49 protein-coding genes and 1 riboswitch are annotated in these 56,551 nt (G+C 67.2%); of the genes, 29 read left to right on the top strand and 20 right to left on the bottom strand.

Features of this window, described 5'->3' with window-relative positions:
• From IV113_RS20145 to IV113_RS20130, 4 genes are all read left to right on the top strand, one after another.
• Positions 1-507 (top strand): SRPBCC family protein (locus tag IV113_RS20145; RefSeq protein ID WP_291088693.1); only part of this gene is annotated, 507 nt, incomplete at its 5' end.
• 161 nt (positions 508-668) lie between these two features.
• Positions 669-1,559, top strand: coding sequence for a DMT family transporter (locus tag IV113_RS20140; RefSeq protein ID WP_291088691.1), 891 nt, complete (start codon positions 669-671; stop codon positions 1,557-1,559).
• 28 nt (positions 1,560-1,587) lie between these two features.
• Positions 1,588-2,445 (top strand): sulfurtransferase, encoded by an 858-nt coding sequence (locus tag IV113_RS20135; RefSeq protein WP_291088689.1) that lies wholly within the window; start codon positions 1,588-1,590, stop codon positions 2,443-2,445.
• A gap of 22 nt (positions 2,446-2,467) precedes the next feature.
• Positions 2,468-5,041 (top strand): PAS domain S-box protein, encoded by a 2,574-nt coding sequence (locus IV113_RS20130; protein WP_291088688.1) that lies wholly within the window; start codon positions 2,468-2,470, stop codon positions 5,039-5,041.
• A 6-nt stretch (positions 5,042-5,047) separates the two neighbouring features.
• Here the strand turns inward: IV113_RS20130 and IV113_RS20125 are convergent, their stop codons facing one another.
• From IV113_RS20125 to polA, 4 genes are all read right to left on the bottom strand, one after another.
• Positions 5,048-5,857, bottom strand: a complete 810-nt coding sequence (locus IV113_RS20125) for a ZIP family metal transporter (RefSeq protein ID WP_291088686.1) — start codon at positions 5,855-5,857, stop codon at positions 5,048-5,050.
• Between the two features lie 70 nt (positions 5,858-5,927).
• Entirely contained in the window at positions 5,928-6,836 is a 909-nt protein-coding gene (locus IV113_RS20120) for a dienelactone hydrolase family protein (protein ID WP_291088684.1), read from the bottom strand.
• Between the two features lie 48 nt (positions 6,837-6,884).
• On the bottom strand, positions 6,885-8,078 hold the full coding sequence (locus tag IV113_RS20115; RefSeq protein WP_291088682.1) for a serine hydrolase: 1,194 nt from the start codon (positions 8,076-8,078) through the stop codon (positions 6,885-6,887).
• Position 8,079: 1 nt separating this feature from the next.
• Positions 8,080-10,929: a DNA polymerase I gene (gene polA, locus IV113_RS20110; protein ID WP_291088680.1), complete on the bottom strand. Its 2,850-nt coding sequence runs from the start codon at positions 10,927-10,929 to the stop codon at positions 8,080-8,082.
• Between the two features lie 91 nt (positions 10,930-11,020).
• Here polA and IV113_RS20105 point away from each other — a divergent pair, with 91 nt between their 5' ends.
• The 4 genes from IV113_RS20105 to IV113_RS20090 are packed head-to-tail and all read left to right on the top strand — an operon-like array spanning position 11,021 to position 13,945.
• Positions 11,021-11,356 (top strand): hypothetical protein, encoded by a 336-nt coding sequence (locus IV113_RS20105; RefSeq protein WP_291088678.1) that lies wholly within the window; start codon positions 11,021-11,023, stop codon positions 11,354-11,356.
• 11 nt (positions 11,357-11,367) lie between these two features.
• Positions 11,368-12,399, top strand: a complete 1,032-nt coding sequence (locus tag IV113_RS20100; RefSeq protein ID WP_291088676.1) for a homoserine kinase — start codon at positions 11,368-11,370, stop codon at positions 12,397-12,399.
• Positions 12,396-13,193, top strand: a complete 798-nt coding sequence (locus IV113_RS20095; RefSeq protein WP_291088675.1) for a BPSS1780 family membrane protein — start codon at positions 12,396-12,398, stop codon at positions 13,191-13,193. Before IV113_RS20100 ends, IV113_RS20095 begins: the two co-directional genes overlap by 4 nt.
• Positions 13,190-13,945 (top strand): iron dicitrate transport regulator FecR, encoded by a 756-nt coding sequence (locus tag IV113_RS20090; protein WP_291088673.1) that lies wholly within the window; start codon positions 13,190-13,192, stop codon positions 13,943-13,945. Before IV113_RS20095 ends, IV113_RS20090 begins: the two co-directional genes overlap by 4 nt.
• Positions 13,946-13,951: 6 nt before the next feature.
• On the opposite strand, the gene IV113_RS20085 is transcribed toward IV113_RS20090, so the two are convergent.
• The 5 genes from IV113_RS20085 to IV113_RS20065 all read right to left on the bottom strand — a co-directional run bounded on the left by IV113_RS20085 (position 13,952) and on the right by IV113_RS20065 (position 20,487).
• The gene (locus IV113_RS20085) at positions 13,952-14,431 is read right to left on the bottom strand and encodes a tetratricopeptide repeat protein (RefSeq protein WP_291088671.1); all 480 of its coding nucleotides are present in this window, start codon (positions 14,429-14,431) and stop codon (positions 13,952-13,954) included.
• Between the two features lie 136 nt (positions 14,432-14,567).
• Positions 14,568-16,805: a PhoX family phosphatase gene (locus tag IV113_RS20080; RefSeq protein WP_291088669.1), complete on the bottom strand. Its 2,238-nt coding sequence runs from the start codon at positions 16,803-16,805 to the stop codon at positions 14,568-14,570.
• A 153-nt stretch (positions 16,806-16,958) separates the two neighbouring features.
• Complete coding sequence (locus IV113_RS20075; RefSeq protein ID WP_291088667.1) at positions 16,959-18,395, bottom strand: NAD(P)-binding protein; 1,437 nt, start codon at positions 18,393-18,395, stop codon at positions 16,959-16,961.
• Between the two features lie 21 nt (positions 18,396-18,416).
• Entirely contained in the window at positions 18,417-19,631 is a 1,215-nt protein-coding gene (locus IV113_RS20070; RefSeq protein WP_291088665.1) for a vanadium-dependent haloperoxidase, read from the bottom strand.
• 28 nt (positions 19,632-19,659) lie between these two features.
• On the bottom strand, positions 19,660-20,487 hold the full coding sequence (locus tag IV113_RS20065) for a class I SAM-dependent methyltransferase (protein WP_291088663.1): 828 nt from the start codon (positions 20,485-20,487) through the stop codon (positions 19,660-19,662).
• Between the two features lie 206 nt (positions 20,488-20,693).
• On the opposite strand from IV113_RS20065, the gene IV113_RS20060 reads away from it, so the two are divergent.
• Positions 20,694-21,692, top strand: a complete 999-nt coding sequence (locus tag IV113_RS20060) for an AraC family transcriptional regulator (RefSeq protein WP_291088661.1) — start codon at positions 20,694-20,696, stop codon at positions 21,690-21,692.
• A 70-nt stretch (positions 21,693-21,762) separates the two neighbouring features.
• Entirely contained in the window at positions 21,763-23,916 is a 2,154-nt protein-coding gene (locus IV113_RS20055) for a PhoX family phosphatase (protein WP_291088659.1), read from the top strand.
• Between the two features lie 137 nt (positions 23,917-24,053).
• Here IV113_RS20055 and IV113_RS20050 read toward each other — a convergent pair whose 3' ends face one another.
• Positions 24,054-26,477, bottom strand: coding sequence for a UvrD-helicase domain-containing protein (locus IV113_RS20050; protein ID WP_291088657.1), 2,424 nt, complete (start codon positions 26,475-26,477; stop codon positions 24,054-24,056).
• A 226-nt stretch (positions 26,478-26,703) separates the two neighbouring features.
• On the opposite strand from IV113_RS20050, the gene IV113_RS20045 reads away from it, so the two are divergent.
• The gene (locus IV113_RS20045; protein ID WP_291088655.1) at positions 26,704-27,681 is read left to right on the top strand and encodes a GMP reductase; all 978 of its coding nucleotides are present in this window, start codon (positions 26,704-26,706) and stop codon (positions 27,679-27,681) included.
• Between the two features lie 307 nt (positions 27,682-27,988).
• Here the strand turns inward: IV113_RS20045 and IV113_RS20040 are convergent, their stop codons facing one another.
• Positions 27,989-28,873, bottom strand: a complete 885-nt coding sequence (locus IV113_RS20040) for an alpha/beta hydrolase (RefSeq protein ID WP_291088653.1) — start codon at positions 28,871-28,873, stop codon at positions 27,989-27,991.
• A gap of 104 nt (positions 28,874-28,977) precedes the next feature.
• Between IV113_RS20040 and IV113_RS20035 the strand changes: the two genes are divergently transcribed.
• Positions 28,978-29,889 carry an NAD(P)-dependent oxidoreductase gene (locus IV113_RS20035; RefSeq protein WP_291088651.1) on the top strand — a complete coding sequence of 304 codons (912 nt, stop codon included), beginning with the start codon at positions 28,978-28,980 and terminating at the stop codon, positions 29,887-29,889.
• A gap of 23 nt (positions 29,890-29,912) precedes the next feature.
• Here IV113_RS20035 and IV113_RS20030 read toward each other — a convergent pair whose 3' ends face one another.
• Entirely contained in the window at positions 29,913-31,001 is a 1,089-nt protein-coding gene (locus IV113_RS20030) for a BMP family ABC transporter substrate-binding protein (RefSeq protein ID WP_291088649.1), read from the bottom strand.
• A gap of 125 nt (positions 31,002-31,126) precedes the next feature.
• Between IV113_RS20030 and IV113_RS20025 the strand changes: the two genes are divergently transcribed.
• Positions 31,127-31,891, top strand: a complete 765-nt coding sequence (locus IV113_RS20025) for an SDR family oxidoreductase (RefSeq protein ID WP_291088647.1) — start codon at positions 31,127-31,129, stop codon at positions 31,889-31,891.
• On the opposite strand, the gene IV113_RS20020 is transcribed toward IV113_RS20025, so the two are convergent.
• From IV113_RS20020 to IV113_RS20000, 5 genes are all read right to left on the bottom strand, one after another.
• Positions 31,864-32,832, bottom strand: coding sequence for a lysylphosphatidylglycerol synthase domain-containing protein (locus IV113_RS20020; protein WP_291088645.1), 969 nt, complete (start codon positions 32,830-32,832; stop codon positions 31,864-31,866). The genes IV113_RS20025 and IV113_RS20020 overlap by 28 nt on opposite strands.
• Positions 32,829-34,037: a cardiolipin synthase ClsB gene (gene clsB / locus IV113_RS20015; protein ID WP_291088643.1), complete on the bottom strand. Its 1,209-nt coding sequence runs from the start codon at positions 34,035-34,037 to the stop codon at positions 32,829-32,831. Before clsB ends, IV113_RS20020 begins: the two co-directional genes overlap by 4 nt.
• Positions 34,034-34,795: an endonuclease/exonuclease/phosphatase family protein gene (locus IV113_RS20010; RefSeq protein WP_291088641.1), complete on the bottom strand. Its 762-nt coding sequence runs from the start codon at positions 34,793-34,795 to the stop codon at positions 34,034-34,036. The genes clsB and IV113_RS20010 overlap by 4 nt, the downstream gene beginning before the upstream one ends.
• A gap of 122 nt (positions 34,796-34,917) precedes the next feature.
• Positions 34,918-35,571, bottom strand: a complete 654-nt coding sequence (locus tag IV113_RS20005) for a helix-turn-helix domain-containing protein (RefSeq protein ID WP_291088639.1) — start codon at positions 35,569-35,571, stop codon at positions 34,918-34,920.
• Positions 35,572-35,715: 144 nt separating this feature from the next.
• A complete protein-coding gene (locus IV113_RS20000) occupies positions 35,716-37,101 on the bottom strand; it encodes a tetratricopeptide repeat protein (RefSeq protein WP_291088637.1) in 1,386 nt (461 codons plus the stop codon).
• Between the two features lie 143 nt (positions 37,102-37,244).
• On the opposite strand from IV113_RS20000, the gene IV113_RS19995 reads away from it, so the two are divergent.
• The gene (locus IV113_RS19995; protein WP_291088635.1) at positions 37,245-38,243 is read left to right on the top strand and encodes an AraC family transcriptional regulator; all 999 of its coding nucleotides are present in this window, start codon (positions 37,245-37,247) and stop codon (positions 38,241-38,243) included.
• A gap of 18 nt (positions 38,244-38,261) precedes the next feature.
• Here the strand turns inward: IV113_RS19995 and IV113_RS19990 are convergent, their stop codons facing one another.
• From IV113_RS19990 to IV113_RS19980, 3 genes are all read right to left on the bottom strand, one after another.
• Complete coding sequence (locus IV113_RS19990) at positions 38,262-40,370, bottom strand: transporter substrate-binding domain-containing protein (RefSeq protein ID WP_291088633.1); 2,109 nt, start codon at positions 40,368-40,370, stop codon at positions 38,262-38,264.
• Positions 40,371-40,518: 148 nt separating this feature from the next.
• Entirely contained in the window at positions 40,519-41,763 is a 1,245-nt protein-coding gene (locus IV113_RS19985) for a flavin-dependent oxidoreductase (protein ID WP_291088631.1), read from the bottom strand.
• A 2-nt stretch (positions 41,764-41,765) separates the two neighbouring features.
• On the bottom strand, positions 41,766-42,749 hold the full coding sequence (locus tag IV113_RS19980; RefSeq protein ID WP_291088629.1) for a tripartite tricarboxylate transporter substrate binding protein: 984 nt from the start codon (positions 42,747-42,749) through the stop codon (positions 41,766-41,768).
• Positions 42,750-42,835: 86 nt separating this feature from the next.
• On the opposite strand from IV113_RS19980, the gene IV113_RS19975 reads away from it, so the two are divergent.
• The 15 genes from IV113_RS19975 to IV113_RS19905 form a co-directional block, all read left to right on the top strand.
• A complete protein-coding gene (locus IV113_RS19975; protein ID WP_291088627.1) occupies positions 42,836-43,417 on the top strand; it encodes a MarR family transcriptional regulator in 582 nt (193 codons plus the stop codon).
• Positions 43,418-43,565: 148 nt separating this feature from the next.
• Positions 43,566-43,664, top strand: a riboswitch (guanidine-I (ykkC/yxkD leader).
• Between the two features lie 53 nt (positions 43,665-43,717).
• On the top strand, positions 43,718-44,734 hold the full coding sequence (locus tag IV113_RS19970; RefSeq protein ID WP_291088625.1) for an ABC transporter substrate-binding protein: 1,017 nt from the start codon (positions 43,718-43,720) through the stop codon (positions 44,732-44,734).
• Positions 44,735-44,810: 76 nt separating this feature from the next.
• A complete protein-coding gene (locus tag IV113_RS19965; RefSeq protein WP_291088623.1) occupies positions 44,811-45,821 on the top strand; it encodes a fatty acid desaturase in 1,011 nt (336 codons plus the stop codon).
• A gap of 1 nt (position 45,822) precedes the next feature.
• A complete protein-coding gene (locus tag IV113_RS19960) occupies positions 45,823-46,599 on the top strand; it encodes an SDR family oxidoreductase (RefSeq protein WP_291088621.1) in 777 nt (258 codons plus the stop codon).
• Between the two features lie 58 nt (positions 46,600-46,657).
• On the top strand, positions 46,658-47,419 hold the full coding sequence (locus tag IV113_RS19955; protein WP_291088619.1) for a 3-oxoacyl-ACP reductase family protein: 762 nt from the start codon (positions 46,658-46,660) through the stop codon (positions 47,417-47,419).
• 9 nt (positions 47,420-47,428) lie between these two features.
• The gene (locus IV113_RS19950) at positions 47,429-48,334 is read left to right on the top strand and encodes a DMT family transporter (protein WP_291088617.1); all 906 of its coding nucleotides are present in this window, start codon (positions 47,429-47,431) and stop codon (positions 48,332-48,334) included.
• Entirely contained in the window at positions 48,335-49,126 is a 792-nt protein-coding gene (locus IV113_RS19945; protein ID WP_291088615.1) for a creatininase, read from the top strand.
• A 2-nt stretch (positions 49,127-49,128) separates the two neighbouring features.
• Complete coding sequence (locus tag IV113_RS19940; protein ID WP_291088613.1) at positions 49,129-49,842, top strand: isochorismatase family cysteine hydrolase; 714 nt, start codon at positions 49,129-49,131, stop codon at positions 49,840-49,842.
• 111 nt (positions 49,843-49,953) lie between these two features.
• Positions 49,954-50,721 carry a hypothetical protein gene (locus IV113_RS19935; RefSeq protein WP_291088611.1) on the top strand — a complete coding sequence of 256 codons (768 nt, stop codon included), beginning with the start codon at positions 49,954-49,956 and terminating at the stop codon, positions 50,719-50,721.
• Between the two features lie 184 nt (positions 50,722-50,905).
• On the top strand, positions 50,906-51,751 hold the full coding sequence (locus IV113_RS19930; RefSeq protein ID WP_291088609.1) for a transporter substrate-binding domain-containing protein: 846 nt from the start codon (positions 50,906-50,908) through the stop codon (positions 51,749-51,751).
• Between the two features lie 23 nt (positions 51,752-51,774).
• Positions 51,775-52,422: an amino acid ABC transporter permease gene (locus IV113_RS19925; RefSeq protein ID WP_291088607.1), complete on the top strand. Its 648-nt coding sequence runs from the start codon at positions 51,775-51,777 to the stop codon at positions 52,420-52,422.
• The gene (locus IV113_RS19920; protein WP_291088605.1) at positions 52,419-53,075 is read left to right on the top strand and encodes an ABC transporter permease subunit; all 657 of its coding nucleotides are present in this window, start codon (positions 52,419-52,421) and stop codon (positions 53,073-53,075) included. Before IV113_RS19925 ends, IV113_RS19920 begins: the two co-directional genes overlap by 4 nt.
• A gap of 19 nt (positions 53,076-53,094) precedes the next feature.
• Positions 53,095-53,874, top strand: coding sequence for an amino acid ABC transporter ATP-binding protein (locus IV113_RS19915; protein WP_291088603.1), 780 nt, complete (start codon positions 53,095-53,097; stop codon positions 53,872-53,874).
• A gap of 87 nt (positions 53,875-53,961) precedes the next feature.
• Positions 53,962-54,762, top strand: coding sequence for an alpha/beta hydrolase (locus tag IV113_RS19910; RefSeq protein WP_291088601.1), 801 nt, complete (start codon positions 53,962-53,964; stop codon positions 54,760-54,762).
• An 80-nt stretch (positions 54,763-54,842) separates the two neighbouring features.
• Positions 54,843-56,551: hypothetical protein (locus IV113_RS19905; protein ID WP_291088599.1), on the top strand; the 1,709-nt coding region annotated here is incomplete at its 3' end.

The raw sequence follows: 56,551 nt of genomic DNA, 5'->3' as shown, positions 1-56,551 counted from the left end.
GGCCCGGCCAACCTGCTGGGCAAGGCCGGCAGCCCGGTCTACCAGCGCTGGCACGAGCAGCTCATGCAGTACCGCCAGGGCCGGATGCCCGAGCACGGCGCGATCTGGCTCACCTACTACCCGCACATCATGGTGGAGTGGTACCCGCACGTGCTCACAGTCTCCACCCTGCACCCGGTGAGCGTGGACAAGACCATCAACATGGTCGAGTTCTACTACCCCGAAGAGATCGCCGCCTTCGAACGCGAGTTCGTCGAAGCCCAGCGCGCGGCCTACATGGAAACCTGCCTGGAAGACGACGAGATCGCCGAGCGCATGGACGCCGGGCGCAAGGCCCTGCTGGCACGCGGTGACGACGAGGTCGGTCCCTACCAGAGCCCGATGGAAGACGGCATGCAGCACTTCCACGAGTGGTATGCACGGAAGATGAGCCCCCCCGCGCCGCCTTCGGCGTCACCCCCCCAGGGGGGCGTCACCTGTGGCCCGGCGAAGCCGGTTCCACGGTGACTCTGAAACGAGACACCTCTCTCGTGCCACACCGTCTGTATATCAAGCCCTCGGAGAGCGAAGCGTCTCCAACCAAGGCCACCGCAGAACCGGCTTTGCCGGGCTGCCAGTGGCGCCCCCTCGGGGGGGTGACGCCGCAGGCGGCGCGGGGGGGTTAAGGTATGCAGGCTCTCTGGATGGTCCTCGCGTCGCTGTTGTTTGCCACCATGGGCGTGTGCATCAAATTCGCCTCGGCCCACTTCAACAGCTTCGAGATCGTCCTGTACCGCGGCCTGGTGGGCGTCTTCTTCCTGATTGGCCTCACGCGCATGCAAGGCGTTTCGTTGCGCACCAGCCTGCCCATGATGCATGTGTGGCGCAGCGTGGTGGGTGTGACCGCACTCACGGCCTGGTTCTACGCCATTGCCACCCTGCCGCTGGCCACCGCCATGACGCTGAACTACATGAGCAGCGTCTGGATCGCCGCTTTCCTGCTCGGAGGTGCATTGCTGGTGCAGGGCCGCAACGCGCCCGTCCGACAGCAAGCGCCGCTGTTCCTCGCCGTGCTCGCGGGCTTCGGCGGCGTGGCCATGATGTTGCGGCCGTCGTTGGGTGAAGACCAGGTGGTGGGTGCGTTCGTGGGCCTGATGTCGGGCATCTTCTCGGCATTCGCATACCTGCAGGTGGCGGCCCTGGCGCGCGCCGGCGAGCCGGAGAGCCGCACGGTGTTCTATTTCTCCGTTGGTGCGGTGCTCGCCGGCGCCCTGGGCATGCTCTTTGTGGGCGCCAGCCCATGGCACTGGCCCAGCGCCCTGTGGCTGCTGCCGATCGGACTGCTGGCGGTGTTGGGGCAACTCTGCATGACCCGCGCGTACTCCAGCGGCGCCACCATGGTCGTGGCCAACCTGCAGTACTCGGGCATCGTCTTTGCCGCTCTGTACAGCCTCGTCATCTTTGGCGACCAGTTGCCCCTCGTCGGCTGGCTGGGCATGGGGCTGATCATCGTCAGCGGCATCACCGCCACGGTGCTGCGCACACGGGCCGTGCCGAACGCGCCCGCCGAGGAACACTGACGCCTGGGACCTGAAGCACAATGCGCGCATGTTCACCACCCTGATCTCTGCGCGCGAACTGCGGCAACTCATGTCCTCCGACGCGACGCTGCGCGTGTTTGACTGCAGCTTCGAGCTCATGAAGCCCGACGCAGGCGCCGCGCAGTTCGCCGAAGAACACATCCCCGGCTCGTTGTACGTGCACCTGGACCACCACCTCAGCGACAAGACGGGCGCTGACCGCACCAGCGGCGGGCGCCATCCCCTGCCTTCGCGCGAGACGTTTGCGCGGCGCATGGCGGCCCTGGGACTGTCGGACGGCATGCAGGTGGTGGTGCTCGATCGCCAGGGTGCCAACTACTGCGGGCGCCTGTGGTGGATGCTCAAGTGGTGCGGACACGAGGCCGTGGCCGTGCTCGATGGTGGGCTGGCGGCCTGGAAAGCCGCCGGTGGTGCACTGGACAGCGGGCCATCAACACAGCCAGTGCCTGGACAATTCACCCTCAAGCCGGCAGCCGCAGCCACCGCCTCCACCAGCGCCATCGTGCAATCGCTCGGTCGCCCCTCACAGACGCTGATCGACGCGCGGGCCTCGGCCCGCTTCCGAGGCGAGGTCGAGCCACTGGACCCGGTGGCCGGTCACATTCCGGGCGCATTGAACCGGCCCTTTTCGGAGAACATCGGAGCCGATGGTCACTTCAAGCCGGCCGCGCAATTGCGCGCCGAGTTTGAACACCTGCTGGCCGGGCGCGACCCTGCCAGCGTGGTTCACCACTGCGGCAGCGGCGTGAGCGCCATACCCAACCTGCTGGCCATGGAAATTGCTGGCCTGGGCCGCACGGCGCTCTACCCCGGCAGCTGGAGCGAATGGTGCAACACGCCCGATGTGCCCTGCGCCGCAAGCTGACGGCCACCGCGACCCTGCATCCATGTTCTTCACTTCCTCCATGCAGTCTTACGACGACGCAGCGCTGAACATTCTCGGAGACAAGGACCGCACCTCTGCGCTGGCCTTGATGTCGCTCGTGATCGGGATCGCGGGCCTGCTGGTGCTCATGCTGGAGCTGGTGCTCGCGGCGCCGGGCAAGCACGAGGGATGGGTCGCGGGCGAGCTCACGGTCGTCGCATGGTTCTGCTACGGTCTCACGCGTTCCGGTCGCACGCGGTATGTGGCGCACGTCATCGTGGCCGCCGTGCTGGGCGCTGCCATTTTCTCTGCCCTTACCTACGGTTCTGTGCGCACCGCCGTGGGTTTCCTGTTCATGGCCGCGGTGCTGGGCGCGGGCATTTTTCTGGGGCGCACGGCGCTCATCGTCACCACGGTGGCCAGCATCGGCTCGCTGGGCGCCCTGACCTGGGCCGAAGCCAACGGTCTGTTGACGGCCACGCCGGACTTCAACGTCAGTTTGCGCGTGTGGATCACGCACTCGGCCACCGTCCTGGTGTCCGCGCTGATGGTGCACCACAGCCGGGTGAGGACCAACCGGGCGATCCGGCTGCAGACCCAGGAATTCGAACGGCGCAAAGCCACCGAGCAGCAGCGTGACCGCAGCTTGGAGCGTTTTGCCCGCATCTTCCGCACCAGCCCGAGCCCCATGGTGGCCCAGTCCGCGCGCACCGGCTCCATCCTCGATGTGAACCCGGCGTTCGAGCGCGGCTTCGGCTACACCCGCGACCAGGTGCTGGGCCGCCAGGAGAGCTTTCTCTGGAACGACCCGACGCAACGCGACACCTACCTGCAGCGGCTCTACGCCGAGCACCACATGGACCAGTTCCCCTGTCTGGGCCGGCGTGCCGATGGCACCCTCTTCCAGGCGCTCATCTCCAGCGAGATGGGCACCGACCGTGAAGACAAGCTCATCATCACCACCATCACCGATGTGAGTGCGCAGGCCGAAGCCATGGACCGGCTCAGGCGCTCTGAAGAGCGGTTTGCCAAGGCCTTCAACTTCAGTCCGTTGAACCTCACCATCACCCGGCTTTCCGACGGGAGCTTCGTGGAGGGCAATCAAATCCACAATTCCGTGCAAGGCCTGGGGCTTGAGGAGCAACTGGGCAAGACAACGGTCGATACCGGTTTCTGGCTCACGCCTGCAGACCGCGAACGGTTCGTGGCGCAGCTGCTGCGCGACGGCCGCATCGACAACTACGACTCCCGGATGCGCCACAAGGACGGCAGCTTGGTCGACACCCGGCTGTGGGCCGAACTCATCGAGATCGACGGGGAGGCCTGCATCCTGTCCTGCACGATCGACACCACAGCCGAAAAGAGGCGGGAGTCCTTGTTGCTCAATGTGGCCAGGGGCGTGGCGGCGGAGACCGGAGAGGCATTCTTTGGCGCGCTGACGCAGCACCTCTGCGAAGCCATCGGATGCGACATGGTGGTGATCGGCGAATGCCGAGATTCGCGGCAAGTGGATGTTCTCTCCATCTGGAAGGATGCAGTGCCCATGCCCACCTTCAGCTTCGACACCGCCAACACACCGTGCGCTGAAACCCTCCGGCAGAAGGACGTGTTCGTGTGCCCCCAAGGCCTGCCTCTTGAGTTTCCTCAAGCGAGGGGCATCAACCGGGAAGGCTTTCAGGCCTACCTCGGACAGACCTTGCGCGATGCCGATGGAACGCCCATCGGCATCCTGTTTGCGATGTGGCGCAAGCCATTGACCTTCCGCGAGGATCTTCAGGCGTTGGTCTCCATTTTTGCCAGCCGCGCCAACGCCGAGCTGGTGCGCCTGCACCGCGACCGCGAGATCCAGCGCCTGACCGAAACACTGGAGCAACGGGTGCGCGAGCGCACCGCCGATCTGCAAATGCTCAACGCGGAGCTTGATTCTTTTGCTTACACGGTGTCGCACGATCTGAAGGCACCCCTGCGCGCCATCGACGGCTTCACCCGCCTGCTCGACGAACAGCTCGGTGAGCGAATGAGTGCCGACGAACGCGAGATGTTCGATCGGGTGTTGTCGTCCACCGCGCGCATGGGTTCGCTCATCTCCGCGCTGCTGGCGCTGGCGCGCGTGAGCCAGGCACCGCTGGAGCGCCAGAACGTTGACTTGAGCGAGCTGGTGCGCACCATCCTGGCGGACCATCTGGACAAACACCCGCAGCGCCAGGTGCAGTGCCGCATCGCGGAAGGGCTGGCCGCCGGATGCGACCCGCAGCTCGCGCGCATCGCACTGGAAAACCTGCTGGGCAACGCCTTGAAATACAGCCGTGACCAGCCACAGACCGTGATCGAGTTCGGGCGTTCCGAGCACGAGGGTGACAGTGCGCCGCGGTATTTTGTGCGGGACAACGGCGTGGGCTTCAACATGGCCTACGCCGCCAAACTGTTCAAACCATTTCAGCGCCTGCACATGGCCAACGAGTTCGAAGGCACGGGGATCGGCCTGGCCACCGTGCGCCGCATCATCGAGCGCCACGGCGGCGACATCACCGCCACCAGCGCTCCCGGCGAAGGCGCCACGTTCAGCTTTTCGCTCGGTGACGCACCCGCCGCTTGATGTGGGTCAGTGGGCCAGGCTGCTCACCAAGGTGACCAGCACGATGCCCGCCAGCAACCAGACCACCTGCGCCACCGTGTCCCGAAAGCCCAGTTGCTTCTGCAGTTGCGGAATCAGGTCGGCCAGCGCCACATAGACAAAGCTGCTGGACGCGGCCACCAGGAAAAACGGCAGGTAGGCCTGCAACTGCGTCACCAGGAAATAACCCACCACCCCGCCCAGCGCGGTGACGGTGCCCGCCATGGAGACCTTGACCAGCGCAGCGCGCGAGGTGCCGGAGGTGAGGCGCAGCACCACCAGGTCACCGATGTGGTGCGGCACTTCGTGGGCCAGCACCGCCAGCGAGGTGATCACGCCCAGGCGCATGTCGGCCAGGAAAGCCGAAGCGATCAGGATGCCGTCGCCAAACGCATGCACGCTGTCACCAGCCAGCACCGCCCAGCCGCCAGAACGCGGGCCGTGGTTGTGGTGCGCATGGCCATGGTCGTGGTGATGGTGGGCGTGATCCCCATGCGCTTCTGCCTGCGCCGGCCCGTGGTTGTGCTCGTGCCCGTGGTGCCACAGCTCGGCCTTGTCGAGCAGGAAGAAGAACACCAGCCCGCCGAGCAACATGGCAAACAGCTCGTGCGCGCCGGCCTCGCTCTCGAACGCCTCGGGCAGCAGGTGCATGAAGGCTGTGGCCATCAGAGCACCGGCGGCCATGCTGAGCATGTGCTGCGTATAGCGCGCCAGCATCGCAAACGCCATCAACGCGGCCAGCCAGACGCTGCCCACACCTGCCGCCACGGTACCCACCAGGATCGCCAACAAGGTCATGTTGTTCTTTTCAGTTCATCCACAAAAAAGGCCGCTTTTCAGCGGCCTCGGCTCCCCTCGAAGGTGCAGCTCAGGCCACGCCGTGCTGCTTGAACCACGCCAGTGCACGGTTCCAGCCGTCTTCGGCCGGTTCCTTGCGGAAACTCGGGCGGTAGTCGGCATGGAAGGCGTGCGGTGCCTCGGGGTAGACCACAAAGGTCGACGCTTTGGCGGCCGGAGTGCCCGCCGCCAGAGCAGCCTTCATCTTATCAACCGTGTCAAGGGGGATACCTGTGTCGGCGCTGCCATAGAGACCCAGCACGGGGCCCTTGAGCTGGGCGGCCACGTCCACCGGGTGCTTTGGATTGAGGGGCGTCGACTCGCCTGTCAGGCGGCCGTACCAGGCCACGCCGGCCTTCACCGCCGGGTTGTGGCCCGCGTACAGCCACACGTGGCGCCCGCCCCAGCAGAAACCGGTCAGGCCCACCTTGGCGGCGTCGCCGCCGTTGGCCGCGGCCCATTTCACCGTGGCGTCCAGATCGGCCATCACCTGGGCATCGGGCACCTTGGACACCACCTCGGCGATCAGCTTGGCGATCTCGCCATAGCTCTGCGCGTCGCCCTGACGCACGAACAGCTCGGGCGCAATCGCCAGATAACCGGCCTTGGCGAATCGGCGGGCGGTGTCGGCGATGTATTCGTGCACGCCGAAGATTTCCGAGAGCACCAGCACCACCGGCAGGCCGGTCTTGCCGGCGGGCGCGGCGCGGTAAGCCGGCATCTTGTAACCGTTGACGTCGATCATGACCTCGCCCACGGTGAGGCCGTCGGACGGCGTCCGGATCGCTGTCTGCGCCATCAGTGGCAAGGCAGACGCGGCGTAACCCACGCCCAGCGCCGCCTTCAGAGCGGTGCGGCGGGTGGTGCCGTGTTCATTCGACTGGCCGGGCAGCAGGGCACCGAGGTCCTGGGCATGTTGGTCGTGCGGGTCATTGAGCATGCGGGTGTCTCCTTGTCTGGATGGGGTCGACCCAGTCTGCCACGGCCGTCAAACCCGCGTGGCGGCGTCGAACATGTCCAGCAACTCTTGCTCCCACAGACCCTGCTGGTCGACCGCCGTCTGCACGAGCACGGTGCGCGTGGGCATGTCGACCAGCACGCGCTGGCCGTGGTGCCCGTGCATGGCCGGCCGGGAGCCGTCGGCACGCGAATGCCAGAACAAGGCCTTGTACCCCACCGCGGGCCGCGCCCAGCCATAGCGCACCGCAGCATCACCGCTGCCCCAGGAGGTGCATTCGTTGATCCAGGCCTCGCTGACGATGGCTTGGCCCTCCGGCCCGCGGCCCCGCTGCGCGACCAGCTGGCCCAGGCGCGCCCAGTCGCGCAGCCGCGCGGCGAAGCCGATGCAGTTGAACTCGGCGCCGCGCGCGTCGGTGAACCAGGTGGCCGGCGCCTCGGCGCCCAAGGGCCGCCACAAGGCCTGTTCGGCAAACGTCGACATCGTCCCGCCCGTGACGCGACGCATCACCATGCCCAGAGCCAGCGGGCACAGCTCGTTGTAGTTGAAGCGCGCGCCCGAAGGCTCGCCGCGCTGGTTCCAGGCCTTCACCGTGCGTGCGATGTCCGGGTCCCGGCCCAACAGCGCGCCCGGGTAGAGGGTGGCGTTGTCCCGCTGGTGCACCACATCGGCGCCGCTGCACATGTTGGCCAGGTGGCGCAATGTGGTCTCGCCGTGCAGAGTGCCTTCGAGTTCGGGCACGTATCGGGCGGCCGGATCGTCCAGCGACGCAATGAGCCCGCGGTCCAGGCAGATGCCCAGCAACAACGAGCTCACGCTCTTGGCCATGGACCAGCTCTGCAAGCGCATGGACGGCTGGCGCGCGAAGCGGTAGCGCTCAAAGAGGATGTTGCCGTCGCGTGCGATCAGCAGACCGGTGACGGGCCACTGCGCCAGGTATTGGTCGGGCGTCTTTCGCCACCCCGCCCACCGGTAGTGGAAATCGTTCACCGGCGTCTCGTTCCAGGGCGCCGCAACGCCGCCCGCGCGGATCACGTGGTGGCGGATCGAACGTTCGTGGCCGCCCGAATAATTGCCCACGCGGAATTCTGGAAGGCGCTCGAAGCTGGAGCGGCTCTCCGGGTATCCGCGCTGCGCACCCCACTTGTCGTCGGTCTGCGCCCATGCAGGCCAGCCCGCCACAGCCAGGCCGGCGCACAGGAACGCGCGGCGGGGGTGTTCCATATCAATGCGCTTTGTCCCAGTTGGGTCCCACGCCCACTTCCGCCAGCAGCGGCACCTTGAGCTCAGCCACGCCCGCCATCAGGCGCGGGATCTCGGTCCTGAGCCAGTCCACCTCCGCTTCGGGCACCTCGAACACCAGTTCATCGTGCACCTGCATGATCATCTTCGTACCGCGCTGCTGCTCGTCCAGCGCCTTCTGCACCGCCACCATGCTGAGCTTGATGAGGTCGGCCGCCGTGCCCTGCATGGGTGCGTTGACGGCCTGCCGCTCCAGCGAGGACAACAGCGCACCTTTTGCCGCCTGGATGCTCGGCAGCACCAGACGCCGACCGAACACCGTCTCCACGTAGCCCTGCGCTTTGGCCCTCTGCCGCGTCTCGTCCATGTAGCGCTTCACGCCCTCGAAGCGTTCGAAGTAGCGCTGGATGTAATTTTTGGCCGCGGTGTTGTCGATGGCCAGCGCCTTGGCCAGGCCAAAGGCACTCATGCCGTAGATCAGGCCGAAATTGATCACCTTGGCATAGCGGCGCTGCTCGCTGCTGACCTGCGCCGTCTCCACACCGAACACCTCGGCGGCGGTCGCGCGGTGCACGTCCAGCCCTTCGTGGAAGGCGCGCAACAGCGCCTCGTCGCCGCTGATGTGGGCCATGATGCGCAGCTCGATCTGCGAGTAATCGGCGCTGGCGATCACGTGGCCGGCCGGCGCCACGAAGGCTTCGCGCACGCGCCGGCCTTCCGGTGTGCGAACAGGGATGTTCTGCAGGTTCGGGTCGTTGCTGGAGAGGCGACCGGTCACCGCCACGGCCTGCGCGTAGTGCGTGTGCACACGGCCGGTGCGCGGCAGCGCCAGTTGCGCGAGCTTGTCGGTGTAGGTGCCCTTGAGTTTGGAAAGACCGCGGTGCTCCAGGATTTTGGCCGGCAGTGGGTAGTCTTCGGCGAGTTTTTCCAGCACCTCTTCGTCGGTGCTGCGCGCGCCGGTCGCGGTCTTCTTGATCACCGGCAGGCCCAGTTTGTCGAAGAAGATTTCGCCCAGTTGCTTGGGACTGCCCAGGTTGAACGGCTGGCCCGCGATGGCATAGGCCTCCTGCTCCAGCGCCACGATGCGCTGGCCCAGTTCGTGGCTTTGCGCGGCCAGCATGGGCGCGTCGATCAGCACGCCGTTGCGTTCGATGCGGTAGAGCGCCTCGCTGCTCTCCATCTCCAGCTGGTAGACGAAGCGCAGCTTTTCGTTCGCCTCCAGCTGGGGCCAGAGCGTCAGGTGCACGTCCAGCGTCTGGTCGCTGTCCTCGCACGAGTATTCGGAGGCCTTGGCCACGTCGACCTGCGCGAACGGGATCTGGTGCGCGCCCTTGCCGCACAGGTCTTCGTAGTTGATGCCCTGGCGGCCCAGGTGGCGCTCGGCCAGACTGGCCAGGCCGTGCGGCTTGTGCACCTCGAGCACGTAGCTCTGCAGCATGGTGTCGTGCGCGTACCCCTGCACTTCGATGCCGTGGTTGGCGAACACGTGGCGGTCGTACTTGATGTGCTGGCCGAGCTTCTTCCTGCTGCCGTCCTCCAGCCAGGGCTTGAGTTTGGCCAGCACCTCGTCGAAAGGCAGTTGCTCGGGCGCATCCGGCCCACTGTGGCGCAGCGGGATGTAAGCCGCCTCGCCCGGCTTCACGCTGAAGCTGATGCCCACGATTTCCGCGCGCATTTCGTCGAGCGAGGTGGTCTCGGTGTCCACCGCCACCAGCTCGGCGGCCAGCACGCGCTGCAGCCAGTCATCGAACATCGCCCAGTCGACGATGGTGTCGTACTTCAGGTTGGTAACGCGCTCGGCGCTGCCGCCAAGGTCAGGCTCATCGAACAGACCCGGCGATCCGTCGCCCGCCTTGCCTTTGGCCTTGGTCTTGGCCTGCTGTTCCTCGATCAGCTCGGGCGGCGTCTGATGCTGCACCAGCGCCTTGACCAGGCCCTTGAAGCCGTAGCGCTCGCCGAAGACGATGAGTGCCTCGGAGTCCTGTCCGCCGATGGCGATCGCGTCCAGCGCGGGCAGCCCGTCGATGTGTTCCTTCAGATCGCAATCGGTCTTGATGGTGAGCAGCTCGCGCCCCTTGGGCAGCCAGTCGAGCGCATTGCGCAGGTTCTCACCCGCCGCGCCCTTGATCTCGCCCGCGCGCGCCACCAGCGCCTCCAGCGAGCCGTATTCCATCAGCCACTTCACCGCCGTCTTCGGGCCCACCTTGGGCACGCCGGGCACGTTGTCCACCTGGTCGCCCACCAGGGTCTGGTAGTCCAGCATCAGGCTCGGCGGCACGCCAAATTCCGCCGTCACGCCGGCCACATCGCGCTTGCGGTCGTTCATCGTGTCGATCACGGTGATGTGCTCGTTGACGAGCTGGCTCAGGTCCTTGTCGCCGCTGGAGATGATGCAGGTGATGCCCTGCTGCGCCGCCACGTGCGCGAGCGTGCCGATCACGTCGTCGGCCTCCACGCCGGGCACGTCCAACACCTTCCAGCCCAGCAGCTTCACCACCTCGTGAATCGGCCCGATCTGCGCGCGCAGGTCGTCGGGCATGGGCGAGCGGTTGGCCTTGTATTCGGGGTAGAGCGCGTCGCGAAAGGTCGGGCCCTTGGCGTCGAACACGCAGGCCGCGTAATCGGCGCGCACATCCTTGCGCAGCTTCTGCATCATGTTGATCATGATGCGTATGGCGCCGGTTTTCAGCTCCGTGCCATCGGGGAGCTTGGTGCTCATCGATTCGCCGCCAGCAAAGAACGCGCGGTAGAGGTAGCTGGAGCCGTCGACCAGCAACAGGGTGGGGGTGGGGGTGGGGGCGGGGGCGGGGGCGGGGGATGTTACGTCGGACATGCGAGCATTGTCGGGGAGATCGAGCCCCCTCCGAAGGCCGGTCGCTTGGCCCTTCGCGTGCGCCGCAGGCCCCCCCTGCCTACAATGAGGCATGAACGCCCACACCCCACGCCTGCTCTCCGCCCTCGCCCTGGTGGCGGGCCTCACCTTGGCCTCGGCCGCCCAGGCCCAGACCGCCCCGGTGGAGCAGCCGCCCCAGCCGGTCTCGCCACGCGATCGCATCGAACGCATCACCAACGAAGACGCGCTCACCCGCATTGACGAGGTGCGCGTGGGCGGCGAGACAAAAAGCATCGAGGTGCAACCCAAGAACGGCGCGCCGGCCTACCAGATCAACCCCGACACGAACGGATCAGGCACCGGCGAAGTCGGTGGCAAGCGCACCGGCAATGCCGGTCGCAGCAGCTGGCGCATCCTGAACTTCTGATCGCGCGTTTCATGGCCGTTTACACCGAAGTCGCGTTCGCGGAAGCCGCTGCCCTGCTGCACACCCTGGATCTGGGAGACCTCACCGAACTGCGGGGCATCCAGGGCGGCATTGAAAACACCAACTACTTCGTGACCAGCGAGCGTGAGGGCGCCACGCTGGAGCACGTGCTCACCGTGTTCGAACGGCTGGGTTTCGAGCAACTGCCGTTCTACCTGCACCTCATGAAGTTTCTGGCGGGCCAAGGCATCCCGGTACCCGACCCGGCCGCCACCGCCAGCGGCGAGATCCTGCACACGGTGCAAGGCAAGCCCGCCGCCGTGGTGGACAAGCTGCGCGGCAAAAGCGAGCTGACCCCAGGCGTGGCGCATTGCGAAGCGGTGGGCGCCATGCTGGCGCGCATGCACCTGGCCGGGCGCGACTTCCCCCTGAGCCAGCCCAACCTGCGCGGTCTGCCGTGGTGGAACGAAACCGTCCCGGTGGTGCTGCCCTTTCTGAGCGCGCCGCAGGCCGACCTGATCCGCACCGAACTGGCGTACCAGAACCATGTGGCGGCCAGTGCGGCCTACACCGCCCTGCCACGCGGCCCGATCCACGCCGACCTGTTCCGCGACAACGTGATGTTCGAAGCTGGCGAGCTCACCGGCTTCTTCGATTTCTATTTCGCCGGCTGCGACACCTTCCTGTTCGACATCGCGGTCTGCCTCAACGACTGGTGCGTGCACCACAGCCAGGACGCCACCGACGGCAGCCACGACGCGGCTCGCGCACGGGCCCTGCTGGCGGCTTACCAGGCGGTGCGGCCGCTGAGCACGGCCGAGCGCAGCCTGCTGCCGGCCATGCTGCGCGCCGGCGCCCTGCGTTTCTGGATCTCCCGCCTCTGGGACCTGCACCTGCCCCGCGAGGCCGCCATGCTGCAGGCCCACGACCCCACCCATTTCGAACGCGTGCTGCGCGACCGCGTCACCCACGCGCGCCACCTGTCGGTGCAGCTGCTCGATGCCGCTGCTTCCGCCACAGCGCCCCAACCCGTGACCGCATGAAACTCCACCTCGTTCCCGCCCGCACCGGCCTGCAGTGGGTCAAGCTGGGCGCTAAGACCTTCTTCCGCCAGCCGCTGGCCATGTCCGGCCTGTTCTTCATGTTCATGGCCACCGTCTCGGTGCTCTCGCTCATTCCGCTGCTGGGCACGATGATCTCGCTGGCACTGGTGCCGGCGGCCACGCTGGGGCTGATGGCGGCCACGCGCGAAGCCGTGCAGGGCCGTTTCCCCATGCCGTCCACGCTGATCTCCGGCCTTCGAGGCACGCCGGTGCAGACCCGCAACATGCTCGTCCTCGGTGCGATGTACGCCGCGGGCCTGTTGCTGGTGTTGGGCGTGGCCACGCTGTTTGCCGGTGAAGCGCCTCCCGTGGACCCGAATGCAGGTGAAGTCACGGCCGACGTGGTGCGGGCCTCGCTGGCCAATCAGGGCCTGCTGGCGGGCCTGGTGGTCTACCTGCCGGTGCTCATGGCCTTCTGGCATGCACCGGCCCTGGTGCACTGGCACGGCGTGAGCCCGGGCAAGAGCCTGTTCTTCAGCTTCATGGCCTGCTGGGGCAACAAGGGCGCGATGCTCATGTATTCGCTGGGTTGGGTCGGCGTGTTCATGCTGGTGGGCCTGCTCATGAGCCTGCTCGGCGCCTTGCTGGGCGGCGCGACCGCGCTCAACTTCGTTTTGTACCCGGCTGTCCTGTTGATGGCCTCGATGTTTCACACCTCGATATATTTCACTTTTGCGGACAGCTTCGAGTCGACCGAGCGACCAATGCCCATCACCACCGGAGAAGAAGCATGAGCCAACACACCCTGCAGGGCCGCGTCGAGAGCGAAGTGACCTGGTTCCAGCGCCGCGACACCCTCAAGGCGGCGGCGGCCTGGGTGGCCATGGGTGGGTTGCCGGCAGCCATGGCGCAGCAGCGCAGCAACGTGGTGGAGCTGTTGGGCGACGTGCTCCTCAACGGGCGGCGCATGCTGCCCCAGCAAACCATCCAGACCGGCGACGAAATTGCCACCGGCCCGGCCTCGCGGCTGATCTTCGTGCTGGGCAATGCGTCCTTCAACGTGCGGCAAAACTCGCGCATGACGGTGGAGCGTGGTGCCACCCTGCACACCGTGAGCCTGCTGCGCCTGCTCACCGGCGCCGTGGTGAGCGCCTTCGGCAGCGGCCCCAACCGCTCCATCGTCACCCCCACGCTGACCGCCGGCATCCGGGGCACGGGCGTGTATACCGAGGTGTTTGCCGACCAGGCCAACCGCAGCTATTTCTGCAACTGCTACGGCACGGTGGAGATGGAGGCCGGTGGCAACCGGGCGCTGTCGGTGTCGAGCTACCACCAGTCGTTCTGGGGCGAGGCCTCGCCCCAGGCCGGGCGTTTTCTCACCCCCGCGCCGGCCTTGAACCACGCCGACGAGGAGCTGGAGTTCCTCGCCCGCCTGATCGACCAGCGCACCGCCTGGCAGATCGCCGGGCGCACCGGCGTGAAGGACGGGCGCGGCTACATGGAACAACGCCCGCCCGAGGCGCATCCGGCCATGCCGCGGAGTTGACGGGACTCAGCGCGGCGGCTTGGCCTTGTAGTCCTTGATCGCGTTGGCCAGGTCCGCGTATTCCTCGCAAGTCTGGTTGCCGCAGATCCGGGCCAGTTCAGCCAGATGCCGCTCGGCATCGGCAGGCTTTTTGTCCATGAGATAGGCCTCACCGATGTACTCATGCGCCCCCTTGTGCCCGGGATCGATCTGCAACGCCAGCTTGTAGTGTTCGAAGGCCTTTGGCAGATCGGGCCTGGCCTGTTTGCGGTGGCTGTAGCCCAGCAAGTTGTGCGCGTCTGCGTTGCGCGGCTCTGTCTTGACCGCCACATTGAGTTCGGCAATGGCCTTGCGCCAATCTTTCGCCGCAATGGCAGTGCGCGCCGAGAGCATGTGTTCTTGAGCGCTTGACACCATGTTGCTGGGCGTGTCTTCAGCCCAGGCCATTGGTGCGGCGCACACGACGACCAGCAGTCCGATCATGGCTGTGTATTTCATGGTGCTCATGGTGCCTCCAGGAATCAGGGTCACGAATTGAAGCACGGCGACTGCGCCGTGACCACGATCTCCCGAGGTTTCCGTCAACCAAAAAACAAGGGCCACCGCCAACGTGCGCCGGCAGTGGCCCTGGATTCTCAGTGCATCAGAGACCGATCACGCCACCGTCTTCCCGGGTGATCACGATGGTCGCCGAACGCGGGCGACCCGCCGGGCCGTAGCCTTCGTTGCCCGGCCATTGGCTCTGGAAATTGAACGGACCCGCACCCAGCGCCGGCGTGCTTTCGCCCGGATGCTGAATGTTCACGAACAGGGTGCGTCCATCGTCTGTTTCGGTGATGCCGGTGACTTCCGAACCCTTGGGTCCGACGAGGAAGCGGCGCAGGCGGGCCTCACCGAGCGCGGCGCCGATAAAAGTGTTCTCGCTGCCCGCGGCACCGCCCAGGTTGTTCTGCACCGTGATCGGTCCGCCGTCACCCACGCGGCCGGGAATCGCCGCCAGCAGCATGCAGTTGGTGGTGTCGGTGTAGGCCCCATCGTCGGTCTGGATCCAGCAGATGCCGGTGGCCTGGCTGAACCACAGACCATCGGGTGACGAGAAGTCGTTCTTGTCGGTCAATTCAGAGAGGTTGATGCCTGCGCCCGCGTCTTCTTCAGCGCCGAACAGGAAGATGTCCCAGGCGAACTGGAGGGCGGTGGCCGCGCCGCCCAACTCGCGGAAACGGATGATGTGGCCGTTGGGGTTGCCCGAGCGGGTCAGGCCGTCGTTGTCGGCGTAGGCGCGCGGGTTGGCGCCGTCGGTGTTGGCCACCGTCCGGCTGCTGTTGTTGGTCATGGTGAAGTAGACCTCACCGTTTTTGGGATTGATCGCACCCCATTCCGGACGGTCCATGCGCGTGGCGCCCACGGCCGTGGCTGCGTGGCGGGTGTTCACCAGCACGTCGGCCTGGTTCGCAAACGCGTAGGTGGCCGCATAACCGGGGTTCAGGGCGGTGATGTTGGCGGTGTTGAGTTCGATCCAGACGCCGCTGCCGTCGTCGTTGAACCTGGCCACAAACAGCTTGCCTTCGTTCAGGTACTTGTCGCCAGCGGCCATGCCGCGGCCTTCGTCACGCGGATCCCACACGGCCTTGGTGACGAACTTGTAGATGTACTCGTTCTGCGAGTCACAACCCATGTAGAAGGCCAGCGGCTTGCCCTTCACGGGGATGCTGCAGACAGCCGCTTCGTGCGCGAAGCGACCCATGGCCACGCGTTTGGCGGGCACGGCGTCCGGGTTCAGCGGATCGATCTCGACGTTGAAGCCGAAGGTGTTGGGTTCGTTGCGGAAATCCTGTGCCGCGGTGGCACCCGGTGCCGACACGTCCCAACGGCCAAAGCGGTCGTCCGTGGCCTTGGAGGCCACCGCGGACCAACCCTGGCCCGGCGCGCCGGTGACGCCGGTGAACGGAGCCCGGATCACGCCGTAGCGTTGGCGCGACGCCTTGGTCTTCGCGTCCACGTCCACCGAACCGTTGGGCATGTAGAAGTAGGTGGCCCAGTTTTCCTCGCACGCCAGGTAGGTGCCCCAGGGCGTCTTGCCATGGCCGCAGTTGTTCAGCGTGCCGCGCGAGGTTCTGCCGGTGGGGTCGTATCGGGTGACCATGAAACTGCGGATGTCGGCCAGGTGGGCGGCCGGGCCGGCAATGCGCATGGGCGTCTGCCCGTTCACGCGGCGGTTCAACTCCGACTCCACCACGTATTCCCAGTCGCCATGGCGGTTGCTGCGAACTTCCACGATGGAGACGCCGTGGTGGTTGATTTCCTTGAGCACTTCGGATTCCGGTCGCGTGCCCAGATCCCAGCCGCCCGACGCGGCCGAGAACTGCGAGAACTTCTTGCCCGACACACCGTTGGAGGTCTGGCCATTGGCGTGGAAGAAGTGGGCGTCGGCCGAGCTCTCGTGGTTGACCACCAGCACGGCACGACGGGTGTCGCGCTCCGTGTAACGGCCGCGCGGACCGACGTGGAAGATGTCCATGCCGTCATGGTGATCGCCCACCCGCAGGCTCCAGTCGTCGGTCTCGGTGCCCAGGTTGGTGTAGTCGGGAATCTCGTTGGAAATGCGGTCGCCGGTGGCGTGCAACACCGTGAAGCTGTAGCCGGCGGGCAGCACGATCTGGTCGGCAATGCTCTTGGCCACGGCGTCGAAATCGAGCTGCTTCTTGTGTGGCTTCTGGTGGGCCAGTGCCTCGGACATGCCCATGAGGGGAATGCTGGACAAGGCGGCCATCCCGAGCCCGCCCTGGATCAGGTGGCGGCGCGAGAGGCGGCCGCGCGCGAGCACCTCCTGGAAATGTTCGGCGTCGGAAAGATTGCAGTCATCGATGGGGTGGTGGGCCATGGGGCGTCCTGTTATCGGGTTGTGGGTGGCGCCAGTGTCCGCAGCCCGCGTGACCGTTCCTTGACGACCCAGTCAAGGGCCATGGTCCGTTCGGCCAGAGTTGCGTCATCGGCGCGTCACACGAAGACGCCATGCGGGGGTGATCAACGGGCTTCAGCCGGCCATCGCCGTGCCGGCGGACGGCGAGGTGACGGCGGTGCGAAGCAGTTCGGCCATGCGTTCATACCCCGGGCCGCGAGCCTGTCTCAGCTTCGACTGCAAGGCGCCCCAGGCCGGATCTGCCTGGCTCTGCATCCGTTCGAACAGATCCGTGTAGGCCTCGAGGCGGGAGCGTCGAAACCAGTCCTGCAATTCCGGGCGTGGCGACCAGCGCTGCTGATTTTTCGCGGTCTGCAGGTGCATGCGCAGCCAGTCGATCGGCACCTGCGGAACCAGCACCGGTTCGCACAAGGCGTTCTTCTCGTGTTCGTCGTCCAGCGTGGCTTCGAGGTGGGCGATGAAGGCGGCGCTGAACGCCGGCGAACAGCGACGCACGTACTGCGGCACGATGCGCTGCCCCTGGAACACCGCTTGCACAGGACCACGCGGCAAGCCGCCCGCGCTGCAATGCACGTGCACGTGCCGGGCCGAGGTCGCGATCTCGCCGTGGTCGAGCACGATGCGATCGATCTCGATGGCCCGCACATGGCCCATGCGCACGACGTTCTTGATCCTGCGCAGCTGTGCCAGCTCGGCCTCGCTGACGACGGCACAGCGGTACATCGTGGGCTGCACCGATGGGTCCATGCGTTGTAGAAGCCGCGCTGCTTCCAGTCGGACAAACAGATCCGGCAGCGAAGTGGCGTCGCGCGCGGCCTCGAATTCGGCAATGCTGGCGGCCAGCGTCTGGTGGGCGAACGTTGCCGTGGGCTGCACGTTGGCACGGTTGAGCAGCCAGGCCTCGCGCGGACGGATCCAGGTGATGGCATCGGGGTCCACGCCGTGCTCCAGCAACCACAGGGCGGTGTCCATCGCCGTCTTGCCGCCGCCGACGATCACGTGGCCTTCAGCAGGCTGCCGCCACTGCGTCAGCTCGGTCGGCGTGAGGCAGTTCACCCCGTCGGCCACGGCGAAGCGTGGCCCGTGGGTGGCGGGCACCTGGGTGTCGGCCTGTGTCGCGTCCACCCAGCGCCGCCGGGCCACCAGGCGCCGGCGCTGGCCATTCACCAGCGAGATGGCCACGCCGCCCTCATCCACGTCGTGCAGCGGCAGCCAGGTCACCCGGCCACTGGGCAGCAGGCGCTCCTGCATCACGCGGTCGTAGTAGGCACAGATCTCGGCACCGCTGGCCAGCTCGTTGAGCCCGGCGTTCAGCCCCACCTCGTCGATGCGCCCGCTGCCCAGCGGCATCGAATTCACGCCGTAGGTGACCGAGGGGCCATGCAGGCGCACGAAGGGGTAGGCGTCGTTCCAGTGGCCGCCGGGCTGGGCGCGGCGGTCCACGATGACCACCTTGGCCGCCGTCTCTGCCGTCAGCGCGTCGGCCATGGCCATGCCCACCGCGCCCGCGCCGACGATCACGTAGTCGGCTTCAAACATGTGTTCGCTCATCGTTGTCTCCTGGGTGGTGCGTCAGTGTTCCGCCGCAGCGCTGCGCGTCAGGGCCCATTCGCCGATGCGCTGGCCCATGGCCATGCCCACCTCGGTGGAGTTCCGGTAGTGAACGCCGCCCACGATGCGCGCCTGCGCCACTTCGTTCATGAAGTCGTCGGGCGTGTTCCAGCGGCGCACGACGCCGGGCAGCGTGGCGCTGGTGGTGCTGAGCACGGGCAGCGGCCCCTTGCGCCCTTCGGCGTTCAGCACCGTGGCCACGGTGCCGGCCAGGATGCAGTGCGCGCAGGGGTACTCGGGGTGCATCGGCGTGTCGATGAGCGGCGCCCAGCTCGCGTCACGTTCGGTGCCGTCCTGGCCATCGAGGTCGCCGTTGCGGATCGCCGTGACCGGGCGCCAGAAGTTGTGGTGGTACTTGGCGTCCATCACCGCGATCAGCGCGTCGTCCATGGACTGCGCGACGACCGCGAAGAGCCGCGCGTTGGCCAGCGCGTCGCGACCAGGCTGCAACGCCACCGAGCGCACCACGCCGTGGTAGATCGCCGGCAGCGAGTAGTCCCAGAAGCGCGCCATGTCGGACTGTTCCGCGCTGCGCTGCTTGCTGTCGCGGCCGCCCAGCGCCTTCAACTCGTTGTAGTCGCGCTCCCAGCGCGCGCTGCTCAGCGCGGGCGGTGGGCCGGGGCGGAACTGGTCGGCGCGCTGCAGCAACCAGGGCTTGCGCTGCGGCCATTGCGGCACGGCCGGCGCCGTGGTGGGCACGTACACGCCAGGGGTGGCCTGTGGGCGGTAGGTGTCGGCCCCGCCAGGCATGTCGCCGGCGCGCTCGGCCAGAACGCGCTGCGCTGCACGCTCGCCGGCCGCCAGGTGCGCCGCCCGGCTTGCATCGTCCGGCAGGGCTGCCACGGCCGCCTGCACGGCGACTTCGATAGCCGCGCGTTGCGCCGGGAGCAGTTGGGTCAGCGCGGCTCGGTGGGCGCCCGCCACCGCAGCATCCACCGCATGCGGTGGTGCCGACGGTGCACGCGTGGCTTCGCGCGCCGCCTCGTAGGCGGCGGTCTGCACCAGCGCCATCACGCGCACGGCGGGCGGCGTGCCGATGCGCGCCTCGCCGACGATCTGCGCGCAGCGCTGGTTCCAGTCGGTGATGACATCAGCCCGCGCGGGCGCGGCCAGGGTGGTGAACAAGGCGCCGGCGAGTGGCACCGCGAGGTGGGCTATCAATTTGCTGGTCTTCATGGCGATCTCCTTAAATGGGGCGGGCGCTTCAGTGTTTGGTGACCACGATTTCGAGGTACTCGCTGGGCACCACCAGCGAGTTCGGGCCGGCCACGTTCAACTCGTCGAGCAGGGCCGTGATGGCGTGCTCGAGCGACTGCGCACCGGCGGCGTCGAGCGCGGCGAAGGCCTTGTGGGTGGGGCCATAGAACTCGCGGAACACCGACACGAAGTGAGCCGCCGAGCGGTAGCGGAAGTTGAAGTGCCGACGCTGGCATTCGATCTGCGCGGCCTGCGCGCCGAACAGCTCGACGATGTGAGGCTCGGTGCCCCACAGCGCGGGCGACTGCACGCCCGCTGGCGGGGGCACATGAGCGCCGATCACCTTGAACAGGCGGCCGATGAAGCCAGCGGGCGTCCAGTTCGCCAGCGCGATGCGGCCCCCCGGGCGAACCACACGCAGCATCTCGCTCGCGGCGCGGTGGTGGTCGGGCGTGAACATGACGCCAAAGGTCGACAGCACGGCATCGAAGCTGGCGTTGGCAAAGGGCAGCGCCTCGGCATCGGCGAGCTGGAACTGCACCGGCAGGTGTTCGGCCTCGGCGCGAGCGCGTCCCTTGTCCAGCAGCGCCTGCACGTAGTCGGTGGACGTGACCTTCGCGTAGCGGCGCGCGGCGGCCAGCGAGGCATTGCCGTTGCCGGCGGCCACGTCGAGCACGGCCTGGCCGGCACGCACATCGGCGGCTTCGGCGAGCGTCTCGCCGACGATCTGCAAGGTGGTGCCGACGGCGGCGTAGTCGCCGCTGGCCCAGGTGGCCTGCTGGCGCTGCTTGATGGCGGTGAAGTCGATGGCGGGTTTGTCGATGACGGTGTTCATGGTGCCTGGTCTCCTGAGGATGGGTATTCGATGTGCATCGACGCGGGTTGCGCCGACGAATCCATTCTCAAAAACCGCCGCCGTTGACGCTTCACCTTCTGTTCGGCATATTTGCTCGCGCGTCCGCCATTGGCGGTGCGCACCGCCGGGCTTTTGCCGTCTGTCCGCGCGGCTTGATCGAAAGACCGCACGATCGGAGGCACTCAATGAGCCACGACCCCTTGTCCGATGTGTTGCGCAGCGTGCGCCTGCGCGGGGCGATCTTTTATTACGTGAGCTTCGACGGCGAGTGGGCGGCCGAGACGCCGCCGTCGCCGATGCTGGCCGGGGCTCTCATGCCGGGCGCCGACCACGTGCTCGCCTACCACCTGATGGCCAGGGGAGAGGGTTGGGCCGCCTCGGACGGCCAGGCGCCGGTGCGGCTGGCCACCGGCGACATCATCATGTTTCCGCGCGGTGACGGGCATGTGATTTCCAGCGCGCCCGGCATGCACGCGATCGAGGACCAGAGCAGCTGGCGGTACGACACACGCAACGACCCCAAGCCGATCGCCGTGGCCTACCACCGCGGTGTGCTGCGGCCCGGCCTGCCCGGCCCCGCCGACGACGCCCGCTCGGTCGTGGTGTGCGGCTTCGTGGCCTGCGACATGAAGCCCTTCAACCCGCTGATCAACGCCCTGCCACCCCAGTTGCACCTTCGCGCTGGCGCCTTGGGGGCGTGGACGACGCAGCTGCTGGACCAGGCGGTGGCGGAATCGCGCGAGCGCCGGGCCGGGAGCGCCGCCATCCTGGAGCGCGCCAGCGAGTTCGTGTTTGTCGATGCCGCGCGGCGCTACCTCGAATCGCTGCCGCCGGGTTCGGCGGGATGGCTGGGCGCGCTGCGTGATCGGCACGTCGGCCAGGCCATCTCGTTGATGCACGAGCGTCCGTCCGACCCCTGGAGCGTCGAGGAACTGGGGCGGCAGGTTGGCCTGTCGCGCTCGGCCTTGCACGAGCGCTTCGTGGAGTTGACCGGGCAGGCGCCGATGCAATACCTGACGAGCTGGCGCATGCAGTTGGGTGCGGGGCTGCTGCGCCAGGGGCAGTCCAAGGTGGCCGCGGTGGCGCTGGAGGTGGGCTACGACTCCGAAGCCGCCTTCGCGCGCGCCTTCAAGCGCCTGGTGGGCCTGCCGCCGGCCGCGTGGCGGCGTGCCCAGACCGGGTGACGCGCTGTCACTGAACTTTCACACAGATTGCACATGATCCGCGGTGATTCATTCACCCAAGGTCATCAGCATGTCCCACGACAACATCCGTCCCACCGCCCAATTCAACGACGAAGACTCCAACACCAGCAACAACCCCGCGTTCGACACCGTGCTGCAGGCCCGCCTGAGCCGTCGCGGTCTGCTGCGTGGCACAGCCGCCCTGGGTGGCGCCGCTGCCCTCGGTGGTTGCGCCACCATGGCGGGCCCTGTCGCTCCAGTCCACGCACTCGGGTTCACGCCCGTGGCCAAAACCATGGCCGACCGCGTCACCGTGCCCGCCGGCTACACCGCGCGCGTCATTTACGCGCTGGGCGACCCGCTCACCGCCAGCACGCCCGCCTACAAGAATGACGGCACGGACGCCGATTTCGGCAACCGCGCCGGTGACCACCACGACGGCATCGAGTGGTTCGGCCTGGACGCGGCGGGCCAACCGTCGGACAGCTTCGCATCGCGCGGCCTGCTGGCCATGAACCATGAAGCCACCACCGACGAAAAGCTCAGCTCTTTCTTCATCCACGCCAATGGTGGCACCTCCACCCTGCCCCGTCCGGCTGCCGAGGTCGACAAGGAACTCATGATCCACGGCCTCTCGGTGGTCGAGGTGCAGAGCGATGGCAAGGCCTGGGCCACGAAGCCGGGCTCGGCGTTCAACCGCCGCGTGACGACCATGACGCCGGTGGCCATCCACGGCCCGGCGCGCGGCAGCGAGCACCTGGTGACGAAGTTCAGCCCCGACGGCACGCAGGCGCGCGGCACACTCAACAACTGCGGCACCGGTCGCACGCCCTGGGGCACGTTCATCTCGGGCGAAGAGAACTGGTTCGGCTACTTCTTCCGCGATGCGAAGGATGACGACGCGCGCAAGAAAGACAAACAAGTGCAGGCCCTCAACCGCTACGGCCGCAAGGCCGGCGCGGCCAGCCGCCACGGCTGGGAAAGCGGTGGCAGCGCCGACACCTACACGCGCTGGAACAACAGCGCCGTGGGCGCCAGCGCCAAGGACGATTTCCGCAACGAGATGAACACGTTCGGCTACATCGTCGAGATCGACCCCCACGACAAGACCACCGCGCTGCGCAAGCGCACCGCGCTGGGCCGCATGGGCCACGAGAACGCGACCTTCGCGCGCGTGAGTGCTGGCCAGCCGGTGGTGGCCTACATGGGCGACGACGCGCGCGGCGAATACATCTACAAATTTGTCTCGGCCGCGAAGTGGGACCCGGCCGATGCCAAGCCGGCCAACCGCCTCGCCGCGGGCGACAAGTACCTCGACAAGGGCACGCTCTTCGTCGCGCGCTTCAAGGGCGACGGCACCGGTGAGTGGCTGGAGCTGTCGATGGACAACCCCGTGATCGCCGGCAGCTCGTACTTCGAGTTCAAGAACGAAGCCGACATCGCCGTCTTCACCCGCCTGGCCGCCGACGCAGTGGGCGCCACGCGCATGGACCGGCCCGAGTGGGGCGGCGTGAACCCGAAGAACGGTGAGGTCTACATCACCCTCACCAACAACAGCGCACGCACCGTGGCCACCGTGGACAGCGCCAACCCGCGCGTGTACACCGACCTGAAGGCCGGCAAGGAGCAGAAAGGCAACGTGCATGGCCACATCGTTCGCCTGGCCGAGAAGGCGCCGGCAGACGCTGCGTTCCTGTGGGACATCTACCTGTTCGCCTCGGAAGCCGACGCCGACAAGGCCAACGTGAACCTCTCCAACCTCACCGAAGACAACGACCTGTCCTCACCCGACGGACTGGTGTTCAGCAAGGCCACCGGCGTGTGCTGGATCCAGACCGACGACGGCGCCTACACCGACAAGACCAACTGCATGCTGCTCGCCGCCCTGCCCGGCCAGCGCGGCGACGGCGCGAGCAAGACCCTGACCCATGGCGACAAGCAGGTGACCACGCACATGGGCAAGCCGCAGACGTCGGCCACGCTCAAGCGCTTCCTGGTCGGACCCAAGGGCGCGGAGATCACCGGCATCACCGAAACGCCTGACGGCCGCGCGATCTTCGTGAACATCCAGCACGCGGGCGAAAACACGAAGATGGCGGACGTGAACGACGCGACGAAGTTTGAGAGCCAGTGGCCTTCGAATGCGGGCTATGGCGTCGGCCAGCGTCCGCGTTCCGCCACCATCGTCATCACGAAAAACGATGGCGGCGTCATTGGGAGTTGACCCCCCGCGTCGCCTTCGGCGCCTCCCCCCTTGAAAGGGGGGCGACACCTGGGGCCGGCGTAGCCGGACCCGTGGTGTCCCTGGGCTGGACCGCTTCATGCGCTCCTGGTCACGCTTTGGCTGGGTCGAGCTCCCCCTCAGGTGATGGGTGTGAGCTTCGCGACGCTGAGCGCGAGCCACTTCGTTCCGTGGCGGCTGAAGTTCACCTGCGCGCGGGCATCATCGCCCGCGCCTTCGATGGACAGCACCTTGCCCTCGCCGAACTTGTTGTGAAACACGGCCATGCCGGCCTTGATGTCGGTGCCACGGTCGGGTTCGGGTGCGTTCTGGCCCAGACCTTTGGGGTCGCCCTTGTCGTTGAACCCGGGTGACCACGAGGGTTGCAGTGCGGGCGCGGCGCCAAAGCGCCGCCCGTTCTGCCACTGGCCACCACCCCCGCCCGCGCCGCCCGGCGCACCCCAGGCCGGCTGCTGCGGTGTGAGCCATTTCAGGCAGGCCTCGGGCAGCTCGTCGAAGAAGCGGCTCTTCATGTTGTAGCGCGTCTGGCCGTGCAGCATGCGCGTCTGCGAGTGGCTGAGATACAGCCGCTTGCGTGCGCGCGTGATCGCCACATACATCAGGCGGCGCTCTTCTTCGAGCCCGTCGCGGTCGCTCATCGAGTTCTCGTGCGGGAACAGGCCCTCCTCCATGCCGGTGATGAACACCACGTCGAACTCCAGCCCCTTGGCGGCGTGCACCGTCATGAGCTGCACCGCGTCCTGCCCGGCCTGCGCCTGGTTGTCACCCGATTCGAGCGCCGCGTGCGTGAGAAAAGCCGCCAGCGGGCTCATGGTCTCGCCGGTTTCGGCATCGGGTGCCAGCGGTTCGTCCAGCACCGGCAGCGATGCGTCCAGCCCCTGGCTGGCCGGGCTCTGCGTCAGCGGCGACCCGTTCACCGTGCGCGCCACGGCGTCGCGGCCAAAGCCTTCGATGCCCACGAAGCTCTTGGCGGCGCTCACCAGTTCTTCCAGGTTCTCCACGCGGTCCTGCCCTTCGCGCTCGGCGCGGTAGTGCTCCACCAAGCCGCTGTGCTCAAGCACCAGCTCGATGATCTCGGAGAGCGTCATGCCGTCGGAGCGTTCGCGCAGCACGTCGAGCTTGGCCACGAAGGCGCCGATGGCCACGCCGGCGCGGCCAGTCACCGCGCTCACCGCGTCGTGCAGCGAGCAGCCCGAGGCGCGGGCCACGTCCTGCAGTTGTTCGATGCTGCGCGCGCCGATGCCGCGCGGCGGAAAGTTCACCACGCGCAGAAAGCTGGTGTCGTCGTTGGCGTTTTCCAGCAAGCGCAAGTAGGCCAGCGCGTGCTTGATCTCGGCGCGCTCGAAGAAGCGCAGGCCGCCGTAGACGCGGTAGGGCATGGCGGCGTTGAAGAGCGCCGTCTCCACCACACGGCTTTGCGCATTGCTGCGGTAGAGCACGGCCATCTCCACCTTGGGCACGTCTTCGCGCGCGAGCTGCTTCATCTCGTCGACCATCCACTGCGCTTCGGCGAAGTCGCTGGTGGCCTCGTGCACGCGCACCGGCTCGCCAGCGCCAGCGTCGGTGCGCAGGTTCTTGCCCAGGCGGTTGGTGTTGTGGCTGATGAGTTCGTTGGCGGAGTCGAGGATGTTGCTGCAGCTGCGGTAGTTCTGCTCCAGCTTGATCTGGTGGCGCACGTTGAACTCGCGCACGAAGTCGGCCATGTTGCCCACGCGAGCACCGCGAAATGCATAGATGCTCTGGTCGTCGTCGCCCACCGCGAACACCGCGTTGCCCGAAGGCGGCAGGCCTTCGAGTGGCGGCGTGCTGAACATCTTGATCCAGGCGTACTGCAGGCGGTTGGTGTCCTGGAACTCGTCGATCAGGAGGTGGCGGAAGCGCCGCTGGTAGTGCTCGCGCACCGGGTCGTTGTCGCGCAGCACCTCATAGCTGCGCAGCATGAGTTCGCCGAAGTCCACCACGCCCTCGCGCTGGCACTGCTCTTCGTAGAGCCCGTAGAGCTCGATCTTCTTGCGCGTTTCTTCGTCGCGCGCCACCACGTCGCGCGGGCGCTGACCGTCTTCCTTGCAGCCGCTGATGAAGTACTGGATCTGCTTCGGTGGATAACGCTCGTCATCCACATTGAACTGCTTGCACAGGCGCTTGACGGCCGAGAGCTGGTCTTGCGTATCGAGAATCTGGAACGTGGCCGGCAGGTTGGCCAGCTTGTGGTGCGCACGCAGGAAGCGGTTGCACAGACCGTGAAAGGTGCCGATCCACATGCCGCGCACGTTCACCGGCAGCATGCTTGAGAGCCGGGTCATCATTTCCTTGGCGGCCTTGTTGGTGAAGGTCACCGCGAGCACACCGCCGGGCGTGACCTGCCCGGTCTGTAGCAACCACGCAATGCGGGTCGTGAGCACCCGCGTCTTGCCCGAGCCCGCCCCGGCCAGGATCAGCGCGTGCTCGCCCGGCAGCATGACGGCGGCGGCCTGTTCGGCGTTGAGGCCCGCGAGCAGCGGGGAGGGGGGCACGGCGTCCAACGGAGATTCTTCAAACAACATGGCTCGATTGTAGGAAGCACCCCGTGCAGCGCGCGGCATACGGTCATCCGTATGGCCTTCATATGGGGTGGCAAGCGCCCAAAGTCGCGCGCGATCCGCCCAAGAAGCCTAGAATCAGTCACCGGGCCCAAGATTCTTGCGCCCGGTTTTTTTTGGGTCATCCAGAAAGACCGGCCAAGCCAAGCGCTCTCCCTGTTCAACAACAGTTATCTGGAGCCTGGTTCTTATGGAGATATTCGACTACGACAACGTCCTGCTGCTGCCGCGCAAGTGCCGCGTGGAGAGCCGGTCGGAATGCGACGCCGGCGTGGAGCTGGGTGGTCGCAAGTTCAGACTGCCGGTGGTGCCGGCCAACATGAAGACGGTGGTGGACGAGTCCATCTGCGTGTGGCTGGCGAAGCACGGCTACTTCTACGTGATGCACCGCTTCGATCTGGACAACCTCCAGTTCGTGCGCGACATGCGCGCCCACGATGTGTACGCCTCGATCTCGCTGGGCGTGAAGGCGCCCGACTACGCCACGGTGGACCAGCTGGTGGCCGAGGGCCTGGCGCCCGAGTACATCACCATCGACATCGCGCACGGCCATGCCGACAGCGTGAAGAACATGATCGGCTACCTCAAGGAGAAGCTGCCGTCGTCCTTCGTGATCGCGGGCAACGTGGCCACGCCCGAGGCGGTGATCGACCTGGAGACCTGGGGCGCGGACGCAACCAAGGTGGGCGTGGGTCCGGGCAAGGTCTGCATCACCAAGCTCAAGACAGGCTTTGGCACCGGCGGCTGGCAGCTCAGTGCACTGAAGTGGTGTGCCCGCGTGGCGACCAAGCCCATCATTGCCGACGGCGGCATTCGCAGCCATGGCGACATCGCCAAGAGCGTTCGCTTCGGTGCCTCGATGGTGATGATCGGTTCGCTGTTCGCGGGCCACGAGGAGTCACCCGGCCAGACGGTGGAGGTGGACGGTGTGCTCTACAAGGAGTACTACGGATCGGCCAGCGACTTCAACAAGGGCGAATACAAGCACGTGGAGGGCAAGCGCATTCTGGAACCCATCAAGGGCAAGCTGGCCGACACGCTGGTGGAGATGGAGCAGGACGTGCAAAGCTCGATCAGCTATTCGGGTGGCACGAAGCTGATGGACGTGCGCAAGGTGAACTACGTGATCCTGGGTGGGGACAACGCGGGTGAGCATTTGTTGATGTAGTTGGGTTTTTGGGGCGTTTCGCTCAACCACCTCGCGGGCTCACGGACGCGGCGTGCTCTGCTCCGCGGCTGTCCTCCGAGTCGGCTGCGCCGCCTCTCCTCCTTGATGCCGCTGCGCAGAACACACCGCGCCCGCGAGCCGAAGCAATGTTGGTGTACGCACTAACCGAGTACCAATGAGGTCATCGGCGGCCATGGGGCACGGCGCAGCGAAATCAAGGAGGAGGTGGCCGCAGGCCACCGGGGGACATTCGCGGAGCCGTGCCCCGTGGTCGTCGATGACCGGAGCCACCGGAGAAAACCAAACGTCAAACCGCCAGCAGCTCCCGAGCCAACACATGCAGCCGATGTCCAGGCTGAGCCAACGCATCGACGATGCTGAAGTGATTGAGCCCCGGCAAGGCCTCGCACACAGGAACCACTTCCGACCCCCAGGCCTGCTGGATCAAGCGGTTGTGGCGCAGGAACTCGCTGCTCTCGTCCGCACCAGCGACGGTGTACAGCCGACCCCGACCTTCGCGCAGCAGCGGCGCAGGCAACAGCGCCGGGCTGGCCTTCTTCACCTGCGCGGGCGTCAGCTTCAAGGACGACTGCACGAACGGTGTGAGCCGCACCGGCTCCAGGTCGTACAAGCCCGAGATGGAGAGCGCGTTCTTCACCAGCGATTCGGGCAGATCGTCGCCCACGCGCTCCCATTCGCAAGCCAGCATCATGGTGGCGAGATGCCCACCCGCCGAATGGCCCACCACCGAGATGCGGTGCGGATCACCACCGTGCGCGGCGATGTGGCGGTACGTCCAGGCCAGGGCCTGCACCATCTGCAGCACGATGTCGGGAATGGTGACCGCCGGGCACAGCGCGTAGTTGGGAACCACCACGCAGGCACCGAGTTTCGTGAACGCAGGGGCGATGAAAGAATGGTCGGACTTGTCCAGGCTTCGCCAGTAGCCGCCGTGGATGAACACCATCACCGGCGCCAACGGTGTACCGGCCTTGCGCGGAGCGGGGAAGATGTCCAGCGTTTCCCCGGGGCCGTGGCCATAGCTCACATCGAGCAGTGGACGGCTGCTCTGCCGGGTCTGCGCCGAGCTTTCGGCCCAACGCTTGAAATGCTCGGCGTGCTCGGGCACCAGCGCCCGGTTGTTGTACTCACGGTCCAGCCAGACGGGGTCGGTCGAAGGTGTTTTTTCCATGGTCGCGCATTGTGTCATGGGGTCGTTTTCAGCGTGTGCTGACGAGCTCGACAAACACCACTATTCTGCATACGCCCCCCTTCAATGTTTCTCCAGGCGCTCCAGTGAACACCTCAACAACATCCTCCACCCCACCCTCCCCGGCTTTGCAAGTGGCCGTGCTCGGCATCGGCCTGATGGGCTTTCCCATGGCCCGTCGCCTGTGTGAGGCTGGCTGCATGGTCAGCGCGTGGAACCGCTCGCGCAGCAAGGCCGAGCGCCTGGAAGCCTTTGGCGCCCGCGTGGCCGACACACCCGCTGACGCCGTGGCCCAGGCCGACATCGTCATCACCCTGCTCGAAAACGGCGACATTGTGGAAGACGTGTTGTTCAACCAGGGCACCGCGGGCGGCCTGCGCCCGGGCAGTGTGGTGGTCGACATGTCGTCCATCCTGCCGCGGCAGGCGCGTGACCACGCCGCGCGCCTGGCGGCCGCCGGCATGCGCCACCTGGACGCGCCCGTCTCGGGCGGCACCGTGGGCGCCGAGGCCGGCACGCTGGCCATCATGGTGGGCGGTGAGCCCGCCGATTTCGAGCGCGTGCGCCCGCTCTTCGAGCTGTTGGGCCGCCCGGTGCATGTGGGCCCGCACGGCGCCGGGCAACTGGCCAAGCTCGCCAACCAGATGATCGTGGGCATCACCATCGGCGCGGTGGCCGAGGCACTGCTGCTGTGCGAGAAGGGCGGCGCCGACATGGGCAAGGTCAAGCAGGCCATCACCGGCGGATTTGCCGACAGCCGCATCCTGCAGGTGCACGGCCAACGCATGGTTGAACGCGATTTCACCAAGCGCGCTGCGGTGGCCGTGCAACTGAAGGACATGCGCAACGCGCTGACCACGGCCAGCGAAGTCGGGTTCGATGCGCCCATCACCGGATTGTTCGAACAGCTCTACGCCCAATCGGTCGATCACGGTCTGGCCGACCTGGACCACTCGGCACTCTTCGTCGAACTCGCCAGCCGCAACGGCATGGCCTGAATTCAGGGACCGGAGCTCGGCTTTCAGCCCGGCACGCGTCCCTCGACACTTTTCACATAGAAGTTCATCTGGCGCAGGAAAGCGTCGTCGGCGACCTGGCCCCGGGGCAGAACTTCCTGGCCAATGTTGTCCTGCAAAGGACCGCGCCAGATCGCGAAGCTGCCGTCGCGCAGGCCACCGCGCACGGCGGCCACCCGGGCATGGACCGCCGGGGGCACGTCGCTGGGTACGCCCACAAGCTCGACCGCCCCCTCCTTCATGCCCCACCAGGAATGGCCTGTGACCCAACGGTCGTCGAGCGCATCGCCCACGGCCCGGATGCAATACGGCGCCCAGTTGTTGACGATGGAGCCGAGGTGCGCCTTCGGCGCAAAGCGGCCCATGTCGCTGGACAGGCCGAAGCCACGCCGGCCAAGTCGCTCAGCCGTCTGCAGCGCTGCCGGGGAATCCGTGGTCAGCATCAGCACGTCGGCCCCCTGGTTCAACAAACTGATCGCGGCCTCGGTTTCGCGCGGTGGGTCGAACCACGCATTGACCCAGACGACGCGCACCCGCGTCGCAGCGTTCATCGCCTGCGCACCCAGGGTGAACGCGTTGATCCCGTTCAGAACCGCCGGCGCCGGCAGCGCACCCACCACGCCGAGCAAGCCGCTGCGCGTCGTGCCTCCGGCGACCACCCCGGCCAGGTACGCAGGCTCGTAGGACCGTGTGTCGTAGGTGCGCACGTTGGCTGCAGTCCTGAAACCGGTGGCATGTTCGAACTTCACTTCCGGATGGTCGGCGGCCACCCGGAGCACCGCTTCCATGTAGCCGAACGATGTGGCGAAGATCAATCCATTGCCCTGCGCCACCAGATCGCGCAGCACGCGTTCCGCATCGGCACCTTCGCGCACGTCGGGCACCGCGGTCACGACCACCTGTGAACCGAAGCGGTCCTCGACTGCCCGACGTGCTGCGTCGTGCGCGAAGGTCCATCCCGCATCGCCCACTGGCCCGGGGTAGATGAAGCCCACCTTCAGCGGCCTCGTCGCCCCGGCCAGGGGGGCACACACACTGCTGCCCAGCGCGGCCAGCAACAGGCGGCGGGTAATGGCAGTGGATGGTGCGTTCATGGCGCCTCCTCAGCCACCATGTACTCCAAAATTCCGCGCTCCGCAAGCGTGCTGACCTTCAGTGATCCGGTGCGCCGACTACCATGTGCCCTCGTCCATTCAACCTCCCACCCAAGGCACCTCCCATGGCATCTGTTCCCTCTCCCCGTGTTGCACTGGTTACCGGCGCCGGCAGCGGCATTGGCCGCGCCGTGGCGCTCGGTTTGCTCAAGGACGGCTTTCACGTCGTGCTCACCGGGCGGCGCTCCGAGCCGCTGGCCGCCGTGGCCGAAGCGGCCCAGGCCGCCGGCCAGCATGCATGGGCCATACCCGCCGACGTGCGCGACGAGCACAGCGTGCAGGCCCTGTTCGACCAGATCGAGAAGCGCTACGGACGCCTGGATGTGCTGTTCAACAACGCGGGCGTCAATGCCCCTGCCGTGCCGATCGACGAGCTGCCGCTGGAGCGCTGGAAGGACGTGATCGACACCAACATCACGGGCGTGTTCCTGTGCGCACGCGCCGCCTTCGGTCTCATGCGCCGGCAAACCCCACAGGGCGGTCGCATCATCAACAACGGCTCCATCTCGGCCCATGCGCCCCGCCCCTTCAGCAGCCCCTACACCGCGAGCAAACACGCGGTGCTGGGCCTGACCAAGACCATCGCTCTGGATGGGCGCGACTACAACATCGTGTGCAGCCAGATCGACATCGGCAACGCGCTGACCGAACTCTCTGCGCGCATGACGCAAGGCGTGCGCCAGGCCAACGGCACGATGGCCACCGAACCCATGATGGACGTGCAGCACGTGGCCGAGGCCGTGCGCTACATGGCGGGCCTGCCGCTGTCCACCAACGTGCTGAACATGACCGTGATGGCCAGTCAGATGCCTTTCGTGGGCAGAGGCTGAGCCGTCGGGGTGCGGGGCCGCGCCGCGGCTTCGCTCCATGCGTAGGCCGGCAGCGCCAACACCAGCGGCAGCAGGTAGTAGGCGGCGCGGTAGGCCAGCACCGTGGCCAACACCTCGGTGGCGGGCAGTCGGCCACCCAGCGTGGCGACGAACACCGCCTCCAGCACACCCAGGCCGGCCGGCACGTGCGTGAGCACACCGGCCACCGCTGCGAGCAGCAGTGCGCCGAGCACGGCGGGGTAATCGATGCGCCCGCCAAAGAGGCTCCAGACGATGGCGCCGATCAGCATCCAGCTGGCGCCACCCAGCAACGCCTGTAGCGCGGCCAGGCGTGCGCCGGGCAAGGCCAGGGTGTGTCCGCGCCAACTCAGTTCGCGCTGGCGCGACCAGGTGCACAGTGCCAGGTAGACCAGCGCCAGCGCCACCATCACCGCACCGATGGCGCGCAAGCCCAGGTCGCTCGGCACCCCCGACTCGGGGAGCCTTGGCGGGGCGAACAACAGCACGGCACCCGCCACCCACAGATAGCCCAGCCAGTTCGTCACCATGCTGTGCGCAATGACCTTTGCCACCGTTGGCGCCGGCAGGCCACCGCGCATGTAGAGCCGCAGGCGCAAACCGAAGCCGCCGACCAGGGCGCCGAAGTTGAGATTGAAGGCATAGCTGATGGCGGCGGTGGCGAGGGTGCGCGGAATCGAGAGCGCATGGCCGGTGAGGCGGCGCCCGATCAGGTCGAAGCTGGCATACAGGCCGTAGCTCAACAAGGCCAGACCGACTGCCGTGAGCCCCTGGGCCAGCGTGAGCGCCTGCAGCGCCCGCCACACCTCGGGCCATTCCACCGTGCGCGCCTGCCGCACCACCAGTGTCAGCACCAGCGCGGCCAGCGCCCACGGCGCGATGCGCTTGAACCATCCCCAGGCCCGCTGCGCCGCCGGATTCATGGCGCGTCGACGTGCATGGGCACGACCCTCGGTTCGCGCACCGACCATTTCGAGGCCCACACGGGAAAGCGCCGCAGCGCATGAAACACCACCATGCTGCGCACGGCGATCCAGGCCGAGCGCAGGCGCCCCGTGGCAGGCCGCTGCACGCTGTCGCAGCTCTGCGCCATCAGGTGTTCGATGCGCTCGCGCAGGTGCCGGGCAAAGGCCGCGTCGCGCACCACCACGTTGGCCTCCAGATTCAGGCTCAAGCTGGTCGGGTCGAGGTTGCTGGAACCCACGGTGGCCCAGGTGTCGTCCACCACCGCCACCTTGCCGTGCAGCGGCCGTTCGTTGTACTCGTACACGCGAACGCCAGCGCGCAGCAGGTGCCGGTAGAGCAGTTCGGTGGCGCGTTTGACCCAGGGCTGGTCCGGGTGGCCCTGCAACACCAGATCGACCTGCACACCACGCCGCGCCGCCTGGCGCAGATCGCGCAGCAGCCGGTAGCCGGGGAAGAAATAGGCGTTGGCAATCAGGATGCGCTGGCGCGCGCTGCGCACAGCGGCGCGGTAGTGGCGCTCGATGTCGGAGCGGTGCTCGTTGTTGTCGCGCGTGACAAACGCGGCCACCGCACCGTCTTCATGAACGCCGGCAACACCGCGACCTTCCAGGCTGGCGCGCCAGCGTTGGAGCCACTGCCTGCGCGCCGGCTGCGGAGCGACCACGTTGGCGCGGCAGAAGGCCTGTATCTGCCCCACCAGCGGGCCCTCGATCTCGACCGCGTAGTCCTGCTTGGCCAGCGGTCCGAATTCCTGGAGGTGGTCGATCGAGTAGTTGATGCCACCCACGAAGGCGCGTTGGCCATCCACCACCACCAGCTTGTGGTGCATGCGCCGAAGGAGGTTGATGCGAGCACCGAACAGGCGCTGCACCGGCTCGAAACTGCGCAGACGCACGCCGGCGTCGAGCAGCGGCTGTGTGAACGAGGCAGGCAGGTCGGGCGATCCCCAGCCGTCGACCAGCACATGCACCTCGGCACCACGCCCGGCCGCGGCCAGCAAGCCCTGCTGCAGTTCGCGCCCGACCTTGTCGTCGAACAGGATGAAGGTCTCGAGCAGCACCTCGTGCTCGGCTGCGGCGATGACCTCGAACACACGCGGGTAGTAGCCCTCGCCGTTCTCCAGCAGCGTGATGCGGTTGCCAGGCACCCAACGCGAGTTCACGGTGCCTCCGACACTTCGATCTCGGCCGCCACCGGCGCATGGTCGGACAGCTGCGCCCAGGGCCGTCGAGGCATGGGCAGTGGCTGCGCGGTCGCAACACCGCGCACATAAATGCGGTCCAGCCGCAGCAGCGGCCAGCGTGCTGGGAAGCTGCGCACGTGATGCCCGTGTGCCTCCTTGAACACCTCGCGCAGGCCGCTGGGCGCGAGCAGCGCATCGGCGCGCGAGCGCCAGTCGTTGAAATCGCCGGCGACCACCAGCGGTGCATCGGCGGGTACTTCTGCCTGCACGGTCTCGCACAGGCGCGCGAGCTGGTGGCGCCGGTGGGATTCGCGCAGCCCCAGGTGCACGCACATCACGTGCAGCGCGGGCAGGCCATCGGGCAGGGTCACTTCGCAGTGCAACAAGCCGCGCGGCTCCACCCCCGGCAGCGACATGTCGTGGTTGTGGCTGCGCACCACGGGAAAGTGCGACAGCACCGCGTTGCCGTGGTCCAGGCCCTCGGCCACCGCGTTGCGCCCATAAGCATGGTCGGGCCAGATCTCGTCGGCCAGGAACTCGTATTGCGCGCCCACCGAGCTCGCGTTGCGCCCTTCGGTGCCGCCCTGCACCTCCTGCAGGAACACCAGGTCGCTCTGCACGGCGCGCACGGCTTCGCGCAACTCGTGCAGCACGAATCGGCTGTTGAAGACGTCATAGCCTTTGTGGATGTTGACGGTGAGCACGCGCAACGACCTTGAAAGCGGAATCACGCTCATACTTGGGAATGGCGCGCACGCGCTGTGAACAGCAGAAGCATCCCTCCATGCTGCATGGGGATCCGGCCCTTGTCGGTGTGATGGCATACATACCGGGTGCGCAGGATCGGCGCCCGCCGCATTCAGGGCAACGCGCCAAAACGGCGCGTGAATCCAACCATATCCGACAGAATGACGCGGCGATTGTCGACCCGCAGCCAGCCCTTGCGCTGCATGCCCGAGAAGGTGCGACTCACCGTCTCCATCGACATGCAAAGAAAGCTGCCGATCTCGGCACGCGACATGCGCAGCTGGAAGTCGCAAGGCGAGCAGCCCTGGGCGTGCCAGCGCCGCGACTGGTCCAGCAGGAACATTGCCAGCCGCTCCTGTGCGTTGGCGCGTCCGAGCAAGGCATGAAACGTGTGCCCCCGCTGGATATCCCTGGCCATGAGTTCCATCAGGTGCTGAAGCGGGTTTGCGTCGCACGCTGCCAACTGCGCGCAGGACCGCCAGGCCAGGGGTGCCACATGGGTGTCCTCCAGCGCCGTCATGGTGGTGCCATGGACGCCATCAACCACACCGTCGAACCCGATCACGTCGCCGGCCATGGGAAAGGCGCACACCTGCTCTCGCCCGTCGGCGAGCGCGAACACCGACTTGAGCGTGCCGCTGCGCACCGCATACAAACCGTGAAACGGCTCCCCCTGGGCAAACAGCACACGTCCTGCGCGAACCTTGTGCAAACCCCATGGCTGACGCTCGCGACTCGGCAAGTCCAGTTGCAACAGCGCATTCATCACGTGGCGATCCTTCGGGACGCGGTGCAGGAGAGCCCGCACACACCGGGTCCAGGACATCCACCTTGTCAGCACTGCGCAACCGGGTCTGTTCGATAGCTAACTTAGCCGCCCGTCACCTCCAGCGACGAACGACCGACCGGCTCAGTGCTGCGGATCGAGTGTGAACTCGGCCACCGCGCCCACACCGCGCTGGCTGCGCACGCCGCCTGCCACGCTCCCGGCGGCGGCGCGCAGCAGGAAGCCGCGATTGACGGGGCTGTGCGGCCGCAACGCCAGGCGTTCGTTGGCCAGCGCTTCGGCCAGACCATACTGGCGCCCGCGCAGCGCGGCCTCGGTCAGGGTCCAGTCGATCACGTCGCGCTGTGCGTGGCTGCCGCCAAAGCTGTTGGCAATGAAGCGTGCGCGGTGGAGGTGTTGCACAGCCGAGTCGTGGTCGCCACGCCAGAAGGCGGCGAAGCCGGCCACCAGATCGGCCCCCGTGTCGGCCGCCCAGCGCGAGGCTTCCCGACCGCGCGGGTCGGCGCGCAGCGCCGCGTGCAGACGCTCCACGTCGGCCTCGCGGCCCGCGCCCAGCCAAGCCATCGCCGCGTGCCAGTCGTTGAACGGGTAGAGCGCGCCATCGGCGTGCGCGTCCCAGGCGGTGGCGAGCTCGTTCCAGCGGTCACCCACGTCCACACCGCTCATCGCCAGGCGCCAGAGCAGGGCCGAGGCATCGACCATGTCCACCGCCACCAGGCTGCGCCCACTGCGGATGGGGCCATCAAACAGCGCCAGCGCCTGATCGACCTGCCCAAGCTCCAGGTGGCACAGCGCACGGTGCCACCAGTTGTGCACCTGGAAGAAGTTGTCGTCGCCCGACCAGTGAGGCTCGCGCGCGATCATCCAGCCGATGCCGTCCTGGTGGCGCGCCTGCATCTCCATCACATGGGCCACGGCGTGGTGGGCCCAGCAGTCCAGCGGCTGCGCATCGAGCGCGCTGCGCCCCACGTCTTCGGCCTGTGCGTACTGGCCCGACTCTTCCAGGCCAAAGGCGTACATGCCGAGCAGGATGGAGTGGCCCGGCATCTCGGCGCTCCAGTGCGGCAGGGTGCGCGCGATGCGGTCGCGAAGGTTGCGCGCATTGGCGCGGAAGAAGTCGCACAGGTGGCCCACCTGCAGCGCCACGATGTCGAACGGGTGGCGCGTGTGGTGGTGGTCCAGCGCGACGGCCGCGGCCGACCACTCGCCCTGAAGGATGAGCTCGATGGCTGCGCGGTGCGAACGCTCGCGCTCGTTCATGGGCAGATCGGCCATGGCCTGCAGCAGCTCGCGCGCGCCGGCAGCGGCAGCGGGTTCCGTGGCGATGGCCATCAGGTGGGCCTTGAGCAGGTGGGCCATGACGAAACCGGGCGCGGCTTCGGTGGCGCGCTCCAGCGCTGCCATCGGGTCGCCGCGGTACAGGTTGAAGGCGGTGACGGCCTGTTCAAAGTGGGTGGCGGCCTCTGCGGTGGCGCCGGTGAGGGTGTGACCCTGTGCGTCGGTGATCATTGAAAGACTCCTGTGTTGCGTGGCCGGTGCCCGGTGAATGGACAGAGGGCGTTGCCTCGGTGGCGCCGGTGGGATTACTCTACGTTTCGCTGCCCGCCACGGCCATTCCCGCGCCGCCGGCTTTTCTTGCCGAAACGCCTGCCATGACCACCCCTTACCCCATCGATGCCTTGACCGATGTGCTGCAAGCGCTGCGCCTGCGGGGCGCCGTCTTCGTCGAGGCGGAGATCACCGCGCCCTGGTGCGTGTTCTCCAAGGTCGGGCCCGAAGACTGCGCGGAGTTCAACCCCGCACCGCGCGAGGTCATCGCCTACCACTTCGTGTGCGAGGGCGCATTGGCGCTGCGCGTGGAGGGCGAGGCAGATGCCGTCCAGGTGCGGGCGGGCGAGCTGGTGATCCTGCCGCGCAACGACCGTCATCTGCTGGGCAGCGACCTGGGCGTGCCGCCCATGGATGTGGAGCAGCTCGAACACCAGCCCGGCGAAAGCGGCCTGGTGCGCATCACGCACAAGGGCCAGGGGCCGACCACGCGCTTCTTCTGCGGCTACCTCGGCCACGACAACATCAACGACCCGCTGATCAACGCCCTGCCCCGGGTGTTGCACCTGAGCCTGCGCGACCCGGCTGCCGCCCAATGGTTCGAGAGCTCGTTGCGATTCGCCTCACAGCCCATGGGCGTGGTGCACGGCATCTCGCCCAACCTGCTCGGTCGGCTGGCCGAGCTGCTGTTCGCCGAAGCCGTGCGCCAGTATCTTCAGCAGCAGCCCGACGGCAGCACTGGCTGGCTGGCGGGTCTGGGCGACACCAAGGTGGGCCGCGCCCTGGCTCTGCTGCATGCAGACCGACAGCGCGGCTGGACCACCGAAGAGCTGGCGCGCGAGGTGGGTTTGTCGCGCTCGGCCTTCGCCGAGCGTTTCAATGCCCTGATGGACGAACCCCCCATGCGCTACCTGGCACGCCAGCGCATGCGGTATGCCGCGCAGCGGCTGCTGGAGAGCAACGAGCCGATCGCGCGCATTGCCCAAGCCACGGGCTACGAGTCGGAGCCGGCCTTTCACCGGGCCTTCAAGCGCGCGCACCAGATGGCGCCCGCGGCCTGGCGCAAACAGCACGCAGCAAGGCCGCCTGACCCCAGGCATTGAGCGCAGGGGCCAAGCCGTTCAGGCCGCCGGGTCGAGCGTGAATTCGGCCACCGTGCCCACACCGCGCTGACTGCGCACGCGCACCTCGCCGCCGTGGTGGTGCACGATGCGCTGCACCATGCTCAGGCCGATGCCGCTGCCTTCGAACTGCGAGGTCGAGTGCATGCGCCGAAACGGCTGGAACAGGTGACGGGCGTGTGCCATGTCGAAACCGGCGCCGTTGTCGGTGACGCGGTACCAGGTGCGTCGATCTTCCTGGAAGCTGTCGACCCGAATGTGCGCCACCGGCACGCGCGCGGTGTACTTCCAGGCGTTGTGCAGCAGGTTCTGCCAGACCTGCGCCACCAGATCCGGGTTGCCCAGCGCGTGCGGCAGCGGATCGAACCGGATCTCGATGTTCCGATCGGTCTCGCCACCGCGCACCAGAGCCCAGGTGTCCTCGGCCAGGGTGCGCATGTTGATGTCTTGTCGTCGCAAGACCTCCTGGTCGATCTGCGCCAGCTTGCACAGCGCGTCGATCATCGAGTTCATGCGCCGCGTGGCCTTGTCCACCTGCTCGCTGTACTCCAGCGCCTCGTCGGTGTGCCCTTGCTCCAGGCGTTCGCGCATCAAACCCATGAATCCCTGGATGGCCAGCAATGGCGCACGCAAGTCGTGCGCCAAGGCCCGGGTGAACTCGCGCACGCGCTCCTCGCCGCCGTCCGACGGCGGCTGCGTGTCGGGCGCGTCGATGCGCGCCTGCTCGTTCATGGCCTGCAAGGCCAGGTACCCCTGTCGAAACACCGGGTCCTGTGCCATGCGCTCGGTCACGTCGCGCACGATGCACAGCACGATGGTGAGATCGCCCACGCGCATCTTGTCCGCGCTGACCAGGCAAGCGCGCTGTTGACTGTCGGCGCGGGTCACGGTGACGGGCAGCGCGTCCAGCATGCCGTCCAGATCGATCGCACGCGCCATGCTCTTGAGGTTGTCCATGCCGATGTGGTGTGCCAGAGCCCGCAACGGCTGCCCCACCACCTCGCCTTCGGGCAAGCCCAGCAGCGTCGCCACCGCCGGATTGGCGTCCTGCACCACGCCGCTGTGGTGGTCGACCACCAGCATCGGCTCGGGGTTGCGCTGGAAGGTGCGATCGAGCAGCTCCTCGGAGCGGCGCAACGACCCCTCAGCCTCGGTTCGCCGCGCGCGCTCGGTGGCCACCGCGCGACCCCGCTGGCGCAACGCGTACGCCGCCAGCACCAGCAACAGCGAGCCCCCCACCGCGATGCGCCAGATCCAGTGGCGCTGCTGCTCGAGATCGCGCTCCATCGCCAGCTGCTCGGCGCTGGCGGGCTCGTCGTTGAGCCAGCGATCGCGCAGCGCAGGCAAGGTGCCGTTGGCCTCCAGGCGGTCGAGCGCGACCTGCAGGCGCTGGTGCAGCGCGTCGTTGTCACGCACCACCGCCAACGAGTAGGTTTGCAGTCGCAGGTTGTTCAGGCCCGCGACCAACCCGAGCACGTCGCCACTCGCCATCACGGGATCGGCATAGGCACGGGGCAACAAGGCCATGTCGGCGAGCCCCAGCTCCACCGCCTTCAAGGCCGACAGTGCGTCGGGCTGGGTGATGAAGGGGCCCTGGATGCCCGAGAGCCACTTGCTCAGGCTCTCGCGCATGGGTTCGTGGTCCAGCACGGCAATGCGCGAACCCTGCAGATCTTGCAGGGCGCGCGGCGCGGGCCGATCCACCGGCAGATAAACCGCAAAGGCCGGCGCCGCGTGGCCTTTGAGAAAGCGCGCATAGGCCCGCCGCTCGGCGGTCTCCACCATCGCGATCACGTCCACCCGTCCCGCCTTGAACGCCTCCACCGTGGCCGGCCAGCCTTGCAGGCTGACGTCAACCTCCACCCCGAGTTCGCGCCCCACCGCCTGCATCAGCTCGATCTGAAAACCCTCGGCCTGACCGCGGGCGTTGAGGGACTCGAAAGGCGCGAACGCGGCGTCGCCGCCATAGCGCAATGTGGCCTGCGCCTGCGCCACAGGACAGACGGCCGCCCAGGCCAGGACCACGGCACACAGCCAGTGCGCGGCGGGGCTGCCGAGCCAGAAGTCATCTCCCGTCTGATGTCGATTCGCGTGAGTGGATCGCGGCATGCTGATGGCACAGGGTGGGTGTCCCGTCCCCCACGGACGACACCTTTTCGTGACAGTGCCACAAATCCGTGCCCGGCAGGTGTCAGCGTCACAGCAAGTCACCCGATTTGTCGGATACCCCCCACACCACGGGGGCGCAAGCGCCGGATCAGCCCTTCAGCGCAAAGCCCGCGATCTGCTTGTAGTTGTCCGAGATGGCGCGCAGCTCGTCCTGGCTGATCAGTTCGTCGATGTTGCCGAAGGGCTTCCCGCCGCTCAATTCATCGGCTTTCATGATGATGAAGTCCGGCGGCAGGGTGCGGTTGGTTTCCACCACGCGGGCGGTGGCCAGCAGGCGCACAGCCTGGTAGCGCTGCAGGGCGGTGCGCAGATCTCCCCCCACAGCGTGTTCGGTGGCGATTTCGTCGGCCAGCGTGCGTGCATCGATCAGCGCCTGCGCCGACCCGTTGGAGCCGCGCGGGTACATCGGGTGGGCGGCATCACCCATCAGCGTCACGCGCTCGAAGCTCCAGCGCGGCAGCGCGTCCTTGTCCACCATGGGGTACTCGAACACCTGCTCGGCGGAGGTGATCAGCGCGGGCACGTCAAGCCAGTCAAACCGCCAATCGGCGAACGTGGGCAGGAAGTCGTCGGTCCGGCCCGGGCGGTTCCAGTCGTTCATGCGGGCTTCGCTGTCGCGGATTTCGGCCACCCAGTTGACGAGCTGGTTGCCCTGCCCGTCCACGTTGTCCACGATGGGGTAGATCACCATCTTGCCGGTGTCGATGGAGCCGATGCGGATATAGGACTTGCCGCCCAGGATGGGCTTGTGCACCGTGGTGCCGCGCCAGGTGTTGATGCCGGCGTAGCAGACCTGGTCGTCCGGATAAAAGTGCTTGCGGACGACCGAGTTCACACCGTCGCAGGCCACGACCCACTGCGCGCGCACCGGCGCCACCGGGCCCCGGGCGTTGTCGGCAAACGAGAGCGTGACGCCCTCACCGTCCTGCGCCAGGCCGGTGCAGCGGTAACCCGTGTGCACATGCTGCGGGCCCAGGCGCTTCTGCGCCGCGTCAAACAGGATGCCGTGCAGCTTGCCGCGGTGGATGCCCAGCTCGGGCAGTTCGTAGCCCGCATGCCGCCCGCGCGCCTCGCCATAGACGCGCTGGCCGAATCGGTTGAAGAACACGCTCTCGCGGTTCTCGATGCCCACCGCCTCCAACTGGGGCAGCAGGCCCAGCGCGGTGAGTTCCTCCACGGCGTGCGGCAGCAGCGTGATGCCCACGCCCAGCTCCTTGATCTCGGTCACGCCCTCATACACATCACAGGCAATGCCGCGCTGGTGCAGCGCCAGCGCAAAAGCCAGCCCGGCGATGCCGCCACCCACCACCGCGATCGCGGTTTGTTCTGACATGCTCACTCCGGTTTGATGTTTTGAGCCTTGATGAGAGCGGCCCAACGCTCGGCGTCTTTCTGGACCAGTTGGCCAAACGAGTCTGGCGTGCCGGTGGCCGGGTCCATGCCCTGGGATGAAAACGCCTTCTTCACCTCATCGCTGGCCAGGATGTCGTTGATCTCGCGGTTGAGCGTGGCCACCATGGCCGGGGCCATGCCCTTGGGCGCGAACACGCCGTACCACATGTCCACGTTCACGTCGGCCGTGCGCGACTCGGTGAGCGTGGGCACGTCGGGCAGCAAGGCGTGGCGTTTGTCGCTGCCGATGGCCAGCGCCACCAGGCGCCCGCTTCGGATCTGCGGCAGCGCCACATGGATCGGCAGGAACATCGCATCCACCTGGCCGCCCAGCAGGTCGGTGAGCGCCGGGCTGGTGCCGCGGTAGGGAATGTGGGTGATGAAGCTCTTGCTGGTGTTCTTGAACAGCTCCATCGACAGGTGGTGCGGCGTGCCCACACCCGGCGAGGCGTAGTTGAGCTTGCCGGGCGCCCGGCGTGCGGCCTCCACCAGGTCACTGGCGGTCTTGAAACCGGTTTTGGGGTGCGTCACCAGCATCAGCTGACCCCAGCTGGTCAGGCTCACCGGGGTGAGATCGCGCAGCGGGTCGAATGGCGCCTGCGGGTACAGGCTGCGGTTCATCACCAGGGTGTTGACGCTGACCAGCAGGGTGTTGCCATCGGGCGCGGCGCGCACCACGGCCTCGGTACCGATGTTGCCCGAGGCCCCGGCCCGGTTGTCCACCACCACCGGGCGCTTCAGGCGCTCGGACAGCCTGGGTCCGATGGTGCGGGCGATCAGGTCGATGCCGGTGCCGGGCGTGAACGGCACGATCAGGCGCAGCGGTGCATCATTCGTCTGGGCGTGGACCAGACCGGTGCCGGCGAGCACCGCCAGGGCCAGCAGGCCGCGGCGGGCGCGGCAGGCAAGGGTTTTCGAGCGTGTCATCCGATGTCTCCTATCGTTAGCATGCGAACTATTATGGAAGTCGTGGCCACCTGGCCGCCATTCGTAGAATCCCCAGTTTGCACTCCATGACCCTGAAAGACCTGTACCAGCGCCCGGGCTTCCTGCTGCGCCGCACCCACCAGATTTCGGCGGCGGTGTTCGAGACCGCCTGTGCCAGCGTGGGTCTCACCCCGGCCCAGTACGGCGTGCTCACCGTGCTGGCCAACGAACCCGGCCTGGACCAGACCCGGCTGGCGCGTGCGCTGGCCTTCGACAAGGTCACCGTGATGCGGGTTTGCAAGGGGCTGGAGGAGCGCGGCATGATCGAGCGGCGGATGTCCGAGCACAGCAAGCGCCAGATGGCGGTGGTGCTCACGCCGGCGGGCAAGAAACTGTTGCTACAGGCGCGCGGCCCGGCTGAGCAGGCCTACCAGCGCCTGCTCTCGCCTTTGACGCTCACGCAGCGGCAGCAACTGATCGAGATTCTGGAAACCCTCACCCAAGGCCTGGCCGACGACGCGCGCGCACCCTTCGTGCCCCTGCTGCCCCCGGATGCGGCCGACACACCGGCCGAGACCCCTGCCGAAACAGCGACCGCAACCAAGCCGGGGGTGCCACGCACGCCCCGCACCAACACAGGGCGCAGTGCGCCGGCCAAGCGCAGCTGAGCCGCCCGCGGCTATCTGCTTTTGGTGCAAAACCAGCGCCAGCGCGGCGCAGAAGTGGGCTGGCATTCGGCAAAAGGCTGGCACGCTTTCTGCTGATACCACGCTTGCAAGAAGAGCCATCTGGGGTCCGTCCCCGAGACAGCTCGGCACTCAGGTGCACTAGGGTTCCGACCGTTGAAGCGGTGTCTGGTCCGAGAGTGTGCCGGCCTCATCGCAGGCTCCACGGAGGGACAAAAGCCCGGGAGAACGATCACAGATCGGTTCTTCCTGCGCGTCCCTTCAACCCATGGAGCCTCAATGATGAAACCCTCTGCCCCCACCCACTCAAGCCGGCGCAACCACTTCCTCAAACCGGCCCTGGGCCTGGCGCTGTCGATGGCAACGCTCACTTCGTTCGCCCAGAGTGCCCCGTCCATGAAGATCGCCACCGTGGTGTGGATCGGCTACGGCCCGTTCTACGTGGCCGAGGCGCTGGACCTCTACAAGAAATACAAGCTCAAGGTCTCGCTGCAGGTCTTCAACGACCCGGCGCTGATCCCCGCGGCCATCGCCTCGGGCGCGGTCGACGGCGGCATGCTGACCTACGACCAGGTGGTGGGCCAGGTGGCGGCCGGCCGCAACATGAAGGTGGTCATGCCGATCGACTATTCCAACGGTGGCGACGCGATCGTGGCCGACAGCAGCATCACCAAGGTGGCGGATTTCAAGGGCAAGAAGATCGGCTACAACCCGCTCTCGCCGAGTGACTTCCTGCTCTCTTACGCGCTCAAGACGGTGAACCTGACCGAGAAGGACATCACCCCGGTGAGCATGACGCCCGAAGCCGTGCCGGCGGCCATGGCCTCCGGCCAGTTGCCCATTGGCGTGACGTATGAGCCCAGCCTGTCGCAGGTGCTGGGCCAGGGCGGCGGCAAGAAGTTCAAGGCGGTGTTCTCCTCGAAGAACGCACCCGGCCTGATCGCCGACGTGCTGGTGTTCGACGACAAGGTCATCAAGGCCAAACCCGCCGAGATCACCAACATCATGAAGGCGTATCTGGACGGCATGGCCTACATGAAGGCCAAGCCTGATGAAGCCAACAAGATCATCGGCAAGTTCATGGGTGTGTCGGCTGCCGAGGTGAAGGAACAGCTCACCGGCGTCTACAACATCCCGCTGGCCGAGATGCCCAAGGCCTTCGCGCCTGCGAAGGAAACCACCTCGTACTACGCCAGTGGCGAAATCATCGGTCAGTTGCTCAAGGCCAAGGGCCAGATCACCACCATCCCGGCCACCGAAGCCACCTTCGACGCCAGCCTCGTCAAGGCGCTCAAGTAAATCCCGGGGCACCGGCACCTTTGCCCACCAGGGCATCGGTGCGGTGACGACAGCGCTCTCCATTGAAGGCACTTCCATGAAACCGGTTTTCCGATACGAGGACGGCGTGTGGCCGAACGTTGCCGCCATCAGCTTCACCGTGCTGGGCTGGCCTGTGGGCATCGCGCTGCTGGGGCAGACGAGCTGGCTGCTCAATGCGCTGGGCGTGCTGCTGGTGGCGCAGACGCTCATCTGGTCGGCCTACTTCATCCACGAGTTCGCGCACAACGCCATCTTTCGCACGCCGCAAGCCAACGAACGCTGGGGCACGCTCATGAGCTGGATCAACGGCAGCTGCTACGCCAGCTTCGCCGACATGCGCCGCAAGCACATGCGCCACCATGTCGAGCGCGCCGACGTGATCACCTTCGACGCCCAGGCCTTCCTGCGCGCCCATCCCACCGTGCGCCGCGTGGTGCTCGCGCTGGAGTGGGCCTACATCCCGGCGGTGGAGTTCGTCATGCGCGGCTTCGTGATCGCCATGCCCTTCATGGGCGAGAAAAAGAAGGCCGCCCGGGCACACGTGATCGGCGTCGCCGCCATGCGCATCGCAGCACTCACGCTGCTGGGCTGGTGGTCGCTCAAGGCGCTGGTGCTGTACTTCGTGGCCTTCCTGATCTTCATCACCGTGCTGCGCTTTGCCGACTGCTTCCAGCACACCTACGACGCCTACCCCATCCTGGACGACACGCCGATCCCGGCCGACAAGCTGCGCGACCGCGCCTATGAGCAGGCCAACACCTACAGCGACGTGGTGAGCCTGGACGCCAGGTGGTTCAACCTGGTCTGGCTCAACTTCGGCTTTCACAACGCGCACCACGAGCGCCCCACCGCGCCCTGGTACCGCCTGCCGGCTTTCCACCGCGAACTCTACCCCGACAGCTACCCCCAGGTGATCACCGTGGGTGAACTGCTGAAGAGCTTCCACATCAACCGCGTCAAGCGCGTGCTGGCGAGCAACTACGGTGCCGTGCAGCCACCCGGCACGCCAGGTCGGGCCGATGGCTTCCTGGGCGCGGTCGGGGTGTCCTTTTTGACCGCGGTCTGACATGGCCGTCGATCACGGCCTGCAGGGCAAGACCGTGCTCATCACCGGTGCGGCTGGCGGCATCGGCCAGGCGCTGGCGCGGGCTTTTGCGGCGCAGGGCGTGCGGCTGATGTTGCTGGACCGCGCCGACACCGGATTGCACGGCCTCGCCAACGAACTCGGTGCCATCGCGTCGGAGTGCGACCTCGGCGACGCCACACAGGTGGCCGCCGTGGCCAACAAGGTGCGCGAACGCTGGGGCACGCTGGACGTGCTGGTCAACAATGCCGGCACCGAGTACCCCACACCCATCGACGACACCGCGCCCGATTCCATGACCCGCTGGGCCGGCCTGCTCGACAACAACGTCACCTCCATGGTGCGGCTCACACAGGCATTGTTGCCGCTGCTGCCGCACGGCGCGAGCGTCATCAACCAAAGCTCCATCTGGGGCCGCATCGGCGTGGCCGGCTTCTCGGCCTACGCCGCGAGCAAACACGCGGTGGTCGGCCTCACGCGCTCGCTCGCACTCGAACTGGGGGCCCGCGGCATCCGCGTGAACGCGGTCTGCCCCGGCTGGATCCGCACCGAGGCCGCGCTGCGCTCGCTCACCGCCATGGCACAAGAGCAAGGCCGCAGCGAGGCCGAGGTGGAGCGCGAGATCCTGGCGCGCCAGGCCGTGCCCGAGATGCTGACGCCGGCAGACATTGCCGGCGTGTTCCTGTTTCTGGCCAGCAGCGATGCCCGTTCGCTCACCGGCCAATGCCTGGTGGCCAGCCACGGCGAGGTGATGGCATGAGCGCGCCGGGCCGCTCCCAAGCGCTCGCCCCGAAGCGCGCAGCGCGCAGGGTAGTCCAATGAGCATGTCGCTGACACTGGCGGGCCAGGCCGCTGTGGTCACGGGAGCGGCCACCGGCATCGGCCGCGCGATCGCCATCCTGTTTGCCCAGGCTGGCGCCCGCGTGGTGGTCAACCACCTGAACCAGCCCCAGGAGGCCGCCACGGTGGTGCAGGCCATCAAGAACGCGGGCGGGCAGGCCGTGGCGATCAGTGCCGACGTGAGCGATGGCGCCGCCGTGCAGCGTCTCGTGGCCGAGGTGCTGCACACCGTGGGCGACATCCACATCCTCGTCAACAACGCCGGCATCATTCAGGAGAAGCCCTTCCTCGACACCACCGACGACGACTGGGACCGCATGATGGGCACCGACCTCAGATCGGTCTTCCTGATGTCGCGCGCCGTGTTGCCCGGCATGGTGGCGCGCGGCAGTGGTGTGATCGTCAACCTCGCGTCCGACCTGGGCATCCTCGGTCGTGAGAACTACGCGCCCTACTGCGCGGCCAAGGCCGGCGTGATCGGTCTCACCAAATCGTTGGCGCGCGAGTTCGCGCCGCACCAGATCCGCGTCAACGCCATCGCGCCTGGCCCGGTGAACACCGCCATGGTCTCGCTGGACAACATGAGCCCCGAGTGGATGGAGAAGGAACTCGCCACTCCACAGCACCGCGTGGCCGAACCCGAGGAAATCGCAGCCACCGCGCTGTTCCTGTCCAGCGAGCTCTCGCGCTTCTACTGCGGCCAGGTACTGGGGCCCAACGGCGGCTCGGTCATGCCCTGAGTGCCTTTGATGTCGATGCTCAACCACCCATCCAACCGCGTCGCCACCGGCGTGCTGCTGTTCTCCGCGTCGCTGTGGGGCCTGTCGTGGATGCCGTTGAAGTGGTTCATCGCGCAGGGGCTCACTGGCCCCATGGTGTCGCTGCTGTCTTACGGCGTGGTGGGTCTGTTCAGCTGCATCCTCATCTGGCGTCAGCGCGCTGCGTGGCGCCCGCAGTGGGGACTGCTGCTGGCGCTGGCCGTGGTGGGCGGGTGGGCCAACACCGCGTTCGTCAACGCGCTCATGCTGGGCGACGTGGTGCGGGTGATGTTCCTGTTCTACCTCTCGCCGGTGTGGTCGGTGCTGGGCGGCTGGCTGTTCCTGAAAGAACGCATCCCGCCGCTGCGCTGGGCGGCCGTGGTGGTGGCGCTGGTGGGGCTGTGGCTGTTTCTGGGCGGCCCGGGCGGCGTCGATCTGGCCTTCACCTTCGTCGACTTCCTCGCGCTCTCGGCCGGCTTCTGCTTCGCGGCCAACAACGTGATCGCGCGCGCGGCGCAGCAGGTTCCCATGGTGAGCAAGACCTTCGCGGTGTTCGCCGGCTGCGGCGTCATTTCACTCGTGGCCACCAGCGCGCTGGGCCACGCCGTGCCCACCGGCATGGGTCTGGGTGTGTGGCTGGCCGTGCTGGCTTACGGCTTCGTGTGGCTGCTGCTGGCCACCGCCACCTGGCAGTTCGGCGTGACCCACATCGAGAGCAGCAAGGCCGGCGTGATCCTGCTGGCCGAACTGGTGGTGGCGGTGATGAGTGCGCTGTGGTTCGGCGACGAATCCATGACAGGCCTGGAGTGGGCCGGGGGCGCGCTGATTGCCATGGCCGCGCTGGCCGAGGCCATCGACACCTCGCCCGTTCCCAAAACCCAATCACAAGGAACCTGAATGAACACCACCGTGTGGATGAACGAGCTCTCCTGGGTCGACTACCAGTCGCGCGTGCAGCGCGATCAGCCGCCCGTGCTGCTGCCCGTGGGCGCGCTCGAACAGCACGGTCCGCACCTGCCGCTGGGCACCGACGGCCTGCTCTCCAGCGCCGTGGCCGCCGACACTGCCGCGCTGGTGGGTGGGCTGGTGGCGCCCACGCTGTCCTACGGCTACAAGTCGCAGCCCAAGTGCGGTGGTGGGCAACATTTCTGCGGCACCACGAGCGTGGACGCGGCCACGCTGGTGGGCCAGGTGCGCGACGCGGTGCGCGAGTTCGCGCGGCACGGTTTGACCAAGCTCGTGATCGTCAACGGCCACTACGAGAACCAGTGGTTCCTGATCGAAGGCATCGACCTCGGACTGCGCGACGCCAAAGCCGCCGACCCCGACACCGCGCTGCAGGTTATGCGCCTGGAGTACTGGGATTTCATGACGCCCGAGACGCTGGGCGATGTGTTCCCCGACGGTTTCCCCGGCTTCGCGCTGGAGCACGCGGCCGTGCTGGAGACGTCGATGATGCTGCACTACCACCCCCACCTCGTGCGCATGGACCTGCTGCCCGACGACGGCCCGGCCGACTTCCCGCCCTACGACATGTACCCACCGCGCACCGACTGGGTGCCGGCCTCGGGTGTGCTGTCCTCCGCCAAAGGATCTGACGCGACAAAGGGCCATCTGCTCGCCACCGAGGTGGCCCGCCGCATGGCCGAGGCCATCACCACCGGATTCACCCGGCCCACCGGCGTCTGACCATGGACACCGCACTCGACCCCACCCGCACCGCGCTGGTCGTGATCGACCTGCAGCGTGACTTCTGCAGCCCCGGCGGTTACGCCGACAAGGCCGGCATCGACATCGGCCCCATGCAGGCGGTGGTGGCCAACGCCGTGCGGCTGCTGCAGGCCGCGCGCGCCGCCGGCCTGCTGGTGGTGCACACGCGCGAAGGCCACTTGAGCGACCTGAGCGACTGCCCTGCGCCCAAGCTGCAGCGCAGCGTGGACGCGGGCGCACCCATCGGCAGCCTGGGGCCGCTGGGCCGGCTGCTGGTGCGCGGCGAACAAGGACACGACTTCGTGGACGCCGTGCGCCCGATGGCAGGCGAAGAAGTGATCGACAAACCCGGCTATGGCGCCTTCCACCGCACACGGCTGGCGCCAGTGCTGGCCGCGCGCGACATCGAGCGGCTCATCGTCTGCGGCGTGACCACCGAAGTCTGTGTGCACTCCACGCTGCGCGAAGCCGTGGACCGGGGTTTCCTCTGCACCACCGTGGGGGACGCGACCGCCGCGAGCAACCCCGCGCTGCAGGCTCCAGCGCTCGCCATGATCGGCGTGGAGGGCGGCATCTTCGGACGCGTGTGCAGCACCGACGAGGTGGTGGCTTCGTTGCAGGGCCTGACCAACGCCGCACCCGACCAACTGAGCGCCCGCGTGAATACCTGGGTGAAAGCCTTCACCGGACCCTGACGCAAACCTCCGTTCGGGCCGAGCCGATATCCGTTCGGGCCGAGCCGATATCCGTTCGGGCTGAGCCCATATCCGTTCGGGCTGAGCTTGTCGAAGCCCTCACACACACCCATGAACGCTACCGACCCCATTCCCGACCGCTACCACGGCGTGTGGCAACGCACCCTGCTGCAAACCCCGGCCGAACGCGACACCACCACCTGGGTGCGCTGGCTGCAAACCGGCCTGTGGCACGGCGACCTGCGCGTGCCGCCCGAGGCCGATCGCACCACATCCGCGGGCCGCGCCGAGCTGCAAGGCTTTGGCGGCACCACGCTCATCACGCGACCCGATGCTGCGCGACCCGAGGTCTGCACCTGGCAGCGCCGGATCGACCTGCAGCCCCCGCGCAGCACGCCCGACGCCGGCCACATGGTGTTCGAGTCGCCCGACTGCGTGCACGAGACCGGCATTCACGGGCAGTACTTCGAGGTGTGGGAGCGCCTGCCCGGCTCGCTGGGCACGCGCATCGCGCTGGCCGCGCTCGACGCCACCGGCGCACCCACAGCCGAGCGGCTGCTGGTGGCCGGGCGCTACCTCATGCATCTGCGGCCACGCGCGGCACCCTGGCCACTGGACACCGCACCCGACGACACGCTGGCCCACGCAGTGGCGCGCCATCCGCAACAGGCCGAGGCCCTGCTCGATTTCGTGATTGCCTTTGGCACGCGGGAGCACGGCGAGTGGACCATCGAGCGCGCCACCGTGCCGGCGCTGGAAGGCCTGGCGCAGGGCTTCCACGTGCAGCGCGAAAGCGAACACCTCGCCGTGGTCGGGAGTGCGCGACTGCCCCGGCGCTGGCAGGTTCTGGAGTGGCACGGGGTGAGCGCACCGGACTGAAGCGGTCGCGCCGCACCGCCGACGTGCGAGCGGCTTCCCATGCACCAGGCTAGAGGCCGGTGGCTTCGCCGCGCCCCTCGCCCATCGGTTGCGCCGGGCTTTCCGGCCGGTTCGCCGGGCACGCTCCTTGCGCTTTCATGGCAGCGTTCGACGTCTGTTTCCAACCTCCTTCAGGAACCTCACCATGTCCAAGAACCTTGCTCCCTCCACCCGCCGCGGCGTGCTCGCCGCCCTGTTGCTGGCCCCGGCCCTCTGGGGCGCCGCGGGCTCGGCGCACGCCGCCAACCTCGACGAGATCAAGAAGCGCGGCTACATGACCGTGGTCACCGAAGACGACTTCCGGCCGTTCGAATTCGTCAAGGACGGCAAGCCGACCGGCTTCAACAACGAGATGGTCGATGCGCTGCGCAAATACGCCCCGTTCGAGATCCGCCAGGAGATCCTCCCCTGGCCCGGCATCCTGGCCGGCGTGGCCACCGGCAAGTACGACATCGCCATCACCGCCGTGCTGATGACCAAGGAGCGCACACAGTCGCTTGACTTCACCAGCCCCATTGCCGACGCCACGCACTACTACGTCAAGCGCAAGGACGACAGCAGCATCAAGTCGATCAAGGACCTGAACGGCAAGACCGTGGGTGTGCAGACCGGCAGCGCGTTCCTCAGCCGCCTGCCCGAGCTGCAGGCCCTGCTCGCCAAGGAAGGCGGCAAGCTCGGCAAGATCGTCGAGTACGCGTCGTATCCAGAGGCCTACCAGGACCTCGCGCTCAAGCGCACCGACTTCGTGGTCAACACCGTCATCAACCTCAAGGCGCTGGTGGCCGAGAAGCCCGCGGTGTTCGAACTTGGTCAACCGGTCTCGGGCAACTCGTACCCGGCCTGGGCGGTGAAAAAGGGCAACACCGAGCTGCAGAAATTCATGAACGACTTCATCGCCGCGCAGAAGGCCAACGGCGTCATGCCGGCCCTGCAGAAGAAGTGGTTCGGCGAATCCTTCAACCTGCCGGTCAGCTACACGCCCGAGCAGTGAACACCCGGTGACATGACCCGCGCATGAGCCTTGCAGATGTCCTGACGATCTTCAGCGGCGCGCTGACCACGCTGCTGCTCTCGGCTGCCGGCATCGCGCTGGGCCTGCCGCTGGGCTTGGGTCTGGCGCTCGTGCGCTGGGCCCGGGTGCCGCTGCTGGGCCCGGTGGTGGCGCTGTACGTGAGCCTGCTGCGCGCCACACCGCTGGTCACGCTGGTGCTGCTGATCTTCTTTGCCCTGCCCACGGTGGGCCTGTCGGTCGGGCCGGTGCAGGCGGGCCTGATCGCGCTCGTGCTCAACACCGCCGCCTTCAACTGCGAGGTGTGGCGCGCAGCGCTGCTCGATCTGCCGAAAGACCAGATCGAGGCCGCGCAATCGGTCGGCATGGGCCAGGCCCTGCGCTTTCGGCGCATCGTGCTGCCGCAGGTCTGGCGCACCGCACTGCCTGGCCTCATCAACGAGATGTCGCAACTGGTCAAGCTCACCCCGGTGCTCGCGGTGGTGGGCGTGGTCGACATCACGCGTGCTGCCGTGCGCATCGGCGCGCAGACCTACGAGCCACTGCCGCCTTTCCTGGTGGCGCTGGCCATCTACATCCCCATCGTCTTTGCGCTGGTGAGCATGCAGCGCTGGGTGGAGCGGCGCACGCTCTACCGCGAGGCCACCGCATGATGCGCGACTTCGCCACCGTGTGGTCGGAGCGCGGCTTGCTGCTCTCGGGGCTGGGCAACACCGTGCTGCTGTCGGTGCTGGCGGGTCTGGTGGCGCTGCTGCTCGGCGCCTTGTTGTCGATGCTGCTGATGTCGCCGCGGCGAGCGCTGTCGCTGCCGGTCAAGGGGCTGGTGGATCTGGCGCGTTGCACGCCCTTCCTGCTGTTTGCCTACATCGTCTACTACGGCCTGCCCTCGCTGGGCTTGCAGTTCGACGCCTGGAGCGCGGGCCTGTTTGCGCTCACCGCCTACCACGCGGCCTACATGGCCGAGATTCTGCGCGCGGCCTGGGCCGCTCAACCGCGCGCGCCCATCGAAGCTGGGGTGGCGTTCGGCTACAGCGGCTTCGGGCTGTTCCGGCGCATCGTGCTGCCACCGCTGGCGCTCTCCAGCGCGCCGGTGCTGGGCAACCAGCTGATCCAGATCATCAAGGACAGCGCCTTCCTCACCATCATCACGTTGCCTGAACTCACCCACGCGGTGAGCTCGATCCAGTCGCGCCACTTCATTCCGTTCGCCGCCTTCCTGACCGCCGTGCTGCTCTATTGGGCCCTGTGCCTGGTGGTGGAGGCCGGCGTGGCCGCCGTGGGGCGCATGGCCGAGGCGCGGCGCTGACTCATCACCGGTGCACACCATGCCCACACGCATCCCCCTCCTCAGTGTCCAGTCGCTCAGCAAGAGCTACGGCAGTCTGCGCGTGCTCGACAACATCTCGTTCTCCGTGGCGCCGGGTGAAACGGTCTGCCTGCTCGGCCCCTCGGGTTCGGGCAAGTCCACCCTGCTGCGCTGCATCAACTGGCTGGAGCGCCCCGACAGTGGGCGCATCCTGATCGACAGCCAGCCCATCGGCATCACCTCGGGTGGCGTGGTGATGAACGACAGACAGCTCGCGCAAGTGCGCACGCGCATCGGCATGGTGTTCCAGCAGTTCGCGCTGTGGCCTCACCTCACCGTGTTGCAGAACGTGATGGAGGCACCCGTGCATGTGCAGCGCCGGCCCAGAGACGAGGTGCGAGCCGAGGCCGAGGCGCTGTTGAAGCGCGTTGGACTGTTCGACAAGCGCGACGTGTTCCCGGCGCGCTTGTCCGGCGGGCAGAAACAGCGCGTGGGCATCGCACGCTCGCTGGCCATGAAGCCTGCACTCATGTTGTTCGACGAGCCCACCAGCGCACTCGACCCCGAACTGGTGGGCGAGGTGCTGGCGGTGATGCGTGACCTCGCCGCCGAGGGCATGACCATGCTGGTGGTGACGCACGAGATGGCGTTTGCCCGCGAGGCGGCTCACCGCGTGGTCTTCATGGACCGGGGCGTGGTGGTGGAGACCGGCAATCCCGTGGCGTTTTTTGCCGAACCCAGCACAGAGCGCGGGCGCCAGTTCCTGCAGCGATTTTCGGAAGGGCGCGTAGCGGCCTGAGGTTTCCTGGCAACGCGCACAAGGTGTCCAATGCAGTTGGCGTTCTGCCAAGCGCCGCCTGTGGCGGAGCCCTTTCTGGAGCACCCCATGCCCGCAGCCCAGCCCCACATTCGCGAAGCCGGCACCGGCCCGGCCGTCGTCTGCCTGCATTCCAATGCGAGCCACGGTGGTCAATGGCGTGCCTTGATGGCCCGGTTGGCCAACAGCCACCGGGTGCTCGCGCCCGACTCCTATGGTTCGGGGTCGAGCCCGGATTGGCCGTCGGATCGCACGATCACCCTGTCCGACGAGGTGGCCTTCCTGGAACCGGCGTTCGCCCGGGCTGGAGAATCATTCGGTCTGGTGGGCCATTCGTTCGGTGCTGCTGTGGCGCTGATCACCGCACTGCAGCAGCCGCAGCGCGTGCGCGCCCTCGTGCTGTACGAGCCCACGCTGTTCTCGTTGATCGAAGCCGACGGGCCCGCGCCCAACGAAGCCGACGGCATCCGCAACGCGGTGGCCGCTGCTGCCGCGGCGCTGGACGCTGGCGACAAGTCCCTGGCCGCGAAATGCTTCATCGACTACTGGATGGGCAGTGGCAGCTGGGACGCCACGCCCCCTGAGCGCCAGACGGCGATCGCCAACGCCACGGCCAATGTGCGCCGCTGGGCCCACGCGTTGATGATCGAATCCACGCCGCTGGACCACTTCGCCAGCCTCGACATTCCCGTGCTGTGCATGACGGGCGGACGCTCCACCGCCTCGGCCCACGGTGTGACCCGTCGCCTGCTGCGTGTGCTGCCCAGGGCCGAACACCAGGTGTTCGAGCAGCTCGGCCACATGGGACCGATCACGCACCCGGAGCCGGTGAACGAAGCGATCGAAGCGTTTCTGCAACGCCACCCCTGAGCACGCCGCATACTCCCCAGTCCCTGCGCCCCGCCGCCTCGGCCATACTTCGGCACCTCCGGCCAGTCCCTTCCTTTCCCATGCCCCTCTTCGCCACCACGGTCTTCCTCTCCGCCTTCCTCCTGTTCCAGATTCAGCCCGTTGTGGCCAAGATGATCCTGCCGTGGTTCGGCGGCTCGTCCTCGGTGTGGACGCTGTGCATGGTCTTTTTCCAGGTGGAACTGCTGCTGGGCTATGCCTACGTGCATGTGATGCACGAAAAGATCAGCACCCGGCGCCAGCCGTGGGTGCATGGCGCGCTGCTGCTGCTCAGCCTGGCCACCCTGCCGGTGGTGGCCGACCCCTCGTGGAAGCTCGACGCCCAGGCCTACCCCACCTGGAGCGTGCTCGGCGTGCTGGCCACCACGGTGGGGGTGCCCTACCTGCTGCTCTCCACCACCGGCCCGCTGATGCAGGCCTGGTACGCACGCACCTTCGTGAGCCAGGGCGTGCAGCCCTACCGGCTTTACGCGCTGTCCAATCTGGCGTCCATGCTGGCGCTGCTCTCCTACCCGGTGCTGGTGGAGCCGCTGCTGGCGGTGAAGCCGCAGGCCTGGGTCTGGTCGGCCGGTTATGCGCTGTTCGTGCTGGTGTGTGTGGCCACCGCGGCCTACACCGTGCGCCGTCACATCGGTTCATCGGCCACCCACGCCCCTCAGCTGGAAGACGCGCCCCGCCCCGGCTGGCGCGAATGCCTGATGTGGGTGGGTCTGGCGGCCACCGCGTCCATGCTGCTGCTGGCCATCACGCGCCACCTCACGCAGGACGTGGCGCCTGTGCCCTTTCTCTGGGTGCTGCCGCTGGCGCTGTATCTGCTGAGCTTCATCCTGTGCTTCGACGCGCCACGCTACTACGTGCGCCCGTTCTTCCTGATGATCGCCTTGCCGCTGGCCTTCGTGGCGCTCGATTTCGCGATGAACGAGGGCCTGGACGTGCCGGTGCTGGTGGGCCTGCTGTGCGCGGCGGTGTTCGTGTTCTGCATGGTCTGCCACGGCGAACTGGTGCGCCGGCGGCCACCGCTGCGCCATCTCACGCTGTTCTATCTCATGCTCTCGGTGGGCGGTGCGCTCGGCGGCCTGTTCGTGGGCCTGGTGGCGCCCGTGGTGTTCAACGCCTACTTCGAGCTGCCGCTGGGCCTGTTTCTCTGCGCGCTGCTGATGGTGCTGGTGCTCTGGCCCGAGCTGCGCGGCCGCTGGTTGCGCGGGGCCCTGCTGCTGGCACTGCTGCTGTATGGCGTGCGCCTGTCCAGCATTTCACTGGACTACGTGCAGGGCTACACCGAAGTGGTGCGCAACTTCTACAGCCAGACACGCATTGAAGAGAGCGTGGACGAGGACGGCCTGGGCCCCGTGCGCAGCATGGTGCACGGCAGCATCACCCACGGCGAGCAGTACCTGAACCACCCCAAGCGCGCCACCGCCTACTACTGTGAGCGCACCGGCATCGGCCGCGCGCTGCAGAGCCTGCCCACCGACAGTCCGCGCAAGCTCGGCGTGGTGGGCCTGGGCGCGGGCACGCTCGCGGTGTACGGGCGCGCGGGCGACGAGATGCGCATGTACGAGATCAACGACCAGGTGCTCGACCTGGCGCGCAAGCACTTCAGCTACCTGGCCGACAGCGCGGCGACCATCGTGCCGGTGCTGGGCGACGGCCGCCTGATGCTGGAGCGCGAGGCGCCGCAGGCCTTTGACTTGCTGGCCATGGACGCGTTCTCGGGCGACTCCATTCCCACCCACCTGCTCACGCTGGA

Origin of the sequence: Hydrogenophaga sp. (assembly GCF_018780385.1) — a bacterium.
Lineage (GTDB): Bacteria > Pseudomonadota > Gammaproteobacteria > Burkholderiales > Burkholderiaceae_C > Hydrogenophaga.
The sequence above is the reverse complement of the archived record's forward strand: the minus strand, read 5'-3'. Positions and strand labels throughout refer to the sequence as shown.

What these genes read in the sequence shown, in the direction of transcription:
- IV113_RS20140 (WP_291088691.1), top strand. Translation starts at nt 669, where the DNA reads ATGCAGGCTCTCTGGATGGTCCTCGCGTCGCTGTTGTTTGCCACCATG.
- IV113_RS20135 (WP_291088689.1), top strand. Translation starts at nt 1,588, where the DNA reads ATGTTCACCACCCTGATCTCTGCGCGCGAACTGCGGCAACTCATGTCC.
- IV113_RS20130 (WP_291088688.1), top strand. Translation starts at nt 2,468, where the DNA reads ATGTTCTTCACTTCCTCCATGCAGTCTTACGACGACGCAGCGCTGAAC.
- IV113_RS20125 (WP_291088686.1), bottom strand. Translation starts at nt 5,857, where the DNA reads ATGACCTTGTTGGCGATCCTGGTGGGTACCGTGGCGGCAGGTGTGGGC.
- IV113_RS20120 (WP_291088684.1), bottom strand. Translation starts at nt 6,836, where the DNA reads ATGCTCAATGACCCGCACGACCAACATGCCCAGGACCTCGGTGCCCTG.
- IV113_RS20115 (WP_291088682.1), bottom strand. Translation starts at nt 8,078, where the DNA reads ATGGAACACCCCCGCCGCGCGTTCCTGTGCGCCGGCCTGGCTGTGGCG.
- polA (WP_291088680.1), bottom strand. Translation starts at nt 10,929, where the DNA reads ATGTCCGACGTAACATCCCCCGCCCCCGCCCCCGCCCCCACCCCCACC.
- IV113_RS20105 (WP_291088678.1), top strand. Translation starts at nt 11,021, where the DNA reads ATGAACGCCCACACCCCACGCCTGCTCTCCGCCCTCGCCCTGGTGGCG.
- IV113_RS20100 (WP_291088676.1), top strand. Translation starts at nt 11,368, where the DNA reads ATGGCCGTTTACACCGAAGTCGCGTTCGCGGAAGCCGCTGCCCTGCTG.
- IV113_RS20095 (WP_291088675.1), top strand. Translation starts at nt 12,396, where the DNA reads ATGAAACTCCACCTCGTTCCCGCCCGCACCGGCCTGCAGTGGGTCAAG.
- IV113_RS20090 (WP_291088673.1), top strand. Translation starts at nt 13,190, where the DNA reads ATGAGCCAACACACCCTGCAGGGCCGCGTCGAGAGCGAAGTGACCTGG.
- IV113_RS20085 (WP_291088671.1), bottom strand. Translation starts at nt 14,431, where the DNA reads ATGAGCACCATGAAATACACAGCCATGATCGGACTGCTGGTCGTCGTG.
- IV113_RS20080 (WP_291088669.1), bottom strand. Translation starts at nt 16,805, where the DNA reads ATGGCCCACCACCCCATCGATGACTGCAATCTTTCCGACGCCGAACAT.
- IV113_RS20075 (WP_291088667.1), bottom strand. Translation starts at nt 18,395, where the DNA reads ATGAGCGAACACATGTTTGAAGCCGACTACGTGATCGTCGGCGCGGGC.
- IV113_RS20070 (WP_291088665.1), bottom strand. Translation starts at nt 19,631, where the DNA reads ATGAAGACCAGCAAATTGATAGCCCACCTCGCGGTGCCACTCGCCGGC.
- IV113_RS20065 (WP_291088663.1), bottom strand. Translation starts at nt 20,487, where the DNA reads ATGAACACCGTCATCGACAAACCCGCCATCGACTTCACCGCCATCAAG.
- IV113_RS20060 (WP_291088661.1), top strand. Translation starts at nt 20,694, where the DNA reads ATGAGCCACGACCCCTTGTCCGATGTGTTGCGCAGCGTGCGCCTGCGC.
- IV113_RS20055 (WP_291088659.1), top strand. Translation starts at nt 21,763, where the DNA reads ATGTCCCACGACAACATCCGTCCCACCGCCCAATTCAACGACGAAGAC.
- IV113_RS20050 (WP_291088657.1), bottom strand. Translation starts at nt 26,477, where the DNA reads ATGTTGTTTGAAGAATCTCCGTTGGACGCCGTGCCCCCCTCCCCGCTG.
- IV113_RS20045 (WP_291088655.1), top strand. Translation starts at nt 26,704, where the DNA reads ATGGAGATATTCGACTACGACAACGTCCTGCTGCTGCCGCGCAAGTGC.
- IV113_RS20040 (WP_291088653.1), bottom strand. Translation starts at nt 28,873, where the DNA reads ATGGAAAAAACACCTTCGACCGACCCCGTCTGGCTGGACCGTGAGTAC.
- IV113_RS20030 (WP_291088649.1), bottom strand. Translation starts at nt 31,001, where the DNA reads ATGAACGCACCATCCACTGCCATTACCCGCCGCCTGTTGCTGGCCGCG.
- IV113_RS20025 (WP_291088647.1), top strand. Translation starts at nt 31,127, where the DNA reads ATGGCATCTGTTCCCTCTCCCCGTGTTGCACTGGTTACCGGCGCCGGC.
- IV113_RS20020 (WP_291088645.1), bottom strand. Translation starts at nt 32,832, where the DNA reads ATGAATCCGGCGGCGCAGCGGGCCTGGGGATGGTTCAAGCGCATCGCG.
- IV113_RS20010 (WP_291088641.1), bottom strand. Translation starts at nt 34,795, where the DNA reads ATGAGCGTGATTCCGCTTTCAAGGTCGTTGCGCGTGCTCACCGTCAAC.
- IV113_RS20005 (WP_291088639.1), bottom strand. Translation starts at nt 35,571, where the DNA reads ATGAATGCGCTGTTGCAACTGGACTTGCCGAGTCGCGAGCGTCAGCCA.
- IV113_RS20000 (WP_291088637.1), bottom strand. Translation starts at nt 37,101, where the DNA reads ATGATCACCGACGCACAGGGTCACACCCTCACCGGCGCCACCGCAGAG.
- IV113_RS19995 (WP_291088635.1), top strand. Translation starts at nt 37,245, where the DNA reads ATGACCACCCCTTACCCCATCGATGCCTTGACCGATGTGCTGCAAGCG.
- IV113_RS19990 (WP_291088633.1), bottom strand. Translation starts at nt 40,370, where the DNA reads ATGCCGCGATCCACTCACGCGAATCGACATCAGACGGGAGATGACTTC.
- IV113_RS19985 (WP_291088631.1), bottom strand. Translation starts at nt 41,763, where the DNA reads ATGTCAGAACAAACCGCGATCGCGGTGGTGGGTGGCGGCATCGCCGGG.
- IV113_RS19980 (WP_291088629.1), bottom strand. Translation starts at nt 42,749, where the DNA reads ATGACACGCTCGAAAACCCTTGCCTGCCGCGCCCGCCGCGGCCTGCTG.
- IV113_RS19975 (WP_291088627.1), top strand. Translation starts at nt 42,836, where the DNA reads ATGACCCTGAAAGACCTGTACCAGCGCCCGGGCTTCCTGCTGCGCCGC.
- IV113_RS19970 (WP_291088625.1), top strand. Translation starts at nt 43,718, where the DNA reads ATGAAACCCTCTGCCCCCACCCACTCAAGCCGGCGCAACCACTTCCTC.
- IV113_RS19965 (WP_291088623.1), top strand. Translation starts at nt 44,811, where the DNA reads ATGAAACCGGTTTTCCGATACGAGGACGGCGTGTGGCCGAACGTTGCC.
- IV113_RS19960 (WP_291088621.1), top strand. Translation starts at nt 45,823, where the DNA reads ATGGCCGTCGATCACGGCCTGCAGGGCAAGACCGTGCTCATCACCGGT.
- IV113_RS19955 (WP_291088619.1), top strand. Translation starts at nt 46,658, where the DNA reads ATGAGCATGTCGCTGACACTGGCGGGCCAGGCCGCTGTGGTCACGGGA.
- IV113_RS19950 (WP_291088617.1), top strand. Translation starts at nt 47,429, where the DNA reads ATGTCGATGCTCAACCACCCATCCAACCGCGTCGCCACCGGCGTGCTG.
- IV113_RS19945 (WP_291088615.1), top strand. Translation starts at nt 48,335, where the DNA reads ATGAACACCACCGTGTGGATGAACGAGCTCTCCTGGGTCGACTACCAG.
- IV113_RS19940 (WP_291088613.1), top strand. Translation starts at nt 49,129, where the DNA reads ATGGACACCGCACTCGACCCCACCCGCACCGCGCTGGTCGTGATCGAC.
- IV113_RS19935 (WP_291088611.1), top strand. Translation starts at nt 49,954, where the DNA reads ATGAACGCTACCGACCCCATTCCCGACCGCTACCACGGCGTGTGGCAA.
- IV113_RS19930 (WP_291088609.1), top strand. Translation starts at nt 50,906, where the DNA reads ATGTCCAAGAACCTTGCTCCCTCCACCCGCCGCGGCGTGCTCGCCGCC.
- IV113_RS19925 (WP_291088607.1), top strand. Translation starts at nt 51,775, where the DNA reads ATGAGCCTTGCAGATGTCCTGACGATCTTCAGCGGCGCGCTGACCACG.
- IV113_RS19920 (WP_291088605.1), top strand. Translation starts at nt 52,419, where the DNA reads ATGATGCGCGACTTCGCCACCGTGTGGTCGGAGCGCGGCTTGCTGCTC.
- IV113_RS19915 (WP_291088603.1), top strand. Translation starts at nt 53,095, where the DNA reads ATGCCCACACGCATCCCCCTCCTCAGTGTCCAGTCGCTCAGCAAGAGC.
- IV113_RS19910 (WP_291088601.1), top strand. Translation starts at nt 53,962, where the DNA reads ATGCCCGCAGCCCAGCCCCACATTCGCGAAGCCGGCACCGGCCCGGCC.